Origin of the sequence: Billgrantia endophytica, from assembly GCF_002879615.1 — a bacterium.
GTDB classification, from domain to species: domain Bacteria; phylum Pseudomonadota; class Gammaproteobacteria; order Pseudomonadales; family Halomonadaceae; genus Halomonas; species Halomonas endophytica.
In genome coordinates, this window is record NZ_PNRF01000024.1 from 1 (window position 1) to 57,175 (window position 57,175).

Annotated in this window: 45 protein-coding genes and 2 pseudogenes; 26 read left to right on the plus strand and 21 right to left on the minus strand. The window is 62.0% G+C overall.

Annotation, left to right across the window (positions count from 1 at the left end; translation table 11 throughout):
- A partial coding sequence (locus tag C1H69_RS23275; protein WP_133154969.1) for a hypothetical protein occupies window positions 1-274 on the minus strand: 274 nt, incomplete at its 3' end.
- Here C1H69_RS23275 and C1H69_RS11735 point away from each other — a divergent pair.
- The 3 genes from C1H69_RS11735 to C1H69_RS11745 all read left to right on the plus strand — a co-directional run bounded on the left by C1H69_RS11735 (window position 248) and on the right by C1H69_RS11745 (window position 7,223).
- Entirely contained in the window at window positions 248-6,319 is a 6,072-nt protein-coding gene (locus C1H69_RS11735; protein ID WP_133154970.1) for a BapA/Bap/LapF family large adhesin, read from the plus strand. The two genes, C1H69_RS23275 and C1H69_RS11735, sit on opposite strands and share 27 nt — an antisense overlap.
- A gap of 108 nt (window positions 6,320-6,427) precedes the next feature.
- Window positions 6,428-6,751, plus strand: a complete 324-nt coding sequence (locus tag C1H69_RS11740; RefSeq protein WP_102653600.1) for a tryptophan synthase subunit beta like protein — start codon at window positions 6,428-6,430, stop codon at window positions 6,749-6,751.
- A 139-nt stretch (window positions 6,752-6,890) separates the two neighbouring features.
- Entirely contained in the window at window positions 6,891-7,223 is a 333-nt protein-coding gene (locus tag C1H69_RS11745; protein WP_102653601.1) for a tryptophan synthase subunit beta like protein, read from the plus strand.
- A gap of 146 nt (window positions 7,224-7,369) precedes the next feature.
- Here C1H69_RS11745 and C1H69_RS11750 read toward each other — a convergent pair whose 3' ends face one another.
- The 5 genes from C1H69_RS11750 to C1H69_RS11770 all read right to left on the minus strand — a co-directional run bounded on the left by C1H69_RS11750 (window position 7,370) and on the right by C1H69_RS11770 (window position 13,479).
- The gene (locus C1H69_RS11750) at window positions 7,370-9,301 is read right to left on the minus strand and encodes an EAL domain-containing protein (RefSeq protein ID WP_102653602.1); all 1,932 of its coding nucleotides are present in this window, start codon (window positions 9,299-9,301) and stop codon (window positions 7,370-7,372) included.
- A 55-nt stretch (window positions 9,302-9,356) separates the two neighbouring features.
- A complete protein-coding gene (locus tag C1H69_RS11755; protein ID WP_102653603.1) occupies window positions 9,357-10,064 on the minus strand; it encodes a transglutaminase-like cysteine peptidase in 708 nt (235 codons plus the stop codon).
- Window positions 10,065-10,194: 130 nt separating this feature from the next.
- A complete protein-coding gene (locus C1H69_RS11760) occupies window positions 10,195-11,349 on the minus strand; it encodes a cation diffusion facilitator family transporter (RefSeq protein ID WP_102653604.1) in 1,155 nt (384 codons plus the stop codon).
- A complete protein-coding gene (locus C1H69_RS11765; RefSeq protein WP_102653605.1) occupies window positions 11,342-12,550 on the minus strand; it encodes a 1-acyl-sn-glycerol-3-phosphate acyltransferase in 1,209 nt (402 codons plus the stop codon). The genes C1H69_RS11760 and C1H69_RS11765 overlap by 8 nt, the downstream gene beginning before the upstream one ends.
- Window positions 12,547-13,479 carry a recombination-associated protein RdgC gene (locus C1H69_RS11770; RefSeq protein ID WP_102653606.1) on the minus strand — a complete coding sequence of 311 codons (933 nt, stop codon included), beginning with the start codon at window positions 13,477-13,479 and terminating at the stop codon, window positions 12,547-12,549. Before C1H69_RS11770 ends, C1H69_RS11765 begins: the two co-directional genes overlap by 4 nt.
- 162 nt (window positions 13,480-13,641) lie before the next feature.
- Here C1H69_RS11770 and C1H69_RS11775 point away from each other — a divergent pair, with 162 nt between their 5' ends.
- The 7 genes from C1H69_RS11775 (at window position 13,642) to rpsA (ending at window position 24,237) form a co-directional block, all read left to right on the plus strand.
- Window positions 13,642-14,076 (plus strand): acyl-CoA thioesterase, encoded by a 435-nt coding sequence (locus tag C1H69_RS11775; RefSeq protein ID WP_102653607.1) that lies wholly within the window; start codon window positions 13,642-13,644, stop codon window positions 14,074-14,076.
- A gap of 145 nt (window positions 14,077-14,221) precedes the next feature.
- Window positions 14,222-16,975 (plus strand): DNA gyrase subunit A, encoded by a 2,754-nt coding sequence (gene gyrA / locus C1H69_RS11780; RefSeq protein ID WP_102653608.1) that lies wholly within the window; start codon window positions 14,222-14,224, stop codon window positions 16,973-16,975.
- Window positions 16,976-17,163: 188 nt separating this feature from the next.
- Window positions 17,164-18,282: a 3-phosphoserine/phosphohydroxythreonine transaminase gene (gene serC / locus C1H69_RS11785; protein ID WP_102653609.1), complete on the plus strand. Its 1,119-nt coding sequence runs from the start codon at window positions 17,164-17,166 to the stop codon at window positions 18,280-18,282.
- Between the two features lie 3 nt (window positions 18,283-18,285).
- Entirely contained in the window at window positions 18,286-19,377 is a 1,092-nt protein-coding gene (gene pheA, locus C1H69_RS11790; protein WP_102653610.1) for a prephenate dehydratase, read from the plus strand.
- 23 nt (window positions 19,378-19,400) lie between these two features.
- Complete coding sequence (locus tag C1H69_RS11795; protein ID WP_102653611.1) at window positions 19,401-21,692, plus strand: bifunctional prephenate dehydrogenase/3-phosphoshikimate 1-carboxyvinyltransferase; 2,292 nt, start codon at window positions 19,401-19,403, stop codon at window positions 21,690-21,692.
- Window positions 21,689-22,381 carry a (d)CMP kinase gene (gene cmk, locus C1H69_RS11800; RefSeq protein WP_102653612.1) on the plus strand — a complete coding sequence of 231 codons (693 nt, stop codon included), beginning with the start codon at window positions 21,689-21,691 and terminating at the stop codon, window positions 22,379-22,381. Before C1H69_RS11795 ends, cmk begins: the two co-directional genes overlap by 4 nt.
- A gap of 179 nt (window positions 22,382-22,560) precedes the next feature.
- Window positions 22,561-24,237, plus strand: a complete 1,677-nt coding sequence (gene rpsA / locus C1H69_RS11805) for a 30S ribosomal protein S1 (RefSeq protein ID WP_102653613.1) — start codon at window positions 22,561-22,563, stop codon at window positions 24,235-24,237.
- A 122-nt stretch (window positions 24,238-24,359) separates the two neighbouring features.
- Here rpsA and rimO read toward each other — a convergent pair whose 3' ends face one another.
- Window positions 24,360-25,715, minus strand: a complete 1,356-nt coding sequence (rimO, locus tag C1H69_RS11810; protein WP_102653614.1) for a 30S ribosomal protein S12 methylthiotransferase RimO — start codon at window positions 25,713-25,715, stop codon at window positions 24,360-24,362.
- 137 nt (window positions 25,716-25,852) lie between these two features.
- On the opposite strand from rimO, the gene C1H69_RS11815 reads away from it, so the two are divergent.
- The 3 genes from C1H69_RS11815 (at window position 25,853) to C1H69_RS11825 (ending at window position 27,364) form a co-directional block, all read left to right on the plus strand.
- A complete protein-coding gene (locus C1H69_RS11815) occupies window positions 25,853-26,263 on the plus strand; it encodes an SRPBCC family protein (RefSeq protein WP_102653615.1) in 411 nt (136 codons plus the stop codon).
- Window positions 26,264-26,431: 168 nt separating this feature from the next.
- Window positions 26,432-26,623 carry a hypothetical protein gene (locus tag C1H69_RS11820; protein ID WP_102653616.1) on the plus strand — a complete coding sequence of 64 codons (192 nt, stop codon included), beginning with the start codon at window positions 26,432-26,434 and terminating at the stop codon, window positions 26,621-26,623.
- Window positions 26,624-26,752: 129 nt separating this feature from the next.
- A complete protein-coding gene (locus tag C1H69_RS11825; RefSeq protein WP_240609917.1) occupies window positions 26,753-27,364 on the plus strand; it encodes a TVP38/TMEM64 family protein in 612 nt (203 codons plus the stop codon).
- Window positions 27,365-27,373: 9 nt separating this feature from the next.
- Here the strand turns inward: C1H69_RS11825 and C1H69_RS11830 are convergent, their stop codons facing one another.
- The 12 genes from C1H69_RS11830 to C1H69_RS11885 all read right to left on the minus strand — a co-directional run bounded on the left by C1H69_RS11830 (window position 27,374) and on the right by C1H69_RS11885 (window position 41,991).
- A complete protein-coding gene (locus C1H69_RS11830; RefSeq protein ID WP_102653618.1) occupies window positions 27,374-28,921 on the minus strand; it encodes a sensor domain-containing diguanylate cyclase in 1,548 nt (515 codons plus the stop codon).
- A gap of 65 nt (window positions 28,922-28,986) precedes the next feature.
- Entirely contained in the window at window positions 28,987-29,223 is a 237-nt protein-coding gene (locus C1H69_RS11835; protein WP_102653619.1) for a DUF2789 domain-containing protein, read from the minus strand.
- 95 nt (window positions 29,224-29,318) lie between these two features.
- Window positions 29,319-30,371, minus strand: coding sequence for an asparaginase (locus C1H69_RS11840; protein ID WP_102653620.1), 1,053 nt, complete (start codon window positions 30,369-30,371; stop codon window positions 29,319-29,321).
- Between the two features lie 67 nt (window positions 30,372-30,438).
- Window positions 30,439-31,650, minus strand: a complete 1,212-nt coding sequence (locus C1H69_RS11845) for an efflux RND transporter periplasmic adaptor subunit (RefSeq protein WP_205738473.1) — start codon at window positions 31,648-31,650, stop codon at window positions 30,439-30,441.
- Between the two features lie 14 nt (window positions 31,651-31,664).
- Window positions 31,665-34,043 carry an ABC transporter permease gene (locus C1H69_RS11850; protein WP_240609918.1) on the minus strand — a complete coding sequence of 793 codons (2,379 nt, stop codon included), beginning with the start codon at window positions 34,041-34,043 and terminating at the stop codon, window positions 31,665-31,667.
- 4 nt (window positions 34,044-34,047) lie between these two features.
- Window positions 34,048-34,764, minus strand: a complete 717-nt coding sequence (locus tag C1H69_RS11855) for an ABC transporter ATP-binding protein (protein WP_102653621.1) — start codon at window positions 34,762-34,764, stop codon at window positions 34,048-34,050.
- Between the two features lie 172 nt (window positions 34,765-34,936).
- A complete protein-coding gene (locus C1H69_RS11860) occupies window positions 34,937-36,151 on the minus strand; it encodes an MFS transporter (protein WP_102653639.1) in 1,215 nt (404 codons plus the stop codon).
- A 90-nt stretch (window positions 36,152-36,241) separates the two neighbouring features.
- A complete protein-coding gene (locus C1H69_RS11865; RefSeq protein WP_102653622.1) occupies window positions 36,242-37,576 on the minus strand; it encodes a DEAD/DEAH box helicase in 1,335 nt (444 codons plus the stop codon).
- 156 nt (window positions 37,577-37,732) lie between these two features.
- Entirely contained in the window at window positions 37,733-38,245 is a 513-nt protein-coding gene (locus C1H69_RS11870) for a helix-hairpin-helix domain-containing protein (protein ID WP_102653623.1), read from the minus strand.
- 63 nt (window positions 38,246-38,308) lie between these two features.
- Window positions 38,309-38,911 carry a PqiC family protein gene (locus tag C1H69_RS11875; RefSeq protein ID WP_102653624.1) on the minus strand — a complete coding sequence of 201 codons (603 nt, stop codon included), beginning with the start codon at window positions 38,909-38,911 and terminating at the stop codon, window positions 38,309-38,311.
- A 57-nt stretch (window positions 38,912-38,968) separates the two neighbouring features.
- Window positions 38,969-40,645 carry an intermembrane transport protein PqiB gene (pqiB, locus tag C1H69_RS11880; protein ID WP_102653625.1) on the minus strand — a complete coding sequence of 559 codons (1,677 nt, stop codon included), beginning with the start codon at window positions 40,643-40,645 and terminating at the stop codon, window positions 38,969-38,971.
- On the minus strand, window positions 40,642-41,991 hold the full coding sequence (locus tag C1H69_RS11885; RefSeq protein WP_102653640.1) for a paraquat-inducible protein A: 1,350 nt from the start codon (window positions 41,989-41,991) through the stop codon (window positions 40,642-40,644). The genes pqiB and C1H69_RS11885 overlap by 4 nt, the downstream gene beginning before the upstream one ends.
- A gap of 146 nt (window positions 41,992-42,137) precedes the next feature.
- Here C1H69_RS11885 and C1H69_RS11890 point away from each other — a divergent pair, with 146 nt between their 5' ends.
- The 6 genes and pseudogenes from C1H69_RS11890 to C1H69_RS11915 all read left to right on the plus strand — a co-directional run bounded on the left by C1H69_RS11890 (window position 42,138) and on the right by C1H69_RS11915 (window position 50,297).
- Complete coding sequence (locus tag C1H69_RS11890) at window positions 42,138-43,124, plus strand: calcium/sodium antiporter (RefSeq protein WP_102653626.1); 987 nt, start codon at window positions 42,138-42,140, stop codon at window positions 43,122-43,124.
- Between the two features lie 296 nt (window positions 43,125-43,420).
- Window positions 43,421-44,833: a cytochrome ubiquinol oxidase subunit I gene (locus C1H69_RS11895; RefSeq protein ID WP_102653627.1), complete on the plus strand. Its 1,413-nt coding sequence runs from the start codon at window positions 43,421-43,423 to the stop codon at window positions 44,831-44,833.
- A gap of 3 nt (window positions 44,834-44,836) precedes the next feature.
- A complete protein-coding gene (cydB, locus tag C1H69_RS11900; protein ID WP_102653628.1) occupies window positions 44,837-45,847 on the plus strand; it encodes a cytochrome d ubiquinol oxidase subunit II in 1,011 nt (336 codons plus the stop codon).
- A 4-nt stretch (window positions 45,848-45,851) separates the two neighbouring features.
- Entirely contained in the window at window positions 45,852-47,546 is a 1,695-nt protein-coding gene (gene cydD, locus C1H69_RS11905) for a thiol reductant ABC exporter subunit CydD (RefSeq protein WP_102653629.1), read from the plus strand.
- Window positions 47,539-49,254, plus strand: coding sequence for a thiol reductant ABC exporter subunit CydC (cydC, locus tag C1H69_RS11910; RefSeq protein ID WP_102653630.1), 1,716 nt, complete (start codon window positions 47,539-47,541; stop codon window positions 49,252-49,254). Before cydD ends, cydC begins: the two co-directional genes overlap by 8 nt.
- 43 nt (window positions 49,255-49,297) lie before the next feature.
- Window positions 49,298-50,297: pseudogene (locus C1H69_RS11915) on the plus strand (adenosine deaminase).
- 60 nt (window positions 50,298-50,357) lie between these two features.
- Here C1H69_RS11915 and C1H69_RS11920 read toward each other — a convergent pair.
- Window positions 50,358-51,362: a cytochrome-c peroxidase gene (locus C1H69_RS11920; protein WP_240609919.1), complete on the minus strand. Its 1,005-nt coding sequence runs from the start codon at window positions 51,360-51,362 to the stop codon at window positions 50,358-50,360.
- 227 nt (window positions 51,363-51,589) lie between these two features.
- Here C1H69_RS11920 and msrP point away from each other — a divergent pair, with 227 nt between their 5' ends.
- Together msrP and C1H69_RS11930 are read left to right on the plus strand one after the other, a co-directional pair.
- Window positions 51,590-52,555, plus strand: coding sequence for a protein-methionine-sulfoxide reductase catalytic subunit MsrP (gene msrP, locus C1H69_RS11925; RefSeq protein ID WP_102653631.1), 966 nt, complete (start codon window positions 51,590-51,592; stop codon window positions 52,553-52,555).
- A 27-nt stretch (window positions 52,556-52,582) separates the two neighbouring features.
- Complete coding sequence (locus tag C1H69_RS11930) at window positions 52,583-53,182, plus strand: protein-methionine-sulfoxide reductase heme-binding subunit MsrQ (RefSeq protein WP_102653632.1); 600 nt, start codon at window positions 52,583-52,585, stop codon at window positions 53,180-53,182.
- Between the two features lie 32 nt (window positions 53,183-53,214).
- Here the strand turns inward: C1H69_RS11930 and C1H69_RS11935 are convergent, their stop codons facing one another.
- The gene (locus tag C1H69_RS11935) at window positions 53,215-54,582 is read right to left on the minus strand and encodes an NCS2 family permease (RefSeq protein ID WP_102653633.1); all 1,368 of its coding nucleotides are present in this window, start codon (window positions 54,580-54,582) and stop codon (window positions 53,215-53,217) included.
- 479 nt (window positions 54,583-55,061) lie between these two features.
- Between C1H69_RS11935 and C1H69_RS11940 the strand changes: the two genes are divergently transcribed.
- The 5 genes and pseudogenes from C1H69_RS11940 to C1H69_RS11960 form a co-directional block, all read left to right on the plus strand.
- Window positions 55,062-55,331: a transposase gene (locus tag C1H69_RS11940; RefSeq protein ID WP_240609921.1), complete on the plus strand. Its 270-nt coding sequence runs from the start codon at window positions 55,062-55,064 to the stop codon at window positions 55,329-55,331.
- A gap of 214 nt (window positions 55,332-55,545) precedes the next feature.
- Window positions 55,546-55,860, plus strand: coding sequence for a monooxygenase (locus tag C1H69_RS11945; protein WP_102653634.1), 315 nt, complete (start codon window positions 55,546-55,548; stop codon window positions 55,858-55,860).
- 222 nt (window positions 55,861-56,082) lie between these two features.
- Window positions 56,083-56,280, plus strand: a complete 198-nt coding sequence (locus tag C1H69_RS11950) for a type II toxin-antitoxin system VapB family antitoxin (protein WP_102653635.1) — start codon at window positions 56,083-56,085, stop codon at window positions 56,278-56,280.
- Window positions 56,277-56,651: a type II toxin-antitoxin system VapC family toxin gene (locus C1H69_RS11955; protein ID WP_102653636.1), complete on the plus strand. Its 375-nt coding sequence runs from the start codon at window positions 56,277-56,279 to the stop codon at window positions 56,649-56,651. Before C1H69_RS11950 ends, C1H69_RS11955 begins: the two co-directional genes overlap by 4 nt.
- Before the next feature lie 133 nt (window positions 56,652-56,784).
- Window positions 56,785-56,892: pseudogene (locus C1H69_RS11960) on the plus strand (DUF1304 family protein); the annotation flags it as partial.
- Window positions 56,893-57,175: the final 283 nt, after the last annotated feature.

The window sequence follows — 57,175 nt, forward strand, 5'->3', positions numbered from 1 at the left end:
CATTGGCGGCATCCAGGTCGTGGCCAGCGACCAGGACGGCGACAGCGCCACGGCAACGGTCGATCTCACCGTGTTCGACGACGAGCCCGAGGTCGAGCTGGGCGGCCAGCGCGTCGCCACCGAAGGCGGCGACGTCATCGCCGGCACCTGGTCGAGCGATCCGGGTGCCGACAGCGATGGCGCCGAGCGCTTCATCGCCTTCAACGGCGGTGTCGAAGAAGCCTTCGTGGTCGGCCAGGCCTATGAGTTGGACGAAGGCACGCTGACCTTCCACGAGAATGGCACCTGGACCTTCGACCCGGGCGTTAACCTGGACCACAACGACAAGCAGTCGATCCAGTTCGAACTGATCAAGGTCGACGGCGACGGCGACCGGGCCAGTGACACGCACCGGATCAAGATCAAGGACGGCGCCGACCCGACGCCGGGAGACGAGAACGGCGAGGGCGGCACGGTCGCCCTGGAAGTCAACGAGCGCGGGCTGCGCGAGAGCGCGGACAGCGACAAGCTGGTGGCCCAGGGTGATCTGACCTTCACCGCCGGCAGCGACGACATTGTCGACTTCGCCTTCGGTGACACCGGCGGCATCCACGTTGACGGCCTGGATGGCACCCTGACCTGGAGCCTGGATGCCGACGGCAACCTGATCGGCAACCTCGACGGCGCCGAGGTGCTCAAGCTGAGCCTCGCTGGCACCGACCCGATCGCCGCGCAGACGAGCGGCACGGTCACCGTGAGCGTCGAACTGCTGGGTGCGCTGCCGCACGACGTGGACAGCCTGACCATCGAGGGCATCGAGGTGGTGGCTATCGACCGCGACGGCGACGTCTCGGCGCCGGGCCGCGTCGGCGTCGACGTGCTAGACGACCTGCCAACACCGAAGGTCGACGAGGTTGACTTGAGTAAACTCGACCTGACCACCTTCGACCGCTTCGCTGCCGAGGAGGGAGGCACCTCCGACAGCGCCAACGTCGGGGCCGCCTTCCTCGCCGCCGTGACGCCGAACTACGGCGCCGACGGCAAGGGTAGCATCGAGATCAGCGACTACGCCCTAGCCATCGACCCGACTGTCGCCACCGGGCTGCAGAGTCAAGGCGTCGACATCGTTCTGGAGATGGACGGCGATGATGTCGTGGGCATGGCCGGTGAGACCGAAGTATTCCGTCTCAGCGTCGACGAGAGCGGCGAGGTCACTCTGACCCAGAGCGCCGTGATCGATCATTCCTGGGCGGATGGCAAGAACGTTGAGTTTCTGCCGGAAGGCAGTGTGACCCTGAATGCGGTGGCGACGGTCATCGATGGTGATGGTGACGCCGTGACGATCGATGTTTCGGCCGAATTGGGTGGTTCGGATGGCGTCGTGAATTTCGTGGATGCGATACCGGAAGCCCATGACTCTTCCATAGCGCTGGAAGAGCTGGAAATCCCGCCATTCTATGCCAACGTCTCGCTGGCCCTGGATATTTCGTTCAGCATGTATCAAGACGGTGTCATGGGCGAGCAGAAGGAGGCGGCACTCAAGTTGCTGGAGCGTTATGAGGAGGCACTTGGGGCGGCGGGCGGCGAGGTCAAGGTTCAGCTCGTCATGATCGGCACCGATGCCACCGCCTCCAACTGGGGGAACATCGGCATGGATGGCATCGCATGGATGACCATCGATGAGGCCAAAGCGCTGATTGAGGCGATCCCGGAATATCATCCGCCTGGCTGGAGCGCTCAATACACCAACTACACCGCTGCCTTGAATGGCATCATGGATAATTACGATGGCCGGGTCGATGAGGAGGGAGTGCAGAACCACTCCTACTTCCTGACCGATGGTGACCCCGCAAAAGCGGGATCAGGATGGGGAGGGGGGCTTGTGGAAGACCCCGTCCCTCAGGAGGTGCTGGACCTCTGGCATGCATTCCTTGAGTCCAATGACATGCTCTCCTACGCCATCGGCATGGGCGACAGCCCGACGGCAGAGCATCTGCAGTCGATTGCCTACAATGGTCTAACCGGAGAGGACCATGACGACCTGCTGCATCTTGACATCGATTTCGATGATCTGGCAGACCTGCTGGCCTCCCTCGCCCCCGAGCCGGTAAGCAATTACCTGGATATCGACTTTGGCGCGGACGATGGCCATATCCTCAGCATCACCGTGGATGGCGTGACCTACCTTTACGACCCTGAAGCCAACGATGGAGAGGGTGCGGTTACGGGTGGTGGTGAGTTCAACCCTGCGACCAATGAATTGACCGTCGAGACCAATGCGGGCGGTACCTTCACACTCGATATGCAGACTGGGGCCTACACTTATGTTCCGCCTGAGTCGGTGAGCGGCGGTGTAACCGAAGAAATCATCGAGTTCGTGGTGATAGATGGCGACGGTGACACGGCCGGGGCGACTCTTACCATCGATCTTGAGAGCTTGCCCATCAAGATCGATGCCGAAGACAATCAGGTAGTCGGCAAGGAAGACACCGCCCTTGTCGTCAAGTGGGAGGACTTCAAGGTTTCGGGCGAGGCCGAGGGTATTGTCATCACGGATATGACCGAGGCAGGCACGCTGCAGCTCAAGGTCGGTGATGAATGGGTGGATATCGCCGAAGGCCAGAAGATCACCAAGGCCGATATCGAGGCGGGTAATCTGCGCTTCATGCCGGACGAGAACGAATCAGGCTTCGATAAATACGAGGGTGACGGCGTTGGTAATAAGCAGGCCGATTATGCACACATCACCTTCAAGCCTTATACCGGTACGCAGGAAGGCCAGGAAACGACGCTGACGGTGGATATCAAGCCGGTCGCCGATGCGCCGGAGGTGTCGCTGACGGTCACGCCGGGAGAGGTCCATAGCGAAGGTGATGGTGCCGAAATCATCAAGGTCAATGGTGGTAGCGGTGTGCCGGGTGGCTTTGACGTCCAGGATGGTCAGATCATCAAGATTGGCGATGGCGTGCGGGTATGGCTTTCGGAAGGCGACTCCGTGCCAGAATTGAATGGTGGGACGATCGCGTATTATGGTCAAGGTAACAGTCATGGCGATAGCGGGTACTCCGATATCTTTGTCCTGCACCCTGACAGTGGTTACTGGCAAGATGGCAACTGGAGAGCCCCGAATGCTGTCACGGGTAACCGGGGGGCGCAGTCCGACGGTACGCCCCAGGATTATATCTTCCTATCGGGTGATCCTGCCGGATACAGCGTAAATGAGGGCCCCAATAATAGGAATGATGACTTCAATACGATCGACAATATAAGCGTAAACCATAACGGCAAGACGATTGTCCAAGGCAGCAATCAGATTGAGGGGTGGATCCATGGCGATGGGACTTGGGGTGGGCCCAACCCTGAGCCGGAGATCGAGAAGGAAGACGGTGGCAACGGTGGTGTCGCCTACCAAGAGTTCACGCTCAACGTGTCGGCGGAACTGACCGATACCGATGGCAGCGAAATTCTCTCGGGCATCACGCTGACCGGCATTCCCGAGGGGGCCAGTGTTGAGCTCGTCGATCCGCCAGAAGGTGTGAAACTCAAGGAGATTGGTAATGGCTGGTTTATCACCAACCCCGGCCAAGGGGATCTCAACGATATTGAGCTGACACTTCAGGTGCCTCTGGATGCCGAACCCTTCGTTATCAAGGCGGAGGCGACGTCCACCGAAGTGTATCGCGATGAGAATGGCAACCCCATCCCCGTGGATGGCGTAGACACGGCCACGGGCTATGATCAGGCTGCTGGCGTGGTTGCGCCCGTGGAGCCGCCTGTCATTGATGGCCTGGATGATGCCATCGTCGTCAACGAGGCTTACCTGGAAGGCGGTACGAAGGAAGGCGAAGGCGAGCCCGAGGCAGAAGGCAGCTTCACTGTTTCTTCTCAAGTGGGCATCAGCCAACTGAGTATCGCCGGTGAGAGCATCTCCATTGCCGACCTGCTGGCCTTGGCGGGTGGCAATGGCACTATCGGCCCCATTGATACGGCGGAGGGCAACACCCTCGTCATTACGGGATACGACGGTGACGCCAAGGGCGGCACGGTCCACTACGAGCTCATACTGGTGGATAGCGTGACGCATCCCGGTCCAGATGAGGATAGTCTGGATAAGGAAGCGATTCCCGTGTCGGTAGTCGATGAACTCGGCCAGTCTTCGGCTGCGAACATTGGCGTGACCATCGTCGACGATACGCCGTCCCGTTTCGAACTGGCCGAGGCGATAGAGGTGCCGGTCAGCGAAATCGAAATGGCCGATCTCGATGCCGGCTGGCAGAATATGGTCGCGACATCCGGCTCCGGCCAGGTGACTACTACCTCGGATGACAGTGGCATCTATATCCAGTGGGGAGGTAGCAGTGGCTCCGGCTATGACTTCGTCTACTCAGAAGGACTGACAGGCTCTGAACTGGTGGAAACCGATTCCCTGTTCTCACTGGGTACGTTGACGCACAACAATTTCTCGATCTCGGCGAACAGCAAGGTTCTGGATACTGTCGATCTTGAGGTTTCCTTCACGGTTGTCATCGACGGCGTGCCGGTCGAAGTCACCACTGTCATTCAGTTGGAGCATGACGAGACACCCAATAACAAGACGCCGGTAACCCATGAGGATAACGACGATATCGTCAAGATCACCAATCCCGAACAGGAGCAGGTGATCACGGTCGGCGATCGCGAGTACGTGCTCAAGATCAAGGGCTTCATGGATGAAGACGGAAAGCTCGTCGATACGGTCTACACGACCGAGACGAAGGCCAGTTCGTTCGAGCTCTATGCCGAGATCGCTTCCACCGACGATCTGCCGGTAGTGACCGGACAGGTCGAGGCCGACTGGGGTGCCGATGGGGCGGCAGCGGAGGGAAGCCTGCTATGGCGTAATGGCGAGGAGGCGCCTGTATCCAGCGGCACGATTGAGGGACAGCATGGCACGCTGACTGTCAACGCCGACGGCACCTATACCTATGAGGTCAGCCGTGGTGCACGTGACGGTATGAAGGCGGGTGAATCCTATGAGGATGAGTTCACCTATTACCTCACCGATGCGGATGGCGACGTGGTCGCATCGACGCTGACCATCAATCTTGAAGGGGTGGTGAACGGCATCGTGGCCGTCGGCAACGTGGCGACCGCCGACCTGGCCTTGGTCGATATCATGCCGGAGCCGGTCCATAGCCAGGTGATGGGCAACGAGACTTCGCACCATGCGACCAGTAATACTCGTGTCGATAACTACAGCGAGACCTTTGTCATTGAAGAGGGAAGCACAGGACAGTTCAGTTTTGATGTGTCCATATCGACGCCGTCGCTCTGGCCGCAATCGACTTCAGCCTCCTTGTCCTGGTCGCTGCTGAAAAGCGATGGTAATGATGACTGGGTCGAGGTGCCGGGATACGGCGGCAATGCCGGTAATGGTGTCCACGGCGCCACTGGGCTGGAGGAAGGCGAGTACAAGGTCGAGTTCACGGCGACCACGAGTGGTTCAGTTTGGCTACCATTCGTTGGTACGTCGTATTCGAGCGTTTCCATCAGCGATGTCAACCTGATCCAGCAACCCGATAGCTACCAGGAAGCCCAAGCGACTGCAGTGGAAGGCAATGTCCTGACCGACTCGGGTGTGGACGGCAGCAGCGATATTCCGGGCTCCACCAATACCGTGCTCAAGGTATGGGATGGCGAGGCGTTCGTTGCCGCAACCAAGGACGGGGTGAGTATTGCCGGCCAGTATGGCGAGTTCACTCTCTATGCTGATGGCGGCTATCTCTACGAGCCGGACCCGGATATCGACAGCGTGGGACAGATCGACACCGTGGCCTACCAGCTTGCGCACCCCTCCGGCGTCACAGCGGAAGCCTCTCTGCAGGTGGGTATCACCGGCCCGGGTGTCGACAGCTTCGTCTGGGGAACGGATAGCGACGATAGTATTGCCGGCGGCGGTGGTAACGACATCATCGTTGGCGGCGCGGGAGATGACATTCTCACCGGTGGTGAGGGTAACGATGTCTTCAAGTGGAACTTTGGCGACCAGGGTACCACGGAGGCCCCAGCCAATGACGTGGTGACCGACTTTGCCAATGGTAACAACACGCTAGATCTTGCCGACCTGCTGCAAGGGGAAGATGGAAGTAACATTGGCCAATTCGTCCTCGCCGAACAGGAGGGCGCCGATACCGTGCTGTACCTGAGCTCGGATGGCAGCCTGGCTGGCAGCAAGGACAATGCCGATCAAGTCATCCGTCTGCAGGGCAAGTCGTTCGAGGATTTCGGTGCTGAAGCAGGTAACAGTGGCGACTTGATCAGCAAGATGATCGAGAGTGGGCAGCTGCATATCGATCAGTAATCACGTTTCGCAATACATCATGAGCCCCGCCCGCTCCTTTGGGCGGGGCTTTTTTAAATACGCATGGGAAGCACGCCCGGGTCTGGTGCGTGCGGAAGGGGAGTGGTCATGTACATCAAACGTAGCAAGAACGGTGAAATCGAGCAGCTCAGCCGCGAGGCGACAGCCGACTGCAAGGAGTTCATCGAACTGAACTCCCCGGAGCTGGTGGCGTTCATCGGCAGTGACGAGAAGGCGCAGGTCGAAGCGCTGCGCAGCTCCGATCTGGAGTTCGTGCGCGTGCTGGAGGATGTCATCGAGCTGCTGATGGACAGGGGCGCCATCAGTTTCACCGACCTGCCGGCCGCGGCCCAGGAAAAACTGATGGCCCGCCAGACGCTGCGCCAGCGGGCCAATCGCGTCGATCTGCTGAGCGAGGATGGTGTCATCTGAGTCGCCCTGAGGGGTTCACTGCGGGCTTGCTTCGAGTAGGGCACGGTGGCAGGCCGCTGTCGAGGCGGGCTCCGCTGCGCTGCGCTAATATACCCGTGTATGGGCGACTGGGCGTTTACTGCGTCTGAGGGGGCAGAGGGTGTATATCAAGCGCGGCGATAACGGCGAGATCGAGTTGGTGAGCCGGGAGGCTACGGCGGATTGCCGGGAGTTCTTGGCCGGTGATTCCCCTGAGCTATTGGCGTTTTTTGGGCAGGATGGTGTTCAGCGTCAGGCCGATGAGCTGCGCCAGTCGGATCTGGAATTCGTGCGGGTGCTGGAAGACGTGATCAATGTCCTCATGGACAAGAGCGTGATCAGCTTTACCGACCTGCCGGAGCCGGCCCAGCAAAAACTGCTGCGGCGACAGTCGCTGCGCCGGCGGGTCAACGATGTCGGGCTGTTCGATGAAGACGACGAGGGCGTTATTTGACGGGTTGGGGGAGGGCTTGCAGGAGTGCTGCCAGGTGCCACGGTGAAGGCCGCTGCGCTGGCAAGTATTGCTACGCGGGCGACACCGCGGTCGCGAGCTAAAGCTATCTCCAACAGCCTGTTTTTTTACCTTGTGAGAGCGTCACGTCATTCCGTCGTATCGCCTTCCTCTTCCTCGTCGCGGTGCCGAACGCCTGGGCCGGTCACGCCGTCAAGGCCCAGTTCGAATAGCACGGCGGCGGCACGGCTCGTCTTTACACCTTCGGCAATGGCGATGATTCCCAGGGAGTGGGCCAGGGTGGTCATGCCGCGCAGCAGGCTCTGCTGTTCCGTCTGTTCTTCGATGTTGTGACTCAGGGCGGCGTCGATCTTGAGGAAACTCAGCCCCAGGTCCTGCAAGCCCTGGATCCTGCCGAACTGCGTGCTGACATGCTCGAGTCCCATCTTGCAGCCGAGCGGCAGCAGTTCATTGCAGAGGCTCTGAAGGGCCTGGGGTTGCTGCAAGGCAACCGACTGGGGCAGCTCGAACCAGAGGCGTGGTGCGGCATCCGGGTGGGCGCGCACGCGGGATATCAGTTCGCCAACGAAATGACCGTTGCTCAATGAGCTGGCCGAGAGATTGACCCCCACGGGCTGGCCGCTGGAGGTCGTATCCTTCAAGGCCGCCGACACCACGGCGAGATCCAGCTCGGGCGTCATTTCCAGGCGGGATACCCACGGCAGGAAAATGCCGGCGGGGCGCCATTCGCCTTTCAGGCGCAGCCGAGAGGGGACTTCATGGTGAATGAGTCGTCCGCTGGCATCCAGGACCGGGTAATGAGCCAGGAAGACGCCTTGTTCCAGTGCCTCGTGCAGTGCCTTGCGCCATTCATCGTGGCGCGTGTAGAGCACACTGTCGACCGGCACGGCAACGATCACCTGGCCGATTTCTCCCTGTGATTCGGCAGCTGCCAGGGCCCCATCGAGGCTTGCCAGCAGTGCGGCCTGATTTTCGCCCTGGGTATATTCACACAGTGCCGATGGCAGCAGGAGGGAAATGCCATGCTGATCGTTCAACACCTGGAGTCGTAGCTTCAGCTCTTTGCCGGTCGCTTCCAGGTCGTGTGAGCGCGGAATGATCACGGCGAAGTCGCTGCCATTCAGGCGGCCTACCTGGCCGTGTCCGTAAAGCAGGGTCAGCTGTTCCAGGGTGCGTGCCGTCTTGGCCAATAATGCGTCGGTGGCCGCGTGGCCGAGCTGCTGATTGACCTCGGCAAGCCGGCCGACACGAACCAGTGCCAGGGTGCCACTGGCATCGTCGCCATCGCTTTGCAGGTGGGCCTGCAACTGGTCGAGGAAAGGCACGCGAGTCAGGGTATCGGTTACCGGATCGTGCTGCATTCGGCGGCGTAGCTGATCGAGCTTTTCGCTTTCTTCTCCCAGCATCCGGCGCACGGCATCGGAGAGGCGGTTCATTGCCTGCACGACTTCCCGCAGTTCCCGCGTTCGTGGCTCCCTGGCGGTTGTGAAGCGGCGCTCTCCTATGGCTTGTGCCTGGGTGACCACGTCGCGCAATGGGCGACGAATGGTACGCACGACCCAACTGGCCAGCGCCAGGCTGAGAACGCCGGCAATGGCAAACCAACCCGCCAACTCCAGGCTGCTGCGCCAGAGAGAGCGGTAGGCGAAGCTGTGCTGGCTTTCCAGCTCCAGCGTGCCGTATTGATGCCAGCCATCCTGCACCACGGCCTGTCCGGCGGGAATGTCGAAGCGCACCAGGCTCACGAACCAGGCGGGTACATCGTCGATATGCTCACTCGCCTCACGCCTGTCGATTGTCTCGCCTTCGGTGTCACGCAGTTCGATGCGCTGATAGTGCCCGGTGTCGAACTGGGCGGCGAGCAGCAGTTCGAGAATGACCGGGTCTTTTTCCAGTTGGCTCATGGATAGCGCCAGGGCGTTGGCGTTATCCGTGTTCTTGATGCGAATTTCCTGTTCGATATAGTGCCGGCTGCTGGTCACGCCGATGAGCAAGCTGCCGACGAAGGCCAGCAGCAGCAGTACGACAATGGTCAGCCAGAGCTGCTTGATCAGTGACATCTTAATCCCCCGCCTGGGCCTGAAACCCCTGGTTGTTCTGACAGTTGTGCTGACATCAAATGAATCCCTGTTCCTGCATGCGTCCAATCACGTTACGCCAGCGTGAGAGCCTGGCGACCGGGTCCGCTCGTGACTGGCTCGAACCGCCGGCCCACAGCCCTTCGCTGTTGAAACTGAAGACCGGGTCCAGGTCGGTACGCTGGGAGGCTGGCGTGATCGAGGGCACGAGATTGTCGAGAACCAGCGGTGTGGCGGCCGGGGTTTCGTAATAGCCCAGTACCATATGCGCCTGAACGATCTGACCACGCCCGATGCGGGCGCGAACGTAGATCATGCGCAGCCGATCGCCCGGCACGCCGAGTTCCTTGAGGGTGACGTACTTGGCGATGGAGTAGTCCTCGCAGTCGCCCTGTCCCTGCCCCATGGTTTCCAGCGGTGTTGCCCAGAAGTCTTCCTGCCCCCAGTTATCGATATCGTCTACCCAGCGAACGCGACGGTTGAAGAAGTCATTGACCTCGCGTAGTTGCGTATCCAGGTCGGCGTCTCTGAGTCGGTCGAGCAGGGCGAACCACTCTTCCAGAGTGTTCAGTCCCTGCTGGCCATACAGCCGCTGCATGCTGGTACGCAATCTTGCACGGTCGATACGCGCTTCCACCCGTGTCGGCTTCAGCCCTAGCCCCGCCACGAGCAGCACACTGCCCAGGCCGGCCAGAAAACGGCGGCGACCGGGTTGGAAGGTGTGCTGAGAGGGACCGTAAGGCATGGGGCGAGCCGGCAGTAGTGTTTCGTTGCGTAACGAGTCGTGTCATTAAGTACATGACGTTTCGAGTATAAAGGACCGAGCATGCCAGTACGACAGGCATGAACATCACATGCGAGGGGGCGTGGTGTTCTCAGCCTTTCCCCGGGCCCTGCCAGACGCGTAGCCTGCCGATCCAGCTCAGGGACCGGGAGGCGGACCGCAGTTCGTGAGCCGCTGCGTCGAGGCTCTGGTGTGGAGGGAGTTCACGGACGTAGACCGAGACATCGATCTGATTGTCCAGGTAATGCAGGTCGAGAGCGACACGGGTCTGCCAGACGGGGCAGGCGCTCCATGTTTCGTCAAGCACGCCTTCCACGTCGCGGCGCAGGGGCAGGCCGGGTCGCAGGCTGTGCTCGGTTTCGTCGGAATCGTCTTCCGGGTCGATATGGAAGGTGACGTCGGCAAGGTTGGGGAAGGCATCGCGCAGGTGCCGGCTGACCTGGTTGCCGATCTCGTGGGCCTCGGACACGGTAAGCCGCGGTGCCACGACGATATGCAGGTCCAGCACGTCGTGGCTGCCGAGTGAACGGGTGCGCAGATCATGCACGCCATCCACGCCGGGAACGGCTTCGGCGATGGTTCGCATGCGCTCGCGGTCGGCGGTGGGAAGGGCGGTATCAATCAGCTCCTGGCTGGATTCCCACAGCAGCCGGCCCCCCACCTGGCCGACCATGATGCCCACCACGATGGCGGCCACGGCATCCATCCAGCCGACGCCGAACTGGGCCGCCAGCAGGCCGATCAGCACCACGACAGTGGAAAGGGCGTCTGAACGGGAGTGCCAGGCATTGGCTTCCAGAAGGCGGGAGTTCACCCGCTTGGCGACCCGCATGGTATAGCGGTAGATCCACTCCTTGGCGATCAGCGCCACCACGGCAATGCCGATGGCCCAGAACCCGGGGGCCGGAATGGGGTCGCCATCGATCAGGCGGGCAAGGCTTGCCCAGGCGATGCCGCCTGCCACGAAAATGAGAACGCTGCCGAGCCACAGGGTGGCGAGCGTTTCGATGCGTCCGTGGCCATAGGGGTGATTGCTGTCGGGAGCCTGGCGCCCGAAATGCGTGGCAGCCAGCACGAAACCATCGGTGACGAGATCGGAGAAAGAGTGGATGCCATCGGCGATAAGGGCGGCGGAGCCGACCAGCCAGCCCGCGACTATCTTCATCGAGCCGACGATCAGGTCGACCATGGCACCGATCAGGGTGACCTTGTGGGCTTCGCGAGTGCGAATGGCGTGGTCAATCATCGTTCACCATCTCTCCCGCCTTGTTGCGGACCGGATTGGCGTATTGGGTCAGCCACCAATCGCGCAGCTCGGTGGGTACGTCGTTCAGCCGTGCCTGGAAGTGTGCGCGGTCAAGGTCGCTGACCTCGCTCATGTCCAACAGTTCGGGGGCACCGCCCAGGGCCTCGAGTGCCAGGTAATGGCTGGGAAAGAGGTGGTAGCCGCCCACGACCTGGCGATCGATTTCGGCCGCCACGGCTTCCGGCGTATCGAAACTCGTCCCCAGCGGTTCGCCGAAACGGAGCTGTACCCTGCCCTTGTGGCCGGTGATGCCGGCAACGATGGACTGGATATCCTCGAACTCACTCTTGTCGTAGCGGCCCTGAGTGTGGATGGCATGCAGCTCTCTGGCCTTCTGCAGGTCGCAGGGGTCGTATTCGTAGCTGATCGATACCGGGACCATGCGCAGCTCGGCGATCGCTTCACCGATCGGGGCCTTGCGATCCTCTTGTCGTCTCGCCATGGTCAGCATCTTGATGATTGCCGTGTCCGTGCGATCGATGCCGTCCTTGGCCCGTCCTTCCCGCTGGGCCATCCAGATCGAATGGTTGTCCCCGGTGATGGAGTGGCGGATATAGGCGGAGAGCGACTGGTATGCGGCCAGCATCGCGCGTTTGCCACGCAGGGCGCGGGGCACGATGAAGCTCTTGTTGAGCCGCATGAGGTCGGTGACATAAGGCTTCTTGAGAAGGTTGTCGCCAATGGCGATACGCACGGTATCGCGGCCGGCCAGATGCAGCGCGTAATTGACGAAGGCGGGGTCGAGCGATATGTCCCGGTGGTTGCCAATGAAGAGATAGGCCGCATCCGGAGCCAGGTGCTCCAGGCCCTCGACGACGAAGTCGTCGGTGGAGGTACGAATCATGCGGGCCATGTAATGCGCGATACGCATCTGGAAGTCGCGGACACTGGTGACGTCGCGTGTCTCACGGCGAATGGCGTAGGCCGCTATGGCGCGTGCCAGTGCAGGCAGCATTCTGCTGAGGCGAGGCAGGCGGTAGCGCGTCAGGGCGTCCAGCAGTTCCCTGTTGCTGGACAGGCGCGCGAGCACTGCCGCGACTTCCTCGTCCTGATAGGGACGAATGTCAGCCCAAGGGTCATTGAGATCCACGCCGGTCGGAGCATCGGCCGCCGGCGCGTCTTGCTTGGCCGGATCGATCATGCGCTGCCCTGCGGCGAGGCGTTCGAGACTTCGCCATCCAGCCATTCGATCAAGCGTTCGATCTGTTCGGCTAGCGCCTGGGTCATCAGCATGAAGTCAGCCTCCAGTCGTACGATGGCGTCCCCATCATCTTCAGTTTCATTGGCTTCGTCGATCAGTGCGTCACTGAACCGCAGGGATTTCAGCGCCAGGTCATCATGTAGCACGAAGCTTAGCCGTCCTTCTATCTCCAGGGCTAGCCGGCTGGCCTGGCGGCCCGTCGCGAGCAGTTGCTGGATCTCGTCGCTGTCCAGATCCACCTGGCGGGCACGCAATACGCCATCGTCGCCCTTGGCCTTGAGCTCGACCTGATCACCCAGTTGCAGGCTTGCCGGACGGCTGTCCGGTTCGGCCAGCCAGTGGGTCATGGCGCGCATCGGCAGGGTCTGGGTGGCGAGCGGGGTGACCTTGAGACTGCCGAGGGTTTCCCGCAGCAGGTCCAGTACCTCCTCGGCGCGCTTGCGTGAGCTGCTGTTCACCGCAATCAGGTTGCGCTGCGTATCCCACCACAGGTCGACCTTCTGGCTACGGATAAAGGCCCGTGGCAGCAGTTCTTCGTAGACCTGCTCCTTCAGCTCCTGCTTTTCCTGACGGCGCAGCTTGCGGCCTTCACGGGCTTCGATATCGGCGCCACGCTCCTCGACTTCCTCGCGCACCACGCCAGCCGGCAGCAGGCGCTCCTGCCGCAGTACCGTCATCAGGCGCTGGCCCTGCAGTTCATGCAGCAGCGCGGTGCCGGCCCGCCCCGCTGGCGGGCACCAGCCCAGTCGCCGCGCTTCCGTATTGCCGGGTAGGCGCGCGGCCTGCCCGGCTAGTGCCGATTCCAGGTCGGCCGCCGGGATCGCCGCTGCCTCATGCAAGCGGTAAAGATGCAAGTGCTTGAACCACATGGCGCATTCCCTGAGCAAAAAAGACGCATATTATGGCCAAGGGGGGGCGGCGGTTCCAGTGCCCCGGCAAAGACAGGGCAATCTGAATTTCAAACTCTTGTTTGAATTTCGTGGGTGAAGGCGCCTAGAATCGAGGCTGCACGTCACACGAGGAGAACATTGATGGATTCCCGCTTGTCCCGCGTCACCCTGCGTATCAGGGGCTACCACCTGGATGGCTATGGCCATGTCAACAACGCCCGCTATCTGGAGTTCATGGAGGAGGGGCGTTGGGGGTACTTCGACGATCGTCCCGATGTGGCCCGGCTGTTCGCCAGCGGCAACCCCGCGCTGGTCGCCGTGAACCTCAACATCAACTACCGGCTCGCCGCCGTGGCGGGGGATGACCTGGAAGTGCTGACTCGCCTGGCGGAGCTGGGCGGCCGTAGTGCTCGCATGCACCAGGAGATTCGCCGCATACGGGATGGCAAGGTGGTCGCCGATGCCAATCTGACATTCGTGCTGCTCGATGTGAAGGCCAACCAGTCGCTCGCCATCGAGGGTGAGTACCGCGAGGCACTGGCCCCATTGGTCATGGGCGATGAAGGCGTTGCCTGAGCTTCGCTCATAATCGGCTTTCTCTGACAGGGCCCCGCTGCCTTTGCGCTGTTGGCGATGATATGATGTAAGGCTGTCATGGTGCGCCGTGCTATTCGCATAGGGACGCGCCAACACTGCTGCAGTGCAAAGGATTCGACGACCCATGGGTGACATCGCCAGAGAGATTCTGCCAGTCAATATCGAGGACGAACTCAAGCAATCGTATCTCGATTACGCGATGAGCGTGATTATCGGCCGGGCGTTGCCCGACGTGCGCGACGGCCTGAAGCCAGTGCATCGGCGTGTACTGTTTGCCATGCACGAGCTGAGCAACGACTGGAACAAACCCTACAAGAAATCGGCCCGCGTAGTCGGTGATGTCATCGGTAAGTATCACCCCCATGGTGACAGCGCCGTCTACGACACCATCGTTCGCATGGCCCAGCATTTCTCCATGCGTCACGTGCTGGTCGATGGGCAGGGTAACTTCGGTTCCATCGATGGCGACAACGCTGCCGCGATGCGTTATACCGAGGTGCGCATGGCGCGGCTCGCTCACGAGCTGCTGGCGGACCTTGAGAAGGACACGGTCGACTGGGTCGACAACTATGACGGTACCGAGCGCATCCCGGATGTGCTGCCCACCAAGGTGCCCAACCTGCTGATCAATGGCTCCTCGGGCATCGCCGTCGGGATGGCCACCAATATTCCGCCCCACAACATGGTGGAAATCATCAGCGGCTGCCTGGCCCTGATCGACGACTACACCCTCACCGTCGATGACCTGATGGCGTATATCCCCGGCCCGGATTTCCCCACGGGGGCCATCATCAATGGTCGCGCCGGGATTCTCGAGGCCTATCGTACCGGGCGGGGGCGCATCTATGTGCGTGCCTGTCATACCATCGAACACGATGACAAGACCGGGCGCGACCATATCATCGTTACCGAGCTGCCTTATCAGGTGAACAAGGCGCGGTTGATCGAGAAGATCGCCGAGCTGGTGAAGGACAAGAAGATAGAGGGCATTGCCGAGCTGCGCGACGAATCCGACAAGGACGGGCTGCGCGTGGTGATCGAGGTCAAGCGGGGTGAGTCTGGCGAGGTGGTGGTCAACAACCTCTTCGCTCAGACCCAGCTGCAGAATGTCTTCGGCATCAATATGGTCGCCATCGAGGATGGTCAGCCCAAGATCCTCAATCTCAAGGAGATCCTCGAAGCCTTCATTCGCCACCGCCGCGAAGTCGTGACCCGCCGTACCTTGTTCGAGCTGAAGAAGGCCCGCGAGCGTGGCCATATTCTTGAAGGCCTCGCCGTGGCCATCTCCAATATCGACGAGGTGATCGAGCTGATCAAGGCCTCGCCGAGTGCCGCCGAGGCCAAGGAGAAGCTGCTCGACAAGGTATGGCCGCCGGGCCAGGTTACCGCCATGCTGGAGCGGGCGGGCGCGACCTCCTGCAAGCCGGAAGAGCTGGAGGAAGGGTTTGGCCTCAATCGGACCGGTAGCGAATATCGCCTCTCCCCGGCCCAGGCCCAGGCCATTCTCGAGCTTCGCCTGCATCGCCTGACCGGGCTGGAAACCGAGAAGCTGCTCGACGAGTACCTGAGCATCCTGGAGCGTATCGCTGAACTGATGACGATCCTGGCGTCCAGTGAGCGCCTGCTCGAAGTGATCCGTGAGGAACTGGCTGCCGTGCGCGACCAGTTCGGCGATGAACGCCGGACCGAGATCCAGGCCAGCCACCTCGATCTTTCCATCGAGGACCTGATCGCCGAGGAGGACATGGTGGTCACGGTCTCCCGGACCGGTTACGCCAAGACCCAGCCGCTATCCGACTACCAGGCCCAGCGTCGTGGCGGCCGCGGCAAGTCCGCCACGGCCATGAAGGACGAGGACGTCATCGAGCACCTGCTGGTCGCCTCGACCCACGATACCGTGCTGCTGTTCTCCAACAGGGGCAAGGTCTACTGGCTCAAGGTCTACGAGATGCCCAACGCCAGCCGTGGCTCCCGGGGCAAGCCGCTGGTCAACATGCTGCCGTTGGACGAGGGAGAGGCGATCAACGCCATCCTGCCGGTGCGTGAGTATCGGGAAGACAGCTATATCTTCTTCGCGACCGCCAAGGGTACTGTCAAGCGTACCAGCCTGGATCAGTTCTCGCGGCCACGCAGTGTCGGCCTGATCGCCATCGACCTGGAGGAGGGCGACCGCCTGGTCGGAGCCGCGATTACCTCGGGTTCCGACCACGCCATGCTGCTGTCCTCCAACGGCAAGGCGATTCGTTTCGAAGAGGGCAATGTGCGTGCCATGGGGCGTACTGCCCGCGGTGTGCGCGGCATGCGCCTGCTGGGCGGTGCCGAAGTCATCAGTCTCATCATCCCGCAGAGTCAGCAGATCGATGCCGAAGCGGATGCCGAAACCGAGATCGAAGAGGGTATCGAGATCGAATCCGGTAATGGCAACGGCAATGGCAACGGCGGTCAGATCTACATCCTCACCGCCAGCGAGAACGGCTATGGCAAGCGCACGCGCCTCGAAGAGTTCCCGCTGCGCGGCCGTGGTGGCCAGGGCGTGATTGCCATGCAGACGAGTGAACGCAACGGTTCGCTCGTTGCTGCGATGCAGGTCTATTCGGCCGACGAGATGATGCTGATCACCGATAGGGGCACCCTGGTGCGCACTCGCGTCGATGAGGTCTCGATCACGTCCCGTAATACACAGGGCGTGATGCTGATTCGTCTCGGAAACGACGAAAAGCTGGTCAAGACCGTGCGCGTCGACGAGCCCGAGGAGGTCGGTGACATCGAAGACGCCGACGCTGACGACGCCGATATTCAGGGAGCCGCCGTTCAGGATGTCGACGACGCTCAGGGTACCGACATTCAGGACACCGACGACGCCGACAAGGACGATTGAGAGCGTATTTAACCGGGGAGCGATGAGCTGTTCCGGCGACAAGCCTTCGCGAGGGCGCTGTAAACCCGTCCATGGGCGCTACTTTTGCCATCCATGGCAAAAGACCCTCGCTTCGCCTTGTCCCCGGCGCTCATCTCGCTCAACGCATAGCCTTGAGCACTAAAAGGCCAGAACGGAACACCACGCTGATGACACGCCACTATAACTTCTGCGCCGGTCCCGCGGCGCTACCGGCTCCAGTCCTGGAGCGGGCTCGCGATGAGCTGCTGGACTATCAGGGGCGCGGGCTCTCCGTCATGGAGATGAGCCACCGGTCGCCAGAGTTCGTCGCCATCGCCAAGCAGGCCGAGGCCGACCTGCGCGAGCTGCTTGCCGTGCCCGACGATTACCGGGTGCTGTTCCTGCAGGGTGGCGCCAGTCTGCAGTTCTCGATGGTGCCCATGAACCTGCTGGGCAATGGCGGCAGCGCGAACTTCCTTTATACCGGTATCTGGGGCAAGAAGGCGCTTGCCGAAGCGAAGAAGCTTGGCTTCGCGACCCACCTGGCCGGCTCGAGTGAAGCCAGCCGGCATACCGAAGCGCCGCAGCGGGCGGATATCGAACTGGCCGCGGATGCCGCCTACCTCCACTATACCGCCAACGAGACGATCGGCGGCCTGGAGTTCGATTATGTGCCGGGTGACGAAGAGGGTGGGCTGCACCGGGACGATGGCAAGGTGGTGCCGCTGGTTTGCGACCTGTCATCCAGCATCCTGTCGGGTCCGCTTGATGTGTCGAAGTTCGGGGTGATTTATGCCGGTGCCCAGAAGAACATCGGTCCCGCGGGCCTGACCCTGGTGCTCGTGCGCGACGACCTGCTGGATCGCCGTTGCGAGCGGATTCCCGGCTTGTTCGAGTATCGGGCCATGGCCGAGGCCGGCTCCATGATCAATACGCCGCCCACCTTCGCCTGGTATCTCGCCGGCCTGGTCTTCCAGTGGCTGAAGCGGGACATCGGCGGGCTCGAGGCCATGGACGCCATCAACAGCCGCAAGGCCGCCAAGCTCTATGCGGCCATCGACGGCAGCGGGCTGTTCTCCAATCCTATCGCCCTGCGCAACCGCTCACGGATGAACGTACCCTTCGTGCTGGCCGACGAGCGACTCGACAAGCCGTTCCTCGCGGAAGCCGAGGAGGCCGGGCTGCTGAACCTCAAGGGGCATCGCAGCGTCGGCGGCATGCGTGCCAGCCTGTACAACGCCGTGCCAGAAGCCGCCGTGGATGCTCTCATCGACTTCATGGCCGATTTCGAGAAGCGAAGGGGATAACACATGAGCGATACCCCCACCAATCTGGATGCGCTGCGGGAGCGCATCGACAGCCTGGACAACGACATACTGAGGCTGATCAGTGCCCGGGCGGAGTGTGCCAAGCAGGTCGCCGAGGTGAAAACCAGGAGCGACCCCGACTCCGTCTTCTACCGGCCGGAGCGCGAAGCCCAGGTGCTGAGGCGCATCATGGAGCTCAATACCGGTCCACTGGACAGCGAGGAAATGGCGCGACTGTTTCGCGAGATCATGTCCGCCTGCCTGGCGCTGGAGCAGCCCATCAAGGTTGCCTACCTCGGCCCCGAGGGCACCTTCACCCAGCAGGCGGCCCTCAAGCATTTCGGGGAGAGTGCGGTGAGTCTGCCGATGGCGGCCATCGACGAGGTGTTCCGCGAAGTGGAGGCCGGTGCCGTCAACTATGGCGTGGTGCCGGTGGAGAATTCCACCGAGGGCGTGATCAGCCACACCCTGGACTCCTTCATGGACTCCTCGATCCGCATCTGCGGCGAGGTGGTGTTGCGTATTCACCATCATCTGTTGGTATCGGAGGCAACGCTGCGGGACAAGGTGTCGCGTATCTACTCGCACCCCCAGTCCTTTGCCCAGTGTCGCAAGTGGCTGGACGCCCACTACCCCCGTGCCGAACGGGTGCCGGTGTCGTCGAATGCCGAAGCCGCCAGGATGATCAAGGGTGAATGGCACAGCGCAGCCATCGCCGGGGACATGGCGGCCAATCTGTATGAGTTGGAAAAGATTTCCGAGAAGATCGAGGACCGTCCGGACAATTCGACGCGCTTTCTCATCATCGGCAGTCAGCACGTGCCCATGTCCGGAGAGGACAAGACCTCGGTGGTCGTGGCCATGCGCAACCAACCCGGTGCGCTCCATGAGTTGCTCGAGCCCTTCCACCGGCACCATATCGACCTGACGCGCCTGGAAACACGCCCCTCGCGCACCGGCATGTGGAACTATGTGTTCTTCATCGACTTCAAGGGTCACGTCGACGAGCCCCGGGTTGCGGCGGTGCTGGAGGAAGTTCGCCTGAGAGCCGCCGAACTCAAGGTGCTGGGTTCCTACCCGATGGGCGTGCTCTAGGCGTGGTGGGCGTCGCAACGGAAATGGGTGGGGTCCGAGAGTCCCGGATACTGATCGTCGGCCTGGGGCTGATCGGCGGGTCCCTGGCTGCTGCTCTGCGTGCTGCCGGCTATGGTCTCGAGAATCGGCCGGGCGAGATCGTGGCCTGTGATCCGGATGCCGGCGAGATAGCGCTCGGGATCGAAATGGGTTTGATCGATGGGGGCGACACTCGACTCGCGCCGCTGGTCGAAGGGGCTTCGTTGATCGTGCTGGCCGTGCCGGTGCTGGCCATGGAAAGCGTCATGGTGGAGCTGGCCGGGGTATTGCCGGGCGGGTCCCTCGATGGTACAGCACCCGGGGTCGTGGTGACCGACGTGGGCAGCACCAAGGCGGCCATTCGCGACTGTGCGCTTCGCGCGTTCGGTCGTTTGCCTGCGGGCCTGGTGCTGGGCCACCCCATTGCCGGCTCGGAGAAGAGCGGCGTCGTCGCCTCCAATCCGCGGCTCTACGCCAATCACAAGGTGATCCTGACACCTGTCCCGGAGACCGCTCCGGCTGCCGTTGACCGGGTGCGTGCACTCTGGCGCGCCTGTCGGGCCGAGATACTGGAGATGGAGGTCGAACGACATGATCAGGTGCTGGCCCGGACCAGCCATCTGCCCCATCTCCTGGCCTTCTCCCTGGTCGATACCCTGGCGCGCCAGGATGAGCGACTGGATATCTTTCGCTATGCCGCCGGGGGCTTTCGCGACTTTACCCGTATTGCCGGCAGCGATCCGGTGATGTGGCGGGACATCTTCATTGCCAACCGCGACGCGGTTCTGGCTTCCCTGGACGATTTCGAAGCGGGTGTGTCGCGCCTTCGCCAGGCAGTGGAAGCGGGCGATGGCGATGCCATGCTGGCCATCTTCGACCGAGCCAGCCATGCGCGGCACTACTTCGACTCTCTCCTGAATCAGACCAGCTATCAGGCGGAATACCAGATGCAGCAACAAGGCAGACTCACCTTTCTGGCCAGCCCGGGCGGGCGTGTCGCCGGACGCATTCGCGTGCCCGGCGACAAGTCGATTTCCCACCGTTCGATCATGCTCGGAGCCCTCGCCGAGGGGGTGACGGAAGTGAAGGGATTCCTGGAAGGGGAGGACAGTCTGGCCACCCTGCAGGCGTTCCGCGAGATGGGTGTCGCCATCGAAGGGCCTCATCAGGGGCGGGTCATCGTCCATGGCGTGGGCATGCACGGGCTCAAGGCACCTTCAGGGCCCCTCTATGTCGGTAATGCCGGCACCGCCATGCGCCTGTTTGCCGGGCTTCTGGCCGGGCAGGCCTTCGATACCGAGTTGATCGGCGACGCCTCCCTGACCAAGCGCCCCATGGGGCGTGTGGCCGACCCGCTACGCCTGATGGGGGCCGTCATCGATACCGCCGAAGGCGGTCGTCCGCCGCTGAAGATCCGTGGAGGACAGCGCCTGAAGGGCATCGACTACGATATGCCCATGGCCAGCGCGCAGGTGAAATCCTGCCTGCTCCTGGCCGGTCTCTATGCCGATGGCGAAACCCGGGTGCGTGAGCCGGCACCGACCCGCGACCACACCGAGCGCATGCTGGCCGGCTTCGGCTACGAGGTGCACCGCAAGGGCGATACCTGCTGGCTCGAGGGCGGTGGCACACTCGCCGCGGCGCCGATCGACGTGCCCTCGGACATTTCATCGGCCACCTTCTTCCTGGTGGCGGCCGCCATTACCCCGGGTTCCAATCTCGTGCTCGAGCACGTTGGGATCAACCCGACGCGTATCGGTGTGATCAACGTGCTCAAGCTCATGGGCGCCGATCTGTGGTTAGTCAACGAGCATGAAGTGGGGGGCGAGCCGGTGGCCGACCTGCACATCCGCTATGCGCCGCTGCATGGTATCGATATCCCCGAGGACCAGGTGCCGCTGGCTATCGACGAATTCCCGGCCCTTTTCATCGCTGCCGCCAGTGCCATCGGCACCACCCGGTTGCGTGGCGCGGAAGAGCTGCGGGTCAAGGAATCCGATCGCATTCAGGCCATGGCCGATGGCCTGGCCGCCATTGGCGTCGAGCATACCGTGCTGGAAGATGGCATCGATATCGTCGGGGCCGGCGAGCGGGAAGTGGCCTACGGCGGCGGGCGCATCGACAGCCTTGGCGACCACCGTATCGCCATGGCCTTCGTGATCGCGTCGCTGCGGGCCGGTGACGAGATCATCATCGATGATTGTGCCAACGTGGCGACCTCGTTTCCCGGCTTCACGGCGCTGGCGCGCACCGTTGGGCTGAAGGTAAGGGAAGAGACGGATGAGGTGGCGCCATGAGCGATGATACCGCCGCGGTGTTGACCCTGGATGGCCCTGGCGGGGCCGGCAAGGGCACCATCAGCCGTTTGATCGCCGCTCGCCTGGGATGGCACCTGCTGGATAGCGGCGCCCTGTATCGTCTCACGGCCCTGGCGGCGCAGCGACATGGTGTGGCGCTTGACGATGAGCCGGCCCTGGCCCGGCAGGCGGCAGGGCTCGACGTGGTCTTCCTGGCCGAGGGGGAAAGCACGCGAGTGCTGCTCGAGGGCGATGACGTCACGCGTGAGATCCGAACCGAGCAGGTGGGCGATACGGCCTCCCAGGTGGCCTCGCTGCCCGCGGTGCGTCAGGCTCTGTTGCAGCGTCAGCGGGACTTCCGCCGCTCGCCTGGCCTGGTGGCCGATGGCCGCGACATGGGGACCGTGGTCTTCCCCGACGCGGAGCTCAAGGTATTCCTCACCGCCAGCCCCGAGGAGCGGGCGCGGCGGCGCCACCTTCAGTTGCAGGAAGCAGGGTTGGATGCTAGTCTATCGAGTCTTTTGAAGGAGATTCAGGCACGCGATGCACGCGATATGCAGCGCAGCGTGGCTCCGCTCGTACCGGCGCATGACGCCATCGAGCTGGATACCACGAGCCTGAACATACCGGAAGTGGTGGAACGGTTGACGGAGTGGCTGGCCGAACGCGGCCTCACCCGGCAGACTTGATCTCCCTTGCGGCGCCCCCGTCAGGATGTGATGGCATGGCCGAGCAGCCCTTTCACTGAAAGCTCGCCCAGGTCGAACCGGCGCTAACATTCCCGGGGGTTTGGCAAATTAGGCCCGCACTCGCTGGTGGTGCGGAGAAGGCGGCGACGCCTCAACACCGTTGATCACGTAGGAAAATCATGAGCGAAAGCTTTGCTGAACTGTTTGAACAGTCACTCCAGGACATCAACATGGAGCCGGGCGCCATCGTCACGGCCACTGTTGTCGACATCGAAGGTGACTGGGTCACCGTCAATGCCGGCCTGAAGTCCGAAGGACAGATTCCCGTAGCTCAGTTCCGCGACGAAAGTGGCGAACTGAACATTGCGATCGGCGACGAAGTCAGCGTCGCCCTGGAAGCCGTTGAAGACGGTTTCGGCGAGACGCGTCTGTCTCGCGAGAAGGCCAAACGCGCCGAAGCCTGGAAGGTGCTGGAAGCGGCCTTCGACAAGGAAGAGATCGTCAAGGGCGTGATCAACGGCAAGGTGAAAGGCGGTTTTACCGTCGATATCGATTCCATTCGTGCCTTCCTGCCGGGTTCCCTGGTCGACGTGCGTCCGGTGCGCGATACCACGCACCTTGAGCACAAGGAACTCGACTTCAAGGTCATCAAGCTCGATCCGAAGCGCAACAACGTCGTCGTTTCCCGCCGTGCCGTACTCGAGGCCGAGAACAGCGCCGAGCGTGAAGCCCTGCTCGCCACCCTGCAGGAAGGCCAGCAGATCATCGGTATCGTCAAGAACCTGACCGATTACGGTGCCTTCGTTGACCTGGGTGGCGTCGATGGCCTGCTGCATATCACCGACATGGCCTGGAAGCGCATCAAGCACCCGAGCGAAATCGTGGCCGTCGGCGACGAGATCAATGTCAAGGTGCTCAAGTTCGACCGCGAGCGCAATCGCGTTTCCCTGGGTCTGAAGCAACTGGGTGAAGACCCCTGGGTCAACATCAAGGAGCGCTATCCCGAGAGCACCGTGGTCACGGCCCGTGTCACCAACCTTACCGACTACGGCTGTTTCGCCGAGCTGGAAGAGGGTGTCGAAGGCCTGGTTCACGTCTCCGAGATGGACTGGACCAACAAGAACATCCATCCTTCCAAGGTCGTCAATATTGGCGACGAAGTGGAAGTCATGATCCTGGACATCGACGAAGAGCGTCGTCGTATTTCCCTGGGTATCAAGCAGTGCACCGCGAATCCGTGGGAAACCTTCAACGCCCAGTACAACAAGGGCGATCGTGTTTCCGGTACCATCAAGTCGATCACCGACTTCGGTATCTTCATCGGTCTGGAAGGCGGCATCGACGGCCTGGTTCACCTCTCCGACCTGTCATGGTCCGAAACCGGTGAAGAAGCCGTTCGTCGCTTCAAGAAGGGCGACGAAGCGGAAGCCGTCATCCTCTCCATCGATCCGGAGCGTGAGCGCATCTCCCTGGGTATCAAGCAGCTCGATACCGATCCGGTTGCCGAGTACCTCGCCGTCAACGACAAGGGCTCCATCGTGTCGGGTCGTGTGATCGAGATCGATGCCAAGGAAGCCCACGTCGAGCTCGCGACTGACGTCGTCGCCATCCTCAAGGCGTCCGAGATCAGCGCCGATCGCGTCGAAGACGCTCGCAACGTGCTGAACGAAGGCGATACCGTCGAGGCCCGTATCGTTGGCGTCGATCGCAAGAACCGTGCGATCAGCCTTTCGATCAAGGCGAAGGACCAGGACGACACCCGTCAGAATCTGAAGAAACTGCGTGAAGAGAACGTCGAAGCGGGTGGCCCGACCACCATCGGCGACCTGATCAAGCAGCAGATGGGTCAGGACTGATCTGTCGCGGCCCCGGTTATCCGGGGCCGCACGGAACGGTTGACGAAAACGCCGCCTCGGCTAACCGAGGCGGCGTTTTCTTGTGACACAACGCTGAAGAGCCGCTTTGCGCCGTCAGGCTATTACAGGGCATTGACGAATTTCAGTGGCTGAGAGGTTGTCATGACCTCGGCCCAGAGGTCGTATTCGTCGGCATGGGTCACCCGGGCACGTACCACTTCGCCCGGTGTAAGGGTATGTTTGGCTTCCAGGAATACCATGCCGTCGATGTCGGGCGCATCCGCCTCACTGCGGCCAACCGGCCCTTCCGCGTCGACTTCGTCCACCAGCACCTCGATTTCCCGGCCGATCTTCTGCTGCAGGCGAGCGGCGGAAATTTCCTGCTGATGGGCCATGAAGCGTTCCCAGCGCTCCTGTTTCACGTCATCGGGTACCGGCTCCAGGCCAAGTTCATTGGCCGGAGCGCCATCCACTGGGGAGTATTGGAAGCAGCCAACGCGGTCGAGCTGTGCGTCGCCGAGCCAGTCGAGCAGGTACTGGAAATCCTCCTCGGTTTCACCTGGGAAGCCGACGATAAAGGTGGAACGGACCGTCAGCTCGGGGCAGGTTTCACGCCAACGCTTGATGCGCTCGAGTGTCCTGTCCTCGAAGGCGGGACGCTTCATGGCCTTCAGTACCCTGGGGCTCGCATGCTGGAAGGGGATGTCCAGATAGGGCAGGATCTTGCCCTCGGCCATCAGCGGGATCAGCTCGTCCACATGGGGGTAGGGGTAGACGTAGTGAAGTCGGATCCGAATGCCCAGCTCGGCCAGTGCCTCGCACAGCTCGGTGAGGCGAGCCTTGACCGGCCGGCCGCGCCACTCCTGTTCAACGTAGCGCAGGTCGACGCCATAGGCGCTGGTATCCTGGGAGATGACCAGTAGCTCCTTGACGCCGGCCCGAGCCAGGCTCTCGGCCTCCCTGAGCACGTCACCCACGGGCCGACTGACCAGCTTGCCGCGCATGGAGGGAATGATGCAGAAGCTGCAGGAGTGATTGCAGCCCTCGGAGATCTTCAAATAGGCGTAGTGACGGGGCGTGAGCTTGATGCCCTGGGGTGGAACGAGGTCGATGAGTGGGTCATGGGCGGTATTGGCGGGAGCGGCATCATGCACGGCACCCACCACCTTTTCGTATTGCTGGGGGCCGGTGACCGCCAATACGCTGGGATGCACGTTACGGATGGCCGCCTCGTCGACGCCCATGCAACCGGTCACGATGACCCTGCCATTTTCGGCGATGGCTTCACCGATGGCCTCCAGTGACTCGGCCTTGGCGCTATCGATGAAGCCGCAGGTATTGACCACGACCACGTCGGCATCATCATAGCTGGGTACGATTTCATAACCCTCGGTACGCAACTGGGTCAGAATGCGTTCGGAATCCACCAGCGCCTTGGGGCAACCCAGTGAGACAAAACCGACCTTGGGTGTGGACATCAAAAACCTCACAGGATAAAGCTGGGGCTGCCAGGTATCCGAGCCGCATTGGCCGCCGCCCGGTCGCGTGGCAGGGCAGTCGAGCCCTGATAGTCGAAGGCGAATTCTAGCGTCGTCCAGGAGTATAGGGAACCGTCATGGCAACTATTGAACACAGTGCAATCCTCAAGGCCCCGCCGGAGCGGGTCTTTGCCCTGCTGGAGCGGGTGGAGGATTTCGTTGATTACTCCGACCTGATCAAGGACATCGAATCGTTGGGCGAAGAGCGCTATCGCTGGCACGTGCATGCGGTCGGGATGGACTGGACCTTCGACGTGGCCATCACCGAGTCCCGGGCGCCGGAAGTGCTGGCGTGGGAATCGATTGAAGGGGTGCGCAACCAGGGGTGCTATCGACTCACCCCCGTAGAAGAGGGCACCAGAGTGGTGCTGACCCTGACCTATGCCATTCGCAACCGTCTGGTGGAAAAAGCCGTGGCGCGGGCTGCCAGGCCCCTGGTCAACAAGGTCAGCCGGCAAATCCTGGATCGCGTCGAGGCGCGGCTGTAAGGTGAGCTGGCGCCGTAGGCCGCTTTCCCACCCTGTTGGAGCCGCCTGGTTCGACGCTTCGACTTTTCGTACAAGACCTGGTGTCGTTAGGACGCTATCTTTTCCTTTTCTTCGCCAGGGGCTAGAATCGTTTCGACGAGGCCGCCGGTCTCCTTCGAGGATACAGCCGTGATCAAAGGGCTGCTGTTATGCCTGGCCATGTTGGTGGTGCAGTTGGGAATACTTCAGTATGTCGATCGGCGGGTTGCCGCCATGCCATTATTGGTCGATAGCACGGTGGATGAGAGGGCTGGGAATGGCGCGGCGGTAGAGCAGCCCTCTACGCGATTGCCTGGCCCTGATGGCAAGCGGGATGCCTGAAGCGCGTGACCCGAGACGAGGCGCGTGGCAACATGTGCTCCTTTGAACGGGCATGCGAGACAACCGATGCTACAAGATTTCTCATTGCGCCGACGCTGGAGATTGGTAGCTGTCGGGGCCAGCCTTCTCATGGCCGGTTATCTTTGGATCTGGCATTCGCCGGATTTCGTCGCTATCAAGCATTGGGCCGAAGAGGTCTCGCATCATCCGGTGGTGGTCATCGGAGTCATCCTGGTCATGGCGGTGACGCTGGCTTTCGGCTTGCCAGGCAGTATCGGGCTATGGCTGATTGCGCCTTTCTATCCACCGTTGGTGGCAACGCCCATGCTGATCCTTGGCAGCCTGGGCGGCGCCCTGGGGGCTTACCACCTTGCCGCCAGGATCGGGGATCGTTGGAACCCCAGGGGGCTCACGCGCAAGATCATGCGCATGCTGGAGCAGCGCAGCGACTTCCTGACCCAGTGCGCCCTGCGCGTATTGCCGGGGTTCCCTCATTCGGTGATCAATTTCGCCGCCGGGCTTCGCCGCCTACCGCTGCGCACCTTCGTGATAGCCGCCGTCGTCGGACTTGGCATCAAGTGGGCTGTCTATGCCAGCGCCATTCACGGTGCGCTGGAGGCGGTGGCCAAGGAGGAAGACATCATCAGTGCGGACATCGTGCTGCCATTGGTGGCATTGGCCGTGCTGCTGTTGATCGGTGCCTGGATGCGTCGTCGTGTGGAGGAGGGGCGCGAGGTATAGCCCCCTCGGTTATTCCTTGTAGTGAGCCACGCCATCCCTCCCGTCATGCTTGACGCCGTACATGGCCTTGTCGGCGGCGTCCACCATGGCGTTGGCATCCTTGAACTCGGCATCTTCCAGTGAGGCGATGCCGATCGAGGCGGTGACGTGCAGCGGTTCCCCTTCCGCCTGTGCCAGGGGCTGGGTATTCAGGTAGTGCCGTATCCTGTCGGCCAGGATGACGGCCTGGTCGCGCCGGGTGTGTGGCATGATGACGAGGAATTCCTCGCCGCCATAGCGTCCGGCGATGTCGCTTTCCCGCACCATATTGTCCAGTGCGGCGGAGAAGTGGATCAGCACCTCGTCGCCAAAGCGATGTCCATAGTGGTCGTTGATGCGCTTGAAGTGGTCCAGATCGATGAACATGACCGTTAGCGACTGCTGGGAAAGCCGTGAGCCTTCGAAGTGGTGATTCAGCAGTTTCTCCAGCCAGGGGCGATTGGCAAGCCGGGTCAGGTGGTCGGTGCGGTGTTGCTCGTCGAGTTCGACGTGGCTGGCATGGAGTGCCTCGAGCTCGCGCTGCTTCTCGGTGAGCCGGTGGTGGAGCCGGAGGTTCTGCTCGAAAAGCAGTTCCTTGGCTTCCGCCAGTAAGGCGACACTGTTCAGGTCCGGTGGGCAGGTGGCCTCGAAGAGTTCGGCCATCGAGGGGAGCCGGTGCTGGAGATCTTCCATGGCGGACACTACCAGCGCGATATCCAGGGATGCCAGGGGAGCCAATTGATGCAACAGGTTGCTGAAGGCTTGGGCCGGGGTGGGCGAGAGCCAGCTATCGGCAATCCGGCAGGAGAGGCGCAGGCATAGATTGCGTGGATTGCCGTCCATGAGGGGGCCGTGGCTTTCGATGATACCGGCGGCGAGATGGTGTGGCACTCCCCAGCCGACTGCCAGCCAGGCGCCGACCAGCGCGTGATCACAGCCGTAATGCCGTCGTTCGGTCTCACACAGCATCTCGTGATGGCGTACACCTGGGATGCGTTCTGTGTAGCCATTGGTATCGACGGCTTCGAGCGCCAATATGCCAATGTCCTGGATCAGTGCGGTGGTAAAGACCTGTCCGGTCTCGCGGGGGCAGAGCTGTTGTGCCAATTGCTGGGCAGACAGTGCTGCAATAATGGCGCGCTGCCATAGATAGTCGTATTCCAGCGTGTCGCTGGAGCCGGTGCGCGGCAGGCCAAAGCTCAACGCGGCGGCAAGGGTCGCATCGAGACCCAGGCGCGAGACGGCATCGAGGCAGGAGGTGACGCGATTGGTGCCGCGAGCATAGAAGGCGCTGTTGGCCAGCGCCAACAGTCGCATGGTCAAAGCCTGGTCCTGCTCGATTATCTTGGCAAAGTCGTTGAGGCACGGCTCCGGTGAGCGTGCAAGCCCTATGACACGGGCGGCCGCCGCGGGCAGGCTCGGGAGCGTGCGACAGGTGGCCAGGCGGTCACGAAGAAGATCGGGTAGGGAGGGGAGATCAGGAGCAGGCAAGCCAGTATCGGCATCGAGCTCTGCAATCGACGTCCTATCGAGAGGCATGATGGCTCCTGATGTAAACACTCGTTTGTTGTTTTTAAGTTACCTTAGCCAAACGGTCAAGAAATTTATATCTTCCGCAACGAGGCGTCCAGGTGATCGACCACTTCGGCCCAGTCGGCATCCTCATCCAAGGCATTGACGATAAATGCGGCCTGGGCTTCACTCCAGAACGGCGCTTCGTGAAGCTGCATGGTGTCCTGCAGCGGTGCGTGACGCTCAATGAAGTCCTTGATGGACTTCTCATCGGCAGGCAGGCCCAACTGCTCGAAAAGCTCGGTAAAATGATGGACAGGCTTTTCCATGGTATGACTCCAAGTGCCCAGGTAACCAAACAATAGCCGGTTTGCGCCTTATCCGCCTGATGCACTTCAACGGTGGTACTTGTCCTTTCGATTGCTCAACGCTCGCCAACCAGTGCAGTAAGGAAGCGTTCTCGACGTTCGGTATCGTCCAGCGGCTGGGCCAAGAGATGAATCAGTTTGGTCAAGGCGGCTTCCGGTGTCATGGCATCGGCCGACAGCACACCAGCCTGGGCCAGCCCTTGTCCCGCCGCATAGTGACCGATGTCGATGCTGCCACCGGGGCATTGGCTGACCGCGACAAGCAGTTTTCCTTCTCCGGTTGCCTTGGCCAGGACACCCAATAGATTCGGGTCCTCCGGTGCGTTGCCGCTACCCCACACTTCCAGCAGGGCCCCCCTGACCCGTTCATCCTCGAGCCAGGCAGACAGCTGCCAGGCCTGGACCCCTGGCCAGAGGGCGATGCGGACCACGCCACCGTTCGCCAGCGCTTCATAATCGGGCAGTTCGAAGCGCGGAGCCCCTCGCTGTTGCGCCGCCAGCCCTCGGCCTGGGAAGAGTATGGCATCGTTGTCGATTCGTCGGCCCAGATGCGGGTAATTGGGGCTGGCAAAGGCATCGGCGGATTCGCTGTGTATCTTGCGGGTCTTGACACCACGCATCAGCCGGCCGGCGAAGGCGACGGCCACCTCCTGCAGGCGGGGCTCCACGGCGAAGCGAAGGGCCAGTTCAATGTTGGCGAGCGCATCGCTGCCCTCGGCTTCCAGCGGCAACATGGCACCGGTTATCACGACCGGGCGGTCGAGGCCCTGAAGCTGGAAGGCGAGGCTGGATGCGGTCCATGAGAGCGTATCGGTGCCGTGCAGTATCACGACCCCCGCGTGCGCTGGCAGTTCGGCAGCGACTGCCCGGGCCAGGCGCTGCCAGTCGGCGGGCGTGGCGGAACTGGAGTCGATGGGGTCTGCGCTTTCATGAACCACGAACTCGGGCAGGCTGGCCTGCCGGGCAGGAGGCAGGGTCGACAGGGCGCGGCGCAGGCGGGAGTCGATATTGCCGCCGGGTGCCAGTCCTTGCGCCGTGGGAACCATGCCCAGTGTGCCGCCTGCATACAGAACCAGGACGGGGCGAGTGGTGTGGGAGGGCAGGCTCATGTCGGCTCCTGGTAACGTCATTGAGGATGCGTCGAGGTGGCCATGATAGCGGTTGGGCGGGAAAGTCTCACTCCTCCACCTTTACCCTGGCCCCGTGACTGACTTGCTCCCCCGGGTGATTGATGACGACCTCGCTCTCGGCGAGTCCGGAGAGAACCTGGGTGACCATGCCCTGTCGACGACCGATCTCCACCGTGCGGCGCGCGGCGCGCCCCTCCTCGACGACGAAAACGGTCCATGCGCCCTGGTGGCGAAATAGCGCGCTGGTGGGAATCTGCATCACCTCGTTCCCTTCCCAGACCAGAAAATCGGCATCGATGCGAAAGCCCTTGCCGAGGCCGAGCGCTTCAGGGTCCACGGATTCGGCGAAGTCGACGATGACCGGGACACGCTGTTCATCCACTCCCAGCGCCGAGATACGCGTGAAACCGGCAGGTTCGATGCGCCTGATTCGCCCCTCCAGTGCATCGCCTCCCCAGCCGCTGAAACGTACCGTCATTCCCGGGCGCAGGCGTACCGCATCCATGGAAAGCAGGTCCACCTGTACTTCGATATCTGTCGGCCGCCCAAGCTCCAGGATCGGCTCACCGGCTGCCACGCTGCCTTCACAGCAGCGATGGCGGGTGAGTACCACGCCCGAGATGGGGGCGCGTATTGCCAGCTCGGGGGTATCGTCGGGTTGGCTGCGCTGCCCGCTGACGACGTCCAGCATGGCGCGGGCGGCCTCCACCTCGAAGCGTGCCACCTCGACGTTGGAGGCCGCCGAATTTTCCAGGGCGCGTTGACGATCTCTCAGGTTCTGGCGGTGTTCCAGCTCGGCGTTCGAGATGAGATTGCGCTCATGGAGCTGCCGATGACGCTGATACTCCGCCTCGGCAAAACGTCGATCGGCGCGGGTGGTTTCCAGGTTGGCCTGGGTGGCCCGCCATCGGGCCTGGGCGGCCTGGAGGTTATCTTCGGCCTGCTGCCGTGAGCGTGCATCGAGCGCTGGCGCCGGGCTCGGTTCCAGGCGGAACAGGGTGTCGCCTTCCGCTACTGTATCGCCCACTTCGAGCATGACACGCTGCAGGTAGCCGGCGATGGGGGCCGAGACGTGCCAGGTGTCCCGCAGGCGGGTGCGACCCTCTTCGCTCACCGTTTCGGTGAAGGGGCCGACATTCACCGTGGCGATACTGACGGTGACGGGGGAAGGCCATAGGGCCCAGGCCAGCAGCCCGAGGGCGGCCAGTCCCAGGGCTGCGCCGATGAGGCGTTTGATGTGGCGTGTCATGGCTTTCATTTGTCGTTCCTTGTCTACTCCACGGCTTTCAGAGCGGTGACCATGTCCAGCCGCCCCAGGCGTCGAATCACCAGTACGGCGACGATTGCCGAGGCTGCAACGACACCGGCGGCGGCAAAACCAAATGCGTAGGGGGGCAGGGTTAGTGGCACTCTGAAGAGGTCATTGCTGAAGGCCTGGTTGAGCAGTGCACTGAAGCCGACTCCGATCAGCCACCCCAGCGGGATCGCCAGCAGGGTGATCAGGACGATCTCGCCCAGCAGTATCCGGGCCACTTCGGCCCTGGTGTAACCCAGTACCCGCAGCGTTGCGAGCTCCCTTGCCCGTTCGGCAAAGGTGATACGCGCGTTGTTGTAGGTCACACCGAAAGCGATCGAGCCGGCCAGGGCCACGAACACCAGGGCAAACATCAGGATGGTTTCATCCATGTAGTCGCGAATGCCTCGCTCGGCTTCCGACAGCATACCGATAGAGGCTACCGCGGGCATCCGGTGAAGGGCGTCGTTCAGTGCCGCCTGCTGGTCGCTGTCGACCAGTAGCCAGGCACCGCTGATGGCCGGTCCTTCGTTCAGCAGGGCATTGAGGGTGTCACGCTGCAGATAGGCGCCGACACCGATGGGTTCATCCACCAGGGCGGACAATGGCAGCTTGAGGTGTTGTCGCCGTCCTTCCTTCACGGCTACCTCCAACGTATCGCCCACCCCGGCCTGGAGGTGGTCAGCCAGGAATCGAGTCAGCATGACCCCTTCCACCGGAAGCGTTTGTGGGCGCCCCTGGGGGTCCAGCACCTGGCGCATCCGTGGCCGCTCGTCCATGCCCAGCAGGCTGGTCCGGTATTCCCTGTGGCCGTGAATGAGGGTGACGGGCACCCGGCGCCAGGATTCCACTACCAGCACGCCGGGAAGGTGGCGCAGCTCACCAGCAGCACGGGCCGGTGTGACGTCGCTGAAGGTCAGCTCAATATCCATGCGCATGACCTGGCGATACTGTTGGTCGAGCATTTCCTCGACGGCGCTCAGCTGATAGGCACCCATCAGCAATAGCCCGGCGGAAAGGGCGATCCCGATTACCGAAAGACTCGCCTTGGCGGGGTGTCGCAGCAAGTGCCGCAGCACGATCCGTGACTCGTTGCCCAGCGCTCGGCCGAATGGCGAACGCTCCAGCCAGGTGCGGCGAAAGCGCTGCGGTGCGGGAGGGCGCATGGCTTCCGCCGGTGGTTCACGCACGGCTCTCCCCACGGCATGCCAGGTACCTGCCAGGGCCGCCAGGCCGGCCACGCCAAGAGCGAGTGCCATGGCCCAGGGAGGCACGTGAAAGTGCATCTCGGGAAAGCGGAAGTATTCGGCGTAGATGCCGGCAAGGCCATGTGCCGCCCAGGCGCCGAGCAGCACCCCCGCCACCCAGCCCAGGAGAACGATCAGGACGGCCAGCAGGCCGTAGTGCCGGGCCAGTTCGCCGTTGCGATAGCCAAAGGCCTTGAGCATGGCCAGGGGTTCGCGCTGTGTCTGGATGATGCGTGCCATCACGACGTTGAGGAGAAAGGCCGAAACGGCCAGGAAGATGGCCGGCAGTATGGTGGCCTGGGCGCGTTGCTGGGCCAGCTCTTCCTCCAGGAAGCGGTGCGACTGCTGGTCATGACGGGTCTGTGTGCCGGTACCGCCATAGCGGGCCAGAATCAGGTCCAGTTCGTCGATCAGCGTATCGACATCGGCACCCGCCTGCAGCGTGATCAGTAGCTGGTTGAAGGCACCTTTCATGCCATAGGCGTTGGCAAGCGTGCGCTCATTCATCCAGAGGGTGGCATAGCGCTTGTAGTCCGGCAGCAGGTCGGTGGGAGCCGCCTGGTAGATGATTTCGGGGCTGCGAGCAATACCGCTCAGCAATAGCCGTGTCTGGCGACCATCGATTATCGCCTGGATGGTATCGCCGGGGCGTAGGCCATGCGCATCGGCGAAGGCGTCACTGACGATTGCCTGGTCGTTGCGTCCGGCTTCGGGCAGGCTGCCGGCGAGTAGATGCAGGCGGTTCAGGTTTGGCTGGCGGCCATCGGGTAGCGATAGTATGACGCCGCGCACCGGGTCATCGAAGCCGGTTACGTCCAGGCGAACCGGGGCGCGCACTCTGGGCTCCAGGCGACTTACGCCATCCAGCGTCTGGAGACGTTCCAGCAGTCCCAATGGTGCTCGCTTGATGTCGGCGAAGAGGTCGGCATAGTGATGGCTGGCGTAGAAGCGATCGCGGGAACCGGATAGCGCCTCCAGGGTCGTCACTGACATGATCAGGGTCATGACGCCACTGGCGATGACCACCGCAATGGCCAGCGCCTGCCCCTTGAGTCGAAACAGGTCGCGGAGCAACTTCAGGTGCAGGGTGCCGACCTTCATGATCGTCATGGTGTCACCAGCGCAACTCACTGGGTGGCCGCCGCCTGGCATTGACATGAATGTCGCCCACCTGGCCGTCCCGCAGGCGAATCACCCGGTCAGCCATTTCGCCGATCACCTCGTTATGGGTGATGATGGCGAGCATCGTGCCGGTGGTTCGATTGATCTCTTCCAGCACTTCCAATACGCGGATACCGGTGCGGAAGTCGAGAGCTCCGGTGGGCTCATCGCAAAGCAGGACCTCGGGCCGCTTGGCGATGGCGCGGGCAATGGCAACGCGCTGTTGTTCGCCACCGGAAAGTTGAGAGGGGAAGTGGTCCAGCCGCGCTTGCAGGCCGACCATGGCGAGCGCTTCTGCCGGAGGCATGGGGTCGCGGCTGATATCGGTGACGATGGCCACGTTCTCGCGGGCGGTCAGGCTGGAAATCAGGTTGTAGAACTGGAACACGAAACCGACGTGATGGCGTCTGAATTCGGTCAGCGTTCGCTGGCTGGCATGTGTCAGGTCACGATCACGGTAGTGCACGCTGCCTTCGCTGGCGCTGTCGAGACCGCCCATGATATTGAGCAGGGTGGACTTGCCGGAACCCGAGGCACCCAGCATCACGACCAACTCTCCCGCACGCAGTTCGAGGTCGATGCCGCGTAGCGCCTGGATGGTCACTTCACCCATCTGGTAGAAGCGCTTCAGTCCGCGGGTCTGGAACACCACATCGGAAGTGTCGTTCATTGGCTGCCTGGATGAGGGAAGGGGCGGTCGAGATAGGGCTTCGGCCTTGATCGAAATCACACTATATCAAGAGGAAGAGAATCATGGAGCGACCGATGTCATGTCGCACTGGATGTCTTCGGGGGCGCTGGTCATGAACCTGCCGGGAGGCGCCATTTCGCAGCGGTGCCGGTCAGCGGGTGATCAACCTGCCTGCCTCATCGACATCCAGCCGGCGGTTGCGTCCGGCCAGCAGAGCGAAGCTGGCAGCGGCAGCAACGATCGATAGCAGCGCCGTGGTGAGAGCCGTCAGGCTGACGTCGAACTGGAGGAGCACGCCTACCGTCAGGGGCCCCATGGCCGCCAGCGTGTATCCGCCGCCCTGGGCCAGGCCGGACAGCTTGCCGGCCAGGCGTGAGTTGCCGGTACGCAGCACGATCAGCGCCAGGGCCAGACTGAAACTGCCTCCCTGGCCGAGCCCCAGCAGGACGACCCCGGCCCAGCGCCAGCCCGTCGGGCCCTGCAGCAGCAGCCAGAGTCCGGCACCGACACAGCCCAGGGTAAGCATCAGTGCGGGGCGCTGGTCGCGGCCGAAGCGTGCCAGCCAGGGCGCTCCCAAAGCCGAGATCAGCTGCACCATGACAGAGGCGCCCATCATCCAACCGGCTTCCGATTCACTGTATCCGCGTGCTTGCAGCAGGGTGGGTAGCCAGCCGAAGACAATGTAGGCAAGCGATGATTGGGTCCCCATATACAGCATGACGTGCCAGGCGAGCGGTTGGGAGAGAAGCTGGCGCAGGGAGCCGCCCCCGCCGGGTGAAGGAGCGGCCCGCGGTGTGCGCGGCATGAGCATGACCCAGGCCAGCAGGGCGGTCACGCTCGGCAATGACCAGCCGATCAGGCTGAGGCGCCAGTTACCTAGCAGGTCGGTCAAGGGTATGCTCAGCCCTGCACCGAGGGCTCCCCCCAGGCACAGGGCCATGGTATAGACACCGGTCATCAGGTCGGCGCCCGCGGGAATTTCGCGCTTGACCAGAGCTGGCAGCAGCGTGCCGGCAATGCCGATGGCGGCACCGGCCAGCAGCGTACCGGCAAACAACAGGATGGTGGGCGGGGTGCCCCGTATCAGCAGGCCGAGGATCATGAGCACCAAGGCCAGTGTCAGAGTGTTTTCCGGCCCCAGCCGCCTGGCGAGCCACGGGGCGAGAGGCGCAAAGACGCCCAGGCAGAGAACCGGAAGGGTGGTAAGCGCACCGATGGCGAGAGGGGACAGGCCGGTGTCGAGTTGCACCCGAACGAGGAGAGGGGCAAGGGAGGAGAGCGCCGGACGCAAGTTGAGGGAAACCAGCACCATCAGTACCAGAAACAGCACGATACGCGTGGTGTTGTGCTGGTGTTCGGTCGTCATCGTCTCGCCATTCCCTCGTTCCTTGTCGGGTCCGGCGATGGGGCAGCCCGCATCGGCGTGCCCCATCGCCGTCCGCTACCAGGTGCCGGCTCAGGCCTGACGGGCGCCCTGACCACGGCTGCGGCGCCGGCGTGGCGCCCGGTTGTCGTCGCCGCTGCGGTTGCCTTCGCTGCCACGCGAAGCGGCACCGCGATGACTGGTGCTGTTACCGCCGTTGCCGCGCTGCCCCTGTCCGCCAGAGCGGCCACCGCGTCCGCCACGGCCATTCTCGATGGGCTCGGGCTTGGCATTGGGGTCGGGCTCGAACCCCGGCTCGACATGTTTCACCAGGTCGCGCTTGATCAGTCGCTCGATACCCTTCAACAGGCCATGCTCGTCGACGCAGACCAGGGAAACGGCCTGGCCGTCGCTGCCGGCACGGCCGGTGCGACCGATACGGTGAACGTAGTCTTCCGCCACGTTGGGCAGTTCGAAATTGACCACGTGGGGCAGTTCGTTGATATCGAGGCCGCGGGCCGCGATGTCGGTTGCCACCAATACCTGCAGGTCGCCGGTCTTGAAGGCGGCCAGGGCCTTGGTGCGAGCCGACTGGCTCTTGTTGCCGTGAATCGCCATGGCAGGGATGTCCTGCTTGGAGAGCTGCTCGGCCAGCCGGTTGGCGCCATGCTTGGTACGGGTAAAGACTAGCACCTGGTTCCAGCTGTGGCGGGTGATCAGGTGGGCCAGCAGCTCACGCTTCTTCTCCCTGTCGACCCGATAGATCGACTGGTCGACGGTCTCGGCGGTGGTGTTGCGACGCGCCACCTCGATCATGGCCGGGTTGTCGAGCAGCTTGCCGGCAAGCGCCTGGATCTCGTTGGAGAAGGTGGCCGAGAACAGCAGGTTCTGGCGCTTCTCGGGCAGCACGCGCAGGATCTTCTTGATGTCGTGGATGAAGCCCATGTCCAGCATGCGATCGGCTTCGTCGAGCACCAGGATCTCGACGTGGGACAGGTCCACGTGCTTCTGCTGGTGCAGGTCGAGCAGGCGGCCGGGCGTGGCCACCAGCACGTCCAGGCCGGGTCGGATGGCGTCTACCTGGGGTTGCTGGCCTACGCCGCCGAAGATGACATGGCTCTTCAGGGTGAGATGGCGACCGTAGTCGGCCACGCTTTCGCCCACCTGGGCCGCCAGTTCGCGGGTCGGCGTCAGGATCAGGGCGCGAATCTGGCGCTTGCCGGGTCGCGGCCCTTCTGCCAGGCGTTGCAGCATCGGCAGGGTGAAGCCTGCGGTCTTGCCGGTACCGGTCTGGGCGCTGGCCAACAGGTCGCCACCATTGAGAACGGCAGGTATCGCCTGGCGCTGAATGGGGGTCGGAATCGTGTAGCCCTGTGCCTCGACGGCACGGAGCAGTTCGGCACGCAGGCCGAGTTCGGAAAAGGTCATGCGGTCTCCGCAGATACGCCTCCGCCGTGCCATGTGCGTCTTGCACATGACCAGTCCCGGGCCAAGGCGTGAAAAATTCGGTTCAGGGCGCGGCAGGAGGGACTACAGGTTGCCGCGAGTGCGCATTATGCCATAGCGAGGGGAGCGGCGCAGCTTTTATGGGTTGTTCTTCTCCAAGGGGTTCTTCTCGAAGAGGTTCTGCTTGATACGCGCCAGGGTGGCGGCCCCAAGACCGCTGACGTGATCCAGCTCCTCGGGGTCCGCCTGGCGCAGCCGTGCACTATCGCTGAAGCCATGGGCGAAGAGGGCGCGGGCGCTGACCGGTCCAATGCCATCGACGGTGGTGAGTTCCGCGGCGTAGTGGTCGATGAAGGCTTGCCGGGACTCGTCCGATAGGTCGTCGCAGGCGCCTTGGCGACACAGGTCACAGGCCAGCCTGGCCATGCCTTGCGCTATACCGTCCAGGGTTGGCAACTGGACATCCGGGCAGGCCTGAAGCTGCTGGCGAAGTTCCTCCAGCGCCTCGTCGGCTGCCTTTAGCGGGGCCACGGCATCGGCGGGCTTGGCGGCCATTGCCTCGAGCAGGTGTTCCTCCAGCCGTCGTATCTGTGCCTTCAGCGCCAGTGCGGCTTCATGGCTCAAGGCTGGATCCAGCGTCTCATGCGTCATGAACGAGTCCCTGTCTTGTGGTGGTTCGTCTCTAGCGTAGCGTACCCAGTCGAATTGGGCTCATCAGGCTCGGCCCTCGACCTGTCGAACCCGGCGAACTCCGTCGGCGATCTGCTCGGCTACCCGATCCCAACTGCTGCCCAGCGCGCGCACCAGGGCCGGATAGCCGTCATCATGGAGTTCCGTCGCGGCCCGGAAGTCTTCCATGGCAAGCAGGCTGCCATCCGCCGCATGTAGCTGCCACCGGCCGCTGGCTATGGCAAGGCCATCGTGATGGCCTTGGAAACGATCGACCTCCAGGCGCAGCGTCACGGCGGAAGGGTCGCGGATGGGGCCGGCATCGCGCACTACGCGTGTGTCGGGAAGACGCTCCGCCAGGCGGGCTCTCAGGCCGCGCTCCAACTGGTGTCCCAGGGGTTCGGCCCACAGGTGCTGGCGTGCCGCGTTGAGGGTGATGTCGTCCAGTTGCAGCACGATCCCGTCGACATCCAGATAGTGCGCCAGATGCGGTGCGCGCACGACCAGTAGATGCTCGGCCCGTGCCGTGGACGCAGGAGCGGTTTCGCTCCCGGGCAGGGTGAAACGGTCGGCCGGCGCGGTTGCGGTAGCGCAACCGCTTAGCCAGAGCATGGCGGCCACGGCGGCCAGCCAGGGGATCATTCTCATTCAGGGCTCCATTGTTCAGATCATGATGGTAATAGAAGTCGCGTATCCCAATGATATCTAATCGCGCCGTGGTGCCCTGGGCTGTGGATCTTCGGCATCCAGGCTATCGAACAGCAGGGCACGGGGGTTCTCGTTCAGCGTTCGCGTCACCGGTTGCAGGTCGCGCATCAGGCGTTCCAGTCGTTCCGCGGCTCCTGTCAGCTCACGATAGGCGCTGGAATCCGGTGAGATCCCCTCGAGCGTTTCACGCAGGGCATCCAGAGTGTCATTGAGGTTGCCGGGCAAGCCACGGGTCCCGGGGTCGTCAAGCATGGCTTGCAAGGATGCACTCAGCTCGCGTACCTCGCCGAGCATCGCCTCCGAACTGGCCAGATTACGGTCAAGCCCCGCCAGCAGCGGTTCGATCTCCAGGGCATTGAGCTTCGCGAGCAGGCTGGTCACCTGGGCCTCGATCTGGGCAAAGCCGGCGGAGGTGGTGGGGAAGACGGTACGATCGCTGAATATCTCGCTCACATGGTTACCGGCTTCGTCGCGATGGAAGTTGGTATCCACGAACATGGCGCCCGTCAGCAGGTTACCGGTCTTCAATGAGGCACGCAGGCCCATCTCGAACATCCGGTCGAAGCGCTCTTCCCAATCCCGCAGGTCAAGCTGCTGGTTTTCGATGCCAAGTCGCTGGGGCTCGATACGGATCAAGACAGGAATGGAGAAGCCGCTTCTGCTCTCCGGCTGGGGTGCGGTGAACTGCCAGGGAACCGATGCCACGGTACCGATGCGCACGCCGCGGAATTCCACTGGTGCCCCCCGTGTCAGGCCCCGGACTGTGTCGTCCACCAGGAGCACATATTCCAGGTAGCGGTCGAAGGTGCCCTGCCGGGCGCTGTCTTCATCGGGGTAGAGATTGAACGTCGTGTCATTCTCCACCGGCTCACCCATGGGCAGGTCTTCCGGTACGCCGAAGGTGACGCCGCCGCCCAGCAAGGCTTCCATGGATTCCACATTGACCCGGATGCCGTCGGCGTCCAGGCGCAGGTCGACACCACTGGCCGACCAGAAGCGGGTGCTGTCGGTGACCAGTTGGTCGTAGGGGCTTTCGATGAAGATTCGCTGGTCCATGCGCCGGGCATCGGCATCGAAGGAGACTTCTTCCACCCGACCCACGGTATACCCCTGGAAGGTCACCGGGTCGCCAGCCCGGAGGGAGTTGCCGAGTTGGCTGACCAGGTTGACACGAAGCCCCGCCGCATCGGCCGAGGCCACGGGTGGTTGATCGCTGACGGCAAACTCTCTGACACCCGGCTCGCCGCTGCCAGGCCGCAGTTGGATAAAGGCCCCGGAGAGTACCGTGCCCAGTCCGCTGATGCCTTCACGACCGATACGGGGCTTGACCACCCAGAAGCGGCTGTCTTCCGCCAGCATGGCCTCCGTGTCAGGAGCCATCCGGGCAGTGATGACCGTGTGAGTCAGGTCATCGGAAAGCTGAACGCGCTCGACGCGGCCGATCTCGACATTGCGGCTCTTGATCAAGGTACTGCCGGCCTCGACACCTTCCGCATTGTCCATGGTCAGGGTGATCAACGGTCCACGGCTACGATAGTTGTCGTACACCAGCCACAGGCCGATCACGATAGCCACGATGGGTACGATCCAGATCGGGGAGAGTCGTGTCTGGGGCGTGGGTCTGGCCCGATGCATGTCGCGGGGCGCGTCGTTCTCGCGAGGGGTATCGTTCATCCAGGGGTTCCTTGCGGGTCGCGGGTCTCACGCGGCAGGGGCGTGTCCCAGATCAAGCGGGGGTCGAAGGTCATGGCGGCGAGCATGGTCATAACCACGACGGCTCCGAAAGCCAGGGCCGCGGGCCCGGGTGTGATGGACATCAGCGAGCCGGCGCGTATCAGGGCCACCAGAATGGCCACCACGAAGACATCCACCATCGACCATCGGCCGATGAATTCGGTCAGGCGATAGAGGCGTGTGCGGGAGCCGGCATTGAGTTCATTGCTGCGTTTCACCACCAGGCAGAGCCAGGCCAGGGCCACCAGCTTGCCCACGGGGACGATCACGCTGGCCGTGAAGATGACCACGGCCACCGGCCAGGAGCCCATCTGGATCAGCTCGACGACGCCGCCGACGATGGTCGACGGCGTGGTGTGCCCCAGGCTGGTGGTGGTCATGATCGGATAGACATTGGCTGGCACGTACATCAGCGTGGCGGCAGCGAGCAGGGCCCAGGTGCGCTGCAGGCTGTGAGGCAGGCGCGAATGCAGTTTCTCGTCACAGCGCCGGCAATGACTGTGCCCACCGGATGCAAGCCGGTTGACCAGGCCGCAGGTGGAGCACCCGGTCAACCCTTGAGAGGCTGCGGTCTCCCCCGTTCGGGCTCCTTCCGGAGCCAGTGGCTCGCCGGTAAGGGAGAACCACATCCAGTCCGAGTCGAGGGATTGGGTGGTGAACAGCAACAGTGCGGCGAAGACACAGAAGGCCCAGAAGGAGATGCCGAGCTCGATCTGTGCCAGGCCGGCGACTTTGATGAGACTGACCAGCGCCCCGATGATGAAGACGTCGGCCATCATCCAGGGGTGCAGATGGGACAGGGATCTGGCGATGTTTCGGCTGGCCGGCAATGGCTCTCCGCGCAGCAGGCCGAACTGCAGCCAGATCACGCCCAGCAGATAGACGGCCGGCAGTACCAGTATGGTCAGGATCACCGCGATCGCGACAATGGGTTGATGAAAGCCGATCAGGGTCGTGGCGGTCTGGGAGAGTTCGATTCGATTACCGATGCCTCCCACGCTGAAGCTGACGAACGGGAAGGAGGCTGCTAGCATCAGCGCGATCAGTGCGGATACGGCCAGGGCCATGCTGCGTTGAGCCGGCTGACGGTGCCGCTTGGCCAGCGTATGGCCGCAGCGGGGGCAGTCGGCCTTCTGTCCTGCCCGCAAGGGGGGGAGGGCGACCAGCCAGTCGCACTCATGACAGGCACGCAGGCGCCGCCGTGAGGTGCGTACCTCTGGCGGGGCTTGGTCTACCTGGGGCTCGTCCCGGGGGAAGGACGGAAAACGAAAGGGTTGCCTGGACACCAAAAACCGTTACCTGAAGACTGGCCGATAGGAGGGCGATGGCGTTGCCATTGCCTAGTAAGGTTGTGCCATGCAGAAGTGTGACACGTTGACGCTGTGGGTTCTATATACAAACATTCGGCACTGAATGTTCCTGAGGATCGAAAATGTTATATCCCATCCTGGCTGTGGTTGGAGGTCTAGTCCTGTTGGTATGGAGCGCCGAGCGCTTTGTCGATGGGGCCGCGGTTTCATCTCGAAGGATGGGTGTTTCTCCGCTGTTGGTCGGCATGCTGGTAATCGGTTTCGGTACCTCGGCACCGGAGTTGATGGTATCGGCCCTGGCGGCTGGTCAGGGCAACCCCGGCCTGGCGCTGGGGAACGCCTACGGTTCCAATATTGCCAATATCGGTTTGATCCTGGGCCTGGTGGCACTGATGTCTCCACTCGCGGTGCACTCCGGTGTGATTCGCCGGGAACTGCCTCTGCTCGGCGGCGTTACCCTGTTGTCGGCCTTGCTGATGTGGGGAGGGGTTATCGGTCGCCTGGAAGGCAGTCTGCTACTCGCTTTACTGGCTGCGTTCATCCTGGTGAGCATCGTGCAGGCTCGCCGGGCTGGCGACGATGCCTATGCGACGGAAACCGAAAAGAGCCTGCAGGCCTCTTCCCTGTCGCTCAGGGCCGGGCTGGCCTGGACCCTGGTGGGTTTGCTGTCGTTGATAGTGAGTTCACACATTCTGGTCTGGGGGGCGATTGCCATCGCCCAGGGCTTTGGCGTCAGTGACCTGGTCATTGGCCTCACCGTGGTGGCGGTCGGCACGTCGCTTCCGGAGCTGGCCTCCTCGATCAGCGCGTTGCGGCGAGGTGAGCATGACCTGGTACTGGGTAACGTAGTCGGCTCGAACCTCTTCAATACGCTGGGGGTGGTGGGGCTTGCCGCCGTGATCATGCCCATCGAGGTGGGAAGCGAGGTGTTGCTGCGCGACTGGAGCATGATGGCCGTCATGACCGCGCTGATGGTGGTCTTTGCCATGGGCTGGCGAGGGCGGCCGGGCCGCATCAACCGACTCGAAGGTGCGGTGCTGATGATCATGTTCCTTGGCTATATGATCTTCCTGGGTAGGCTGATGGCTGTTTCCGCTGTCGCGGCCTGAGCCGGCCAGCGTAGCGGCTGCGACAACCCGACACAGGTGAAATCACAAAAAAATCATAGGATTTCTGTAGGTTACGGAGCAAGATGAAACAGACATTCTTGGATCAAGAAAGGCATGTATAGGAAACCTGTATCAGGTATTCCTTGCCTTGTATTCTGATCTAGGCTCAGTTTGAGTGTCGAGGTGGAATGCGTCACGGCAACCCGGGAAGGCGTTGCCGAAGGCACAACAAAGCACCCTGCGTGCACCCGCATCCCTGTAGACGTTTTTCTCTTTGCGGCCAAGAGGCATGCGTCATGGAGCTTGATCCCCTGCTGCTGTCACGATTGCAGTTTGCCTTCGTGGTTTCCTTTCACGCCATCTTTCCGGTCTTCACCATTGGTTTGGCATCCTACATTGCCGTGCTTCATGCGCTCTTCTACAAGACGCGCAATCCCGCCTGGGACCGCCTGGCCCAGCTCTGGACCAAGGTGTTCGCCGTGGCGTTCGGCATGGGCGTGGTGTCCGGCATCGTGATGTCCTTCCAGTTCGGCACCAACTGGAGCAACTTCGCCCAGTCCACCGCCAACTTCATGGGGCCAATGCTGAGCTATGAGGTGGTCACCGCTTTCTTCCTCGAGGCGGCATTTCTGGGCGTGCTGCTGTTCGGCCGTGGCCGGGTGCCCCAGGGCGTCCACCTGTTCGCGGCCATCATGGTGGCGGTGGGCACCTTCATTTCGACCTTCTGGATCCTGGCGGCCAATAGCTGGATGCACACGCCGGCCGGTGTCGAGGTGGTGAACGGCGTCTTTCGGGTCACCTCCTGGACCGAGGCGATCTTCAACCCTTCCTTCCCGTTCCGGCTCGCCCACATGGCCATGGCCTCGTTCATTACCGGCGGGTTCGTGGTGGCCGGTGTCAGTGCCTGGTATCTGCTGATCGGCCGGGATGTCGAGGCGAATCGCAAGGCGTTGTCGATGTGCCTGTGGATGTTGCTGGTGCTGACGCCAACCCAGGCTCTGGTGGGCGATTTCCATGGCCTCAATACGCTGGAGTACCAGCCCACCAAGCTGGCGGCCATGGAGGGCAACTGGGAAACCCGGGAGGGCGCGCCGTTCCTGCTGTTCGCCTGGCCGGACCAGGAAGCCCAGCAGAACCGTTTCGAGATCGGCATACCCTATATGGCCAGCCTGATCCTGACTCATGAGTTGCATGGCGAGGTACCCGGTATCCTGGAGGCGTCGCCGGAAGAGCAGCCCCCCGTCGCGCTGGTGTTCTGGGCATTCCGGGTCATGGTCGGTATCGGTTTCCTGATGATCGCGGTGTCCCTGGTTGGCCTCTACCTGCGCCGCGGCGGACGGATCTATCACTCCCATCGCTTCCTGCAGACGCTGAGGCTGATGTCGGTGATGCCCTTCGTTGCCGTGCTCGCCGGCTGGATCACCACCGAATCGGGGCGTGCCCCCTGGCTGGTCTACGGAATCATGACCCATGCCGATGGAGTCACCCCGTCGCTGACCGGGGGCATGGCCCTGTTCACCCTGATCGGGTACGTGCTGGTCTATGGCGTGATCTTCTATGCCGGTACCTACTACCTCACCCGGGTCATCCGCTACGGAATGCAGGAGAAGGACGAGGAGAAGCTGGTCGACGACTTCGAAACCCCCAAGCGGCCCTGGTCGGCCACCGGCACACCCTTCGACGACGATCCCACCAAGGTGGAGGGCTGAACCATGGAAATGTTCGACCTGTCATTGATCTGGGCACTCATCATCGGCTTCGGCATCATGATGTACGTGCTCATGGATGGCTTCGACCTTGGGCTGGGGATTCTTTTCCCCTTCGCGCCGGACGAGGATGCCCGCGATGTGATGATGAACTCGGTCGCACCGGTGTGGGACGGCAACGAAACCTGGCTGGTACTGGGAGGCGCGGGATTGTTGGGCGCCTTTCCACTCGTCTACTCCGTCTTCCTGCCGGCACTCTATATCGGTGTATTCCTGATGCTGGCGGGGCTGGTGTTTCGCGGTGTCGCCTTCGAGCTTCGCTTCAAGTCGCGTCGCGAGCGGCGAAACCGCCGGATGTGGAACCGGGCGTTCAGTTGGGGGTCGGCGATCGCGGCGTTTGCCCAGGGCGCCGTCGTCGGTACTTACATCCAGGGATTCGAGACCCACGACGGGGTTTTCGTGGGGGGCCCCTTCGACTGGCTCACGCCGTTCTCGGTGTTGACCGGCATCGGAATCATGTTCGGCTATGCGCTGTTGGGCACCACCTGGCTGATCCTGAAGTCAGAGGGCTATATCCAGGCGTGGGCCTACAAGCTGACCCCACCCCTGCTATTGGCGGTATTGGTGATCTTCGCGATCATCAGCATCTGGACGCCGCTGGTGAATCCGCTCGTCTGGGAGCGCTGGTTCGGCATTATCGGCGTCATATGGATTCTGCCCGCGCTGACCCTGCTGTGCATGTTTGCGGTCTATTGGTCGGTGAGACGCGGCCGTGAACTGATGCCCTTCATGGCCACGCTGGGCATGTTCCTGTTCACCTATCTGGGGCTGGTGGTCAGCAAGTGGCCGATGATCGTACCGCCCGACTACACCATCTGGGACGCTGCCTCGGCACCCGAATCACAGCTGTTCCTGCTGATCGGTGTGCTGTTCGTCCTGCCGTTCGTGCTGGGCTATACCTTCTGGTCCTACTGGGTCTTCCGCGGCAAGGTCAGGGTAGGCGAAGGGTATCATTGAGCCGATGGGCGAGCATTCCGGCCCGGCACTGACGTCACGCCGCTGGCTGTCGGCCCATGCCGCCGGCCAGCGGTCGTGGCTGGCCCTGGCCACGCTGGCTGGCATGGCGGCAGGGGCCTTGACGATCCTTCAGCTGTCCCTGCTGGCCTGGATCGTCAGCCGGCTTCTGGTCGACGGTGTCGATCTTGCCTCCCTTGACTGGGTATTTGCTTCGCTTGCGGTGGTGCTGCCGTTACGAGCTTTGGCCCAATGGGGGCAGGAGGCGGCCGGGCAGGAAGCCAGCCTGCGCATTCGCGAAGCGGTCAGGCGTGAACTGCTCGACCATCTTGCCGCCATGGGCCCAGTGCGTGCGGGCAACCGCCATACGGCCAGCCTGGCGAGCCAATTGGTCGAGCAGGTCGAGGCCCTTGATGGCTATTTCGCCCGTTTCTTGCCACAACTTCGTCTGGCGGTCGCGATCCCGCTGGCCATACTGGTGGTAGTGGTCTGGCTGGACTGGCTGGCGGCGCTTTTCCTCTTGCTTTCGGCTCCTCTGATACCCGTCTTCATGGCACTGGTCGGCATCGGCGCGGAGCGGTTGAACCGCGAGCAATTCGCCGCGGTGAGCCGGCTGGCCGGCCACTTCCTCGACCGGGTGCGTGGCATCGCCACCCTGCAGCTTTTTCATCGTGCCGAGGCGGCGACGGTCGAGGTGGAGGCGACAGCCGACCGCTACCGGCAGTTGAGCATGCGAACCCTGCGTCTGGCCTTTCTCTCCTCGGCGGTACTGGAATTCTTCGCATCGGTGGCCATCGCCGTGGTCGCGATCTATGTCGGCTTCGGGCTGCTGGGCTATATCGACCATGGCCCGGCCGATGAACTGACCCTGTTTACCGGGTTGCTGGTACTGTTGCTGGCACCGGAGTTCTTTCAGCCCCTGCGCAGCCTGGCACAGCACTACCACGACCGTGCCGCCGCCCTGGGTGCTGCCGATGGCATGGTGACGCTGCTGGCCGAGCCGGTGGCCAGCTCCCGAATCCATCCGGCGCCTGGCGTGACGGTATCGGGACAGCTGCTTTCCCTCTCCGGCGTGACGCTTTCCCACCCGGGTCGTGGTCGCGTATTGGGCCCGCTGGACCTTGCCGTGGAAGAGGGCGAGACGCTGCTGATCACTGGCCCTACCGGTGTCGGCAAGTCGGCCCTGCTGCAGCTGCTGGCGGGCTTCGTCGCCCCGGACCAGGGCGAGCGCCGGGTCCTGGCCGGGCTGACCTTCGCCTGGATGGACCAGCGCCCGCTGTTGATTCATGGCAGCCTCGCCGACAACCTTCGGCTCGCCCGCCCCGAGGCGAGCCGGAAGCAGCTCTGTCAGGCCCTCGAACAGGCGGGCCTGGCGATGCTGGTCCAGTCGCTGCCCAACGGCATCGATACACCACTTGGGGAACGAGGGTCGGGGCTGTCCGGTGGCCAGGCCCAGCGCCTGGCCCTCGCTCGGGTCTTTCTCTCCAATGCGCCTCTGATCCTTCTGGATGAGCCGACCAGTAGCCTGGATGACGATACCGAGACCCAGGTGATCGACTCATTGAGAGAGCTGGTGACCCAGGGCCGGACGCTGGTCATTGCCACCCACCATCCGGCGCTGATCCGGCTGGCGACTCGTCGGCTGACGCTGGCGCATGGCCAGATCCAGTCTGTCGACGGCGAGGAACCGCCAGATGCGTGACTCTTCTCTGAGAAGAACGTTCCTGCCATGGTTGCGTCTGTTGGCACGTCGACGCGGTCGCCTGGCCGGGGGAACGGCACTGCTGATGCTGACGCTTTTTTCTGCCATCGGCTTGCTGGCGCTCTCCGGCTGGTTCATTACGGCCAGTGCACTGACGGGCATGGCGCTGGCCGCCGGCATTGCGGCAAGCCTGGATGTGCATGTGCCGGGTGGCGGTATTCGTACTTTCGCCGTGACTCGCACCGTGGCGCGCTATTGCGAGCGGCTCTATAACCACGACACCGTGTTGAGGCTGCTTGCCGATCTCAGGGGGCAGCTCTTTGCCGTGATGACCCGCCTTGATGAGCGGACCCTGTCCAGGCGGCGCTCGAGTGACTGGCTGAATCGGCTCACGGCTGATATCGACACACTGGACGGTCTTTATCTTCGGCTGTTGGCGCCTCCTGCCGTGGCGTTGCTGCTCATCGTCTCGGTGTCCGGCTTTCTGGCGCTGTGGGCGCCCTCGGTGGGGGCTGCGGTAGCCTGCGTGCTGCTGCCTGCCTGGCTGTGGTTGACCGCAGGGCAGGCCTGGCTCGGCATGGCGCCCAGCCGTGGCCAGGCCACACACCTGCAGCGGTTGCGAGGCCAGGTCATCGAGCACCTGCAGGGCCAGGCGGAACTGGAGGCCTACGGTAGTCGGGCATCGCACCGCTGTCGCCTGCGTGAACGGGAAGCGGATCTGCAGCGTGAGCAGCGGCGGTTGGGCAGGTTCGCTTCCCTGGGCACATCACTGGCCAATCTGCTGGTTGGCCTGGCGATGCTGGTGGCCCTGTGGCTGGCCGCTGCGACCTGGCAACAAGGCGTCATCGGCGGTGCCATCATGGTCATGATGCCACTGGCTGTGCTGGCGACGGGCGAAGCCCTTAACCTGCTACCGGTAGCGTTCACCCATCTGGGGGCGACTCGAGCCGCGGCCGAGCGACTCAACGCCCTGTCGGAGTCCGGAACCATGCCCACGCCACCGGCCGCTGCGCCATTACCAGCGGGACCGCTTTCGGTGTCGCTGCAGGGAGTAGGCCTGCGTTATCCGGATGCGCTGTTGCCGGCGCTGTGTGATATCGACCTGAGCCTGGCACCGGGCGATCGCCTGGTGCTGACGGGAGCTTCCGGTTCCGGTAAGTCCAGCGTGGCGGCCTTGCTGACACGCCGGCTGCTACCTTCCGAGGGCAGTATTCGTCTGGGAGGGATGGCGCTGGAGGAGGTGGAGGAAAGATCGCTGCGCGAGGGGGTGGCCATCCTGGGGCAACAGGCCGATCTTTTCCAGGACAGCCTGGCGATGAATCTGCTCCTGGCGGCCCCCGATGCCAGTGACGCTGAACTCTGGCAAGCCCTTGATTGGGCTGGTCTGGCCGACTGGGCCGAGGCATTGCCCAATGGTCTGTCGACACGAGTGGGAGAGGGCGGCCGGGAACTCTCTGGCGGACAGGCGCGGCGTCTGGCGCTGGCACGGCTGTGGCTGCGCGACCCCGGACTGGTCATTCTCGACGAGCCTTTCGCCGCGCTGGATGCCGCCACCGCAGCCAGAATTTCCGTGCGGCTCGATGCCTGGCTGGCAGGTCGCACGGTGCTTTTCCTGGTCCATCAGCTCCATGGTGGGCCCTTCGATCCGCCAGGTGTGACCCATTGCCGGCGGCTTCGGCAAGGTCGGTTGACCGATTGCGCAATCTAGCAGTATCGATCAGGATGAGAATAAACTGGCGACGAGGTGATCGATGCGTGATTTCCTTCAGCGGCTGCCGAAGGCAGAACTACATCTTCATATCGAGGGCTCCCTGGAACCGGAGCTGATGTTTGCCCTGGCCGAGCGGAACGGGATTACACTGCCCTACCATTCCGTAGGGGCGGTTCGCAAGGCCTACGATTTCGAGGACCTGCCGTCCTTCCTGACCCTTTACTACCAGGGCATGAGCGTTCTGAGGACCGCTGAGGACTTCTACGACCTGGCCATGGACTATTTATTTCCGGCGTGCCCATGCGGAAGGCGTGGTGCATGTGGAGATGCACTTCGACCCCCAGGCGCATCTGGTACGAGGCATCGAGCTCGACGTGGTAATGGAGGGGCTGAGTCTGGCGCGACGCCAGGCAGAGCGGGAGCTGGACGTATCCACGGCACTGATCATGGCTTTCCTGCGCGATCGTCCGGCCGAGGAGGCGATGAAGGTGCTGGAGAGTGCGGCCCCCTACTGGGAAATGCTCGATGCCGTGGGGCTCGACAGTGCCGAACTTGGCCATCCGCCATCGAAATTCGCCGAGGTCTTCCAGCGCGCGAAACTGCTGGGTATTCCCCGGGTTGCGCATGCCGGTGAGGAAGGGCCGCCCGAGTACATTCGCGAAGCCCTGGATATGCTGGATGTCTGCCGCATCGACCACGGTGTACGTTGCCTGGAAGAGCCGGAGCTGGTGGCGCGTCTGCGTGACGAAGGTGTGGTGCTGACCGTCTGTCCGCTTTCCAACGTAAGGCTGAAGGTGGTCGAGAAAATGGCGGATCACCCCTTGCCGCAGCTTATCGAGGCCGGTTTGCGAATCACGATCAATTCCGACGATCCTGCCTATTTCGGTGGTGGCTTGCTGGACAACTATGTGGCCTGCCACGAGGCATTCGGCTGGCCGAAGGAGACCTGCATCCAGTTGGCCGGCAGCGCCATCGAATCCGCCTTCATGAGTGATGGTCGGCGTCTCGACCTGCACAAGCGACTGGCTGCCAGCCTTTGACCCCAACGAAAACCCCCGGCGAGGGCCGGGGGCGGATGATATACCCAAGCGTGTCTGACGTTACGGAAGGGCAGGCACTTCGAAGTCGGGCATTTCACCGGTCAGGGTGTGCAGGAAGGCGGCGATGTCCGCAATGGTTGCCTCGTCGAAGTCACGACCCAGCATTTCCGTGCCCATGATGGCCACGGCTTCCTCGAGGGTTTCGGTGGCGCCGTTGTTCATGTACGGATAGGTGACGCTGACGTTGCGCAGGGTCGGGGTGCGGAACTTGTACATGTCGGCTTCGTCGCCGGTCACATCAAAACGACCCACGTCGGTGGAACCGGGCACCTGGATCGCCCAGAAGTTGCTGTCGGTCAGTGCCGGGCCGCTGTGACAGGCGATACAGCCGTTCTCCACGAACGCCACCATGCCATCCTTTTCCTGCTGGTTCAGGGCGTCCATGTCGCCTCTCAGGTAGCGATCGAACGGCGAGTTCGGCGTATTCAACGTGCGCTGGAAGCTCGCCAGTGCCTTGGCCAGGTTTTCCTTGTTGATCGGGTCCTCGTCGCCGGGATAGGCTTCACCGAATTTTTCGTGATAGAGATCGAACTCCTGCAACCGCTCCAGTGCCTGGTCCAGGTCCATGGCCATCTCGATGTCGGCCTCGATGGGGCCGAGCGCCTGGCCCTCGAGATCCGGCTCGCGACCGTCCCAGAACTGGGAGCCCAGGAAGCCGGAGTTCAGTACGGTCGGAGTGTTGCGATCGCCGATCTGGCCGTCGTGACCGGTGGCGCGCGGAATGCGGTCGCTCCAGCCCAGAGCCGGGTTGTGGCAGGTGGCGCAGCTGATCACGCCGCTCGAAGAGATCCTCGGCTCGAAGAACAGCATGTTGCCCAGCTCCACCTTCTCCGGCGTCAGCGAATTGTCGGCTGGGATCGGCGGGAAGTGGGGCAGCGGTTCGAAGCGGTCGCGATAGTCGCCCAAGCCGTCATCGGCAATGGCTCCACTGGAGACGGCAAGCGCAGCACCCAGCGATACGGCGGCCATCAGGCGTGCGGGCCGAACAAGAACGTGGTAGGTCATGGCGATTCTCCCAGATGAGTAACAGAGACAAGAACATCCTTTGTTGTGCAGTCAGGTTATTCCGGTCACTTGAACCATATCAACCTAGTAGAATAGTCGGATAAGAGGGTCTGTTGAGCTGGGTCAAGGTTTTCCGCGATACTGTCCGGCATCGATGGACGGCACTTGTACGGAGCACCAACTCTCAGCATCTTTTTTCACTCGTTTGCCATTGGGAGTGGATTCGAATGCCACGCTATCGCTATCCGGGGATTTCCGAATCCGAAGTGACACCAAAGGCTCTGTTCGAATCACGACGGCGGTTTCTGCGCCGGGGCGCCGCGCTCGGCATGGCTGTCGCCACGCCCGGTTTGTTCTGGGCGCCTGGCGCTCATGCCTGGCCGAGCGTGCTGGAAAGCAAACTGGACGCGGACTTGCCAAAGCATGAACTGGCGGGCGGCGAATCCCTGACCTCTTTGCGAGATATTACCACCTACAACAACTTCTACGAATTCGGTACCGGCAAGCGTGACCCGGAGATCTATGGTCATCGCCTGGTCACCGATCCCTGGTCGGTGACCATCGGGGGGGAGGTGGAGAAGGCTGGCACCTTTGCTCTGGAAGACGTGCTCAAGGGACAGTCGCTGGAGGAGCGCATCTATCGGCTGCGCTGTGTGGAGGCGTGGTCGATGGTGATTCCCTGGATCGGCTTCCCTCTGGGAGACCTGCTCAAACGTCATGCCCCCACGTCCCGGGCGAAATATGTCGTCTTCGAGTCGCTTCATGATCCCGACAACCTTCGGGGACAGCGTCGGTCGATCATCGAATGGCCCTACCGCGAAGCATTGCGAATCGACGAGGCCATGCACCCCTTGACGCTGCTGGCGGTGGGTCTCTACGGCGAGGAGATGCCCAACCAGAACGGCGCTCCGATCCGACTGGTGGTGCCCTGGAAATACGGTTTCAAGAGCATCAAGTCCATCGTGCGCATCGAGCTGGTCGAGGAGCATCCCACCACCTCATGGCAGGCGCAGAATCCCGAGGAATACGGTTTCTATGCCAACGTCAATCCAGAGGTCGATCATCCACGCTGGTCCCAGGCTCGCGAACGCCGCATTGGCGAAAGCGGGCGCCGCGAGACGCTGATGTTCAACGGCTACGCCGAGGAGGTGGCAGGGCTTTACACGGGGATGGATCTGGATCGTCACTATTGATCATGAGCGTTGAGGGAGCGAGAGGGTATGCCGTCTAGACAAGGCGCGATCTGGATCTTTCGGCTGCTGGTGTTGTTGGGAAGCAGTGCGCCGGCCTTGTGGCTGGCCTGGCAGTGGTACTACGGTGACCTGGGTGCGGTGCCGAGCGAGGCCGTGGTGCACTTCACCGGCAAGACCGGATTGACGCTGCTGCTGGTGACCATTGCCTTCAGTCCTGCCTTTCGCTTCACCGGCTGGGTCGGCTTCATGATCGCCCGTCGCCAGATCGGCCTGTGGGCCTTCTTCTGGCTGGTGGCGCACATGCTGGCCTGGATGGGGCTGGACCAGTACTGGGACTGGCCCTGGATTCGCCGCGAGATGGTCGACCTGCCCTATATCCGCTACGGCGTTGCGGCATTGGCGCTATTGGTGCCCCTGGCGCTGACCTCGTTTTACGGCGTACAGAAAGCCATGGGTTACCGTGCCTGGCACTGGCTGCATCGCCTGATCTATGTGTCGGCGGCGCTGGGGGTCATCCATTTCTGGGTGCTGACCCGTGCGGATTACCTGCTGCCGACGCTGTTCGCCGCCGCGCTGGCGGCACTCGTGCTCTTTCGGCTCATTGATGCCGCCATCCATCGCCAATGAGTGGGTGCGGGCAGTGCCGCACCCTCTTCTCTTTAGTGGGTGGTCACCAGCATGACCACGCTGAGGGCCGCCGAGATCCACATGGCCGGCTTGATATCCTGGAGTCGGCCGGTGAATACCTTGATCAGCACGAAGCTGAGAAAGCCGAAGGCGATGCCCAGGGTGATCGAGTAGGTCAGCGGCATCAGGATGATGGCCAGGAAGGCGGGGAAGGCTTGCTCGAATCGGGACCACTCGATCTTGCTGATCGGCGCCAACATGAACAGCCCCACCAGCACCAATGCCGGTGCGGTGGCGATACCCGGTACCAGCGAGAGCAGCGGCGACAGGAACAGGAACGGCAGGAACAGGAAGGCGATGGTCACCGCCACCAGGCCGGTGCGGCCGCCCTGGGCCACACCAGCGCCGGATTCGATGAAGGTCTGGGCGGCGCTGGTACCCAGCGGAGCGGCGATCATCGAGGCGAAGGCGTCGACCGTCATGGAACGCTTGAGGTTGCGCGGATTGCCATCCTTGTCCTTGAGGTCCGCGGATTCGGAAAGTGCCATGAAGCACGACAAGGCATCGAAGAAGTTGGTGAACAGCATGACGAAGATGAACGGCAGGTAGGCGACCCTCAGCGCACCCCAGATATCGACCTGCATCACCGCGCTGAAGTCGGGCCATGCCGCCAGCCCACTCCACTCCACCACCACGTCGCCTCCCCACAGCCGGCCCATCGGAGAAGCCAGCAGGGTAGTCAGGGCGATGCCCAGGATCAGGGCGCCATTGAAGCGAAGGATGACCAGTATCGCCGTCGCCATCATGCCGATGAAGAAGGTGACCATGCTGGCGTCCATGTTGCCCAGTGTTACCAGGGTGGCATCGCTGCCGGTGATGAAGCCCGCATTCTTGAAGCCGATGAAGGTGATGAACAGGCCGATGCCGCAGGTGATCGCATAGCGCAGCGAAGGAGGTATGGCCTCGATGATCGCCTTGCGCACGTTGAACATGGCCAGGGTGGCGAACAGCACGCCCGACCAGAACACGCAGCCCAGCGCGACTTCCCAGGAAAGCCCGGCGCCCTGCACCAGGGTATAGGTGAACAGGGCGTTCATCCCCATCCCCGGGGCAACCAGAATCGGGTTGCGGGCATACAGCCCCATCGCCAGGCTGCTCAGGAAGCTGATCAGTACCGTGGCTGAGAGCGCGGCAGAGAAGGGAATGCCAGCGTCACTGAGAACCGCCGGGTTGACCACGATGATATACATCGAGGCCAGGAAGGTGGCGATACCCGCCAGTATCTCGGTACGTACACTGGAGCCTCGACGGCTCACGCCGAAATAGCTGTCCAGCCAATTGCCTTGGGCCAGCGACTGGTCGCTTGCCTTGCCGGCCAGGGAAGAGGAAGTCGGTTCCATAGCTTGTGTCCGTTGTTGTTGGATTGGCGTTGTCGAATAAGCGTTGTTGGTAGAGGCGGTGACAGGGCTGACCGTTTGGTCAATCGCGTCCGGCTACAGCCTAGACAATATTTGACCGACTGGACAGATAGGTTACGACTAACGTCGTAGTGTAGGGGGGAGAGGGGCCGGAGACATCTCGCTTGTGTAAGCGTTGCCCTCAACGTTTCGCTTGGTTACGGTAGGTAAAAAACGCAGAAGATCGCTTAGACGTACTCAGGGATGCCGCATTAGGGATGATGGAAATCGTCATCCATTCTGCCAGCAGGGCGGTAGCGTGCTGTAGATCCGCTGTTATGCAATATTCAAACAGGCAATGGAGTAAGAATGTCGATCTCAACAATTTCAAGTTCGATTACTAGGTTGCAAAAAGAAATATCAGAGTCCCAAGAAGGACCGCTGCATGCAGAACCCAGCCTCGGCAGATCACCGCAACGGAGCTGGCCGGCAAGTATCATTCACGATATAAGAGAGAAGGACAATCGAACGACACTGACTGGATGAAGCACCGGGTGGATAGCCAACTGGGTAAGGAGATATATAGCCACCGGATGTCAGTGGTGGAGCCGGTATTCGGCAACATTGGCACCACGAAACGATTGAATCGATTCGGGCTTCGTGGCAAGAAGAAGGTACAGGGCCAGTGGCAGTTATACTGCCGGGTACATAATATTGAAAAGCTGGCAAATTACGGCAGATTGACTGCATAGAGAGGCCACGCTTGGGGCGGGTAGGCCGCTACTGATCGACAGAGGATAGCGCGGAGGTTTCAGGGAATCCCGTCGATATCTATGGAAGGATCTGGGCGTGATGGACTGGATGAGCTGAACCAATGTGGAGAGGGTGTAGGATATCCGTAAGAAGGTTTTTCTACAGCCTCGTTAGGCATCTATCGTGACCATTGCTGTTATGGAGGAACCGAGAATGATCATTGCTATTACCAAGTTTCGGTTGCCGAAGCGCGTCAGCCGGGAAGAAGCAAGAGAGATTTTCTTAAGCACAGCGCCCAAGTACCAAGGCGCATCTGGGCTTTTCCGTAAGCACTACGTTGTGTGGGAAGATGGAGGCACGGTCGGCGGAGTGTATCTCTGGAACTCCCGATCTGAAGCGGAGGCCATGTATACAGAAAGTTGGAAGGCTTTTGTCCGAGAGAAGTACGGCACAGAGCCATCAGTCACGTATCTTGAGAATCCCATTACCGTTGACAACGTATCGGGAGAGATTCTCTCCAGTGGATAGTTCGGCGTGCTTCCGTAGCTGCCTTTGCAGCGAACAATGCCCAACCCGTACATCGAACGGACAGCCTGTAGCGGGAAAGATCAGATTTCACCTGCTGTCAGCTGCCGCTCATGTCGAGCGTTGGGCGACAGAACAGACTAGATGATCGGGCGCATTTGAATCATCATTTTTGACGTCAAAAGATGTGCTATGCTGATGCCGTTCAGCAATGGAGGACTGCGCATGAGAACCACGGTTAATTTAGATGAGGAGCTTCTGTCGGAGGCCGAAAGAGTTTCTGGTATCAAAGAGCGGGCCACCCTTGTCAATGAAGGGATCAAAGCCTTGATCGAGCGCGAGAGCGCGAGGCGTCTTGCTCGGCTGGGTGGCTCGCAACCGGGACTGGAGCCGATACGTCGTAGGCAATCGGAGCCGACATGATTCTGGTCGATACTTCTGTATGGATTGACTACTTTCGAGAAGGCCTGCCCCGGCTTGTAAGGCTCCTGGAGCAGAACTTCGTGCTCACGCATCCATTCGTCCTGGGCGAACTTGCCTGCGGTAATTTGACGTCGCGTACTGAAACGCTCAGGCTTCTCTCCAATCTTCCCGTGGCGCCAAGGGCATCAGATTCTGAAGTGCTAGCGTTTATCGAAGCGAATCGGCTTATGGGAAGGGGTATTGGGTTCATTGATGCACACTTGCTCGCGTCAACCGCTTTAGCCGCCGATACAAGGCTATGGACCCATGACAAGCGTCTTGCGAAAGTATCGAAAAACCTAGATTTTGGCTATGAGAGCAGTGTCAACTGAAATCGGCCACGGCGCGTAATCGTCGCCCAACAGGGCGCTGCAACCGACCCTTGACATTGCCACCCCTGCGTTGCCGCTCCGGGGCGTCAATGTCAAGGGAGGCTGAGCTTGGTCGTTAGATTTTCAAGGAGTCAATTTGGTCGCTGGTCTCTACGGCGGACTGACTGCGAACAAGAGGACTCTCCTCATTCAAGCCGTTCCAGCCGCGCTTGGCCTTGTCTTGCTGCTCCTGGCTTCGTAGATATTGGTTATCGCATAGCCTGATGCTTGACCTCGTGCTCGAGTTGCGCACAGGGGCATAGGGCTCGATTACCACGTTATCGAGCCTTCACCCATGGCGAGTGGTCCTCATGAATTCTGTTCCTGCTGGAGCAGCTTGATTCATCTGAGAAAACCATTCGCCATTTTCGTTTCAGGCTATGTCTGAAAACTGCCTGCGCTTGGACATACGGCGTTAAAAATCAGCTCAAAGTACTCATTTACACCGCGTAAACTCCGTCTTTGGACTCGCGACGTCCATGTCG

Coding starts and splice junctions, on each gene's coding strand:
- gyrA (WP_102653608.1), top strand. CDS start 14,222: ATGGGTGACATCGCCAGAGAGATTCTGCCAGTCAATATCGAGGACGAA.
- C1H69_RS11890 (WP_102653626.1), top strand. CDS start 42,138: ATGTTATATCCCATCCTGGCTGTGGTTGGAGGTCTAGTCCTGTTGGTA.
- cmk (WP_102653612.1), top strand. CDS start 21,689: ATGAGCGATGATACCGCCGCGGTGTTGACCCTGGATGGCCCTGGCGGG.
- C1H69_RS11870 (WP_102653623.1), bottom strand. CDS start 38,245: ATGACGCATGAGACGCTGGATCCAGCCTTGAGCCATGAAGCCGCACTG.
- serC (WP_102653609.1), top strand. CDS start 17,164: ATGACACGCCACTATAACTTCTGCGCCGGTCCCGCGGCGCTACCGGCT.
- cydD (WP_102653629.1), top strand. CDS start 45,852: ATGGGCGAGCATTCCGGCCCGGCACTGACGTCACGCCGCTGGCTGTCG.
- C1H69_RS11865 (WP_102653622.1), bottom strand. CDS start 37,576: ATGACCTTTTCCGAACTCGGCCTGCGTGCCGAACTGCTCCGTGCCGTC.
- C1H69_RS11955 (WP_102653636.1), top strand. CDS start 56,277: ATGATTCTGGTCGATACTTCTGTATGGATTGACTACTTTCGAGAAGGC.
- C1H69_RS11760 (WP_102653604.1), bottom strand. CDS start 11,349: ATGATTGACCACGCCATTCGCACTCGCGAAGCCCACAAGGTCACCCTG.
- C1H69_RS11795 (WP_102653611.1), top strand. CDS start 19,401: ATGGGTGGGGTCCGAGAGTCCCGGATACTGATCGTCGGCCTGGGGCTG.
- C1H69_RS11750 (WP_102653602.1), bottom strand. CDS start 9,301: ATGTCACTGATCAAGCAGCTCTGGCTGACCATTGTCGTACTGCTGCTG.
- C1H69_RS11775 (WP_102653607.1), top strand. CDS start 13,642: ATGGATTCCCGCTTGTCCCGCGTCACCCTGCGTATCAGGGGCTACCAC.
- C1H69_RS11815 (WP_102653615.1), top strand. CDS start 25,853: ATGGCAACTATTGAACACAGTGCAATCCTCAAGGCCCCGCCGGAGCGG.
- pheA (WP_102653610.1), top strand. CDS start 18,286: ATGAGCGATACCCCCACCAATCTGGATGCGCTGCGGGAGCGCATCGAC.
- C1H69_RS11945 (WP_102653634.1), top strand. CDS start 55,546: ATGATCATTGCTATTACCAAGTTTCGGTTGCCGAAGCGCGTCAGCCGG.
- C1H69_RS11875 (WP_102653624.1), bottom strand. CDS start 38,911: ATGAGAATGATCCCCTGGCTGGCCGCCGTGGCCGCCATGCTCTGGCTA.
- pqiB (WP_102653625.1), bottom strand. CDS start 40,645: ATGAACGATACCCCTCGCGAGAACGACGCGCCCCGCGACATGCATCGG.
- C1H69_RS11770 (WP_102653606.1), bottom strand. CDS start 13,479: ATGTGGTTCAAGCACTTGCATCTTTACCGCTTGCATGAGGCAGCGGCG.
- cydC (WP_102653630.1), top strand. CDS start 47,539: ATGCGTGACTCTTCTCTGAGAAGAACGTTCCTGCCATGGTTGCGTCTG.
- C1H69_RS11860 (WP_102653639.1), bottom strand. CDS start 36,151: ATGACGACCGAACACCAGCACAACACCACGCGTATCGTGCTGTTTCTG.
- rimO (WP_102653614.1), bottom strand. CDS start 25,715: ATGTCCACACCCAAGGTCGGTTTTGTCTCACTGGGTTGCCCCAAGGCG.
- C1H69_RS11830 (WP_102653618.1), bottom strand. CDS start 28,921: ATGCCTCTCGATAGGACGTCGATTGCAGAGCTCGATGCCGATACTGGC.
- C1H69_RS11950 (WP_102653635.1), top strand. CDS start 56,083: ATGAGAACCACGGTTAATTTAGATGAGGAGCTTCTGTCGGAGGCCGAA.
- C1H69_RS11855 (WP_102653621.1), bottom strand. CDS start 34,764: ATGAACGACACTTCCGATGTGGTGTTCCAGACCCGCGGACTGAAGCGC.
- C1H69_RS11930 (WP_102653632.1), top strand. CDS start 52,583: ATGCCGTCTAGACAAGGCGCGATCTGGATCTTTCGGCTGCTGGTGTTG.
- C1H69_RS11840 (WP_102653620.1), bottom strand. CDS start 30,371: ATGAGCCTGCCCTCCCACACCACTCGCCCCGTCCTGGTTCTGTATGCA.
- C1H69_RS11935 (WP_102653633.1), bottom strand. CDS start 54,582: ATGGAACCGACTTCCTCTTCCCTGGCCGGCAAGGCAAGCGACCAGTCG.
- C1H69_RS11825 (WP_240609917.1), top strand. CDS start 26,753: ATGGCCGGTTATCTTTGGATCTGGCATTCGCCGGATTTCGTCGCTATC.
- C1H69_RS11835 (WP_102653619.1), bottom strand. CDS start 29,223: ATGGAAAAGCCTGTCCATCATTTTACCGAGCTTTTCGAGCAGTTGGGC.
- C1H69_RS11765 (WP_102653605.1), bottom strand. CDS start 12,550: ATGATCGATCCGGCCAAGCAAGACGCGCCGGCGGCCGATGCTCCGACC.
- rpsA (WP_102653613.1), top strand. CDS start 22,561: ATGAGCGAAAGCTTTGCTGAACTGTTTGAACAGTCACTCCAGGACATC.
- C1H69_RS11895 (WP_102653627.1), top strand. CDS start 43,421: ATGGAGCTTGATCCCCTGCTGCTGTCACGATTGCAGTTTGCCTTCGTG.
- C1H69_RS11740 (WP_102653600.1), top strand. CDS start 6,428: ATGTACATCAAACGTAGCAAGAACGGTGAAATCGAGCAGCTCAGCCGC.
- C1H69_RS11850 (WP_240609918.1), bottom strand. CDS start 34,043: ATGACGATCATGAAGGTCGGCACCCTGCACCTGAAGTTGCTCCGCGAC.
- cydB (WP_102653628.1), top strand. CDS start 44,837: ATGGAAATGTTCGACCTGTCATTGATCTGGGCACTCATCATCGGCTTC.
- C1H69_RS11845 (WP_205738473.1), bottom strand. CDS start 31,650: ATGAAAGCCATGACACGCCACATCAAACGCCTCATCGGCGCAGCCCTG.
- C1H69_RS11755 (WP_102653603.1), bottom strand. CDS start 10,064: ATGCCTTACGGTCCCTCTCAGCACACCTTCCAACCCGGTCGCCGCCGT.
- msrP (WP_102653631.1), top strand. CDS start 51,590: ATGCCACGCTATCGCTATCCGGGGATTTCCGAATCCGAAGTGACACCA.
- C1H69_RS11920 (WP_240609919.1), bottom strand. CDS start 51,362: ATGACCTACCACGTTCTTGTTCGGCCCGCACGCCTGATGGCCGCCGTA.